This window comes from Halorhabdus rudnickae (genome assembly GCF_900880625.1).
Taxonomy (GTDB): Archaea; Halobacteriota; Halobacteria; order Halobacteriales; family Haloarculaceae; genus Halorhabdus; species Halorhabdus rudnickae.
The window spans coordinates 675,751-733,421 of the sequence record NZ_CAAHFB010000001.1 but is presented as its reverse complement, the minus strand read 5'-3'; the positions used below and the strand labels follow the sequence as shown (position 1 = coordinate 733,421).

The 57,671-nt window shown below is 60.3% G+C and carries 45 protein-coding genes and 7 pseudogenes (2 of these 52 only partly in view); 31 read left to right on the top strand and 21 right to left on the bottom strand.

The genetic code is table 11. The features are described from left to right. Together BN2694_RS03610 and BN2694_RS03605 are read left to right on the top strand one after the other, a co-directional pair. Positions 1-625, top strand: the 3' portion of a protein-coding gene (locus BN2694_RS03610) for a PAS domain-containing protein (RefSeq protein WP_135662692.1). It extends 89 nt beyond the left edge of the window; the window shows 625 of its 714 coding nt (coding positions 90-714); its start codon lies beyond the left edge, outside the window; it ends in the stop codon at positions 623-625. 23 nt (positions 626-648) lie between these two features. Continuing rightward, the gene (locus tag BN2694_RS03605; RefSeq protein WP_135662690.1) at positions 649-1,284 is read left to right on the top strand and encodes an IS6 family transposase; all 636 of its coding nucleotides are present in this window, start codon (positions 649-651) and stop codon (positions 1,282-1,284) included. 61 nt (positions 1,285-1,345) lie between these two features. On the opposite strand, the pseudogene BN2694_RS03600 reads toward BN2694_RS03605, so the two are convergent. After that, a pseudogene (locus BN2694_RS03600) lies at positions 1,346-1,600 on the bottom strand (IS5/IS1182 family transposase); the annotation flags it as partial. Positions 1,601-1,654: 54 nt separating this feature from the next. Between BN2694_RS03600 and BN2694_RS03595 the strand changes: the two are divergent. The 3 genes and pseudogenes from BN2694_RS03595 to BN2694_RS03585 all read left to right on the top strand — a co-directional run. Next, a pseudogene (locus BN2694_RS03595) lies at positions 1,655-1,792 on the top strand (zinc ribbon domain-containing protein); the annotation flags it as partial. Between the two features lie 127 nt (positions 1,793-1,919). Continuing rightward, entirely contained in the window at positions 1,920-2,759 is an 840-nt protein-coding gene (locus BN2694_RS03590) for an IS5 family transposase (RefSeq protein ID WP_135662688.1), read from the top strand. A gap of 35 nt (positions 2,760-2,794) precedes the next feature. Then, a pseudogene (locus BN2694_RS03585) lies at positions 2,795-2,954 on the top strand (RNA-guided endonuclease TnpB family protein); the annotation flags it as partial. Positions 2,955-3,226: 272 nt separating this feature from the next. On the opposite strand, the gene BN2694_RS03580 reads toward BN2694_RS03585, so the two are convergent. Continuing rightward, complete coding sequence (locus BN2694_RS03580; RefSeq protein WP_210408906.1) at positions 3,227-4,312, bottom strand: outer membrane lipoprotein-sorting protein; 1,086 nt, start codon at positions 4,310-4,312, stop codon at positions 3,227-3,229. Positions 4,313-4,434: 122 nt separating this feature from the next. Here BN2694_RS03580 and BN2694_RS03575 point away from each other — a divergent pair. Further along, positions 4,435-4,582 (top strand): annotated as a pseudogene (locus BN2694_RS03575) (IS1595 family transposase); the annotation flags it as partial. Positions 4,583-4,725: 143 nt separating this feature from the next. Here the strand turns inward: BN2694_RS03575 and BN2694_RS03570 are convergent. Continuing rightward, positions 4,726-6,192: an oligosaccharide flippase family protein gene (locus BN2694_RS03570; RefSeq protein ID WP_135662684.1), complete on the bottom strand. Its 1,467-nt coding sequence runs from the start codon at positions 6,190-6,192 to the stop codon at positions 4,726-4,728. A gap of 277 nt (positions 6,193-6,469) precedes the next feature. On the opposite strand from BN2694_RS03570, the gene BN2694_RS03565 reads away from it, so the two are divergent. The 6 genes and pseudogenes from BN2694_RS03565 to BN2694_RS03540 all read left to right on the top strand — a co-directional run bounded on the left by BN2694_RS03565 (position 6,470) and on the right by BN2694_RS03540 (position 15,157). Continuing rightward, the gene (locus BN2694_RS03565) at positions 6,470-7,672 is read left to right on the top strand and encodes a glycosyltransferase (protein ID WP_135662682.1); all 1,203 of its coding nucleotides are present in this window, start codon (positions 6,470-6,472) and stop codon (positions 7,670-7,672) included. A 108-nt stretch (positions 7,673-7,780) separates the two neighbouring features. Further along, positions 7,781-10,864: an oligosaccharyl transferase, archaeosortase A system-associated gene (locus BN2694_RS03560; protein ID WP_135662680.1), complete on the top strand. Its 3,084-nt coding sequence runs from the start codon at positions 7,781-7,783 to the stop codon at positions 10,862-10,864. Between the two features lie 65 nt (positions 10,865-10,929). Then, a complete protein-coding gene (locus BN2694_RS03555; RefSeq protein WP_135665424.1) occupies positions 10,930-11,823 on the top strand; it encodes a DUF368 domain-containing protein in 894 nt (297 codons plus the stop codon). 150 nt (positions 11,824-11,973) lie between these two features. Further along, positions 11,974-13,044, top strand: a complete 1,071-nt coding sequence (locus BN2694_RS03550) for a glycosyltransferase family 4 protein (RefSeq protein ID WP_135662678.1) — start codon at positions 11,974-11,976, stop codon at positions 13,042-13,044. A gap of 89 nt (positions 13,045-13,133) precedes the next feature. Next, positions 13,134-14,019, top strand: a pseudogene (locus BN2694_RS18110) (sulfatase-like hydrolase/transferase); the annotation flags it as partial. A 115-nt stretch (positions 14,020-14,134) separates the two neighbouring features. Then, positions 14,135-15,157: a hypothetical protein gene (locus tag BN2694_RS03540; protein ID WP_135662676.1), complete on the top strand. Its 1,023-nt coding sequence runs from the start codon at positions 14,135-14,137 to the stop codon at positions 15,155-15,157. 313 nt (positions 15,158-15,470) lie between these two features. Here BN2694_RS03540 and BN2694_RS03535 read toward each other — a convergent pair whose 3' ends face one another. Beyond that, positions 15,471-15,650: an HEWD family protein gene (locus BN2694_RS03535; protein WP_135662674.1), complete on the bottom strand. Its 180-nt coding sequence runs from the start codon at positions 15,648-15,650 to the stop codon at positions 15,471-15,473. A gap of 74 nt (positions 15,651-15,724) precedes the next feature. Here BN2694_RS03535 and BN2694_RS03530 point away from each other — a divergent pair, with 74 nt between their 5' ends. The 6 genes from BN2694_RS03530 (at position 15,725) to purM (ending at position 21,562) form a co-directional block, all read left to right on the top strand. Then, positions 15,725-16,282 carry a YbhB/YbcL family Raf kinase inhibitor-like protein gene (locus BN2694_RS03530; protein WP_135662672.1) on the top strand — a complete coding sequence of 186 codons (558 nt, stop codon included), beginning with the start codon at positions 15,725-15,727 and terminating at the stop codon, positions 16,280-16,282. A gap of 198 nt (positions 16,283-16,480) precedes the next feature. After that, positions 16,481-17,059 (top strand): class I SAM-dependent methyltransferase, encoded by a 579-nt coding sequence (locus tag BN2694_RS03525; RefSeq protein WP_135662671.1) that lies wholly within the window; start codon positions 16,481-16,483, stop codon positions 17,057-17,059. Positions 17,060-17,085: 26 nt separating this feature from the next. Beyond that, positions 17,086-18,591: a TraB/GumN family protein gene (locus tag BN2694_RS03520; RefSeq protein WP_135662669.1), complete on the top strand. Its 1,506-nt coding sequence runs from the start codon at positions 17,086-17,088 to the stop codon at positions 18,589-18,591. 2 nt (positions 18,592-18,593) lie between these two features. Further along, positions 18,594-19,217: a metalloprotease gene (locus BN2694_RS03515; RefSeq protein WP_135665422.1), complete on the top strand. Its 624-nt coding sequence runs from the start codon at positions 18,594-18,596 to the stop codon at positions 19,215-19,217. Positions 19,218-19,293: 76 nt separating this feature from the next. After that, complete coding sequence (locus BN2694_RS03510) at positions 19,294-20,487, top strand: GNAT family N-acetyltransferase (protein ID WP_135662668.1); 1,194 nt, start codon at positions 19,294-19,296, stop codon at positions 20,485-20,487. Positions 20,488-20,533: 46 nt separating this feature from the next. After that, a complete protein-coding gene (gene purM, locus BN2694_RS03505) occupies positions 20,534-21,562 on the top strand; it encodes a phosphoribosylformylglycinamidine cyclo-ligase (RefSeq protein WP_135662667.1) in 1,029 nt (342 codons plus the stop codon). Positions 21,563-21,600: 38 nt separating this feature from the next. Here purM and BN2694_RS03500 read toward each other — a convergent pair whose 3' ends face one another. Then, positions 21,601-22,143 (bottom strand): CBS domain-containing protein, encoded by a 543-nt coding sequence (locus BN2694_RS03500; RefSeq protein ID WP_135662665.1) that lies wholly within the window; start codon positions 22,141-22,143, stop codon positions 21,601-21,603. A 272-nt stretch (positions 22,144-22,415) separates the two neighbouring features. Then, positions 22,416-22,790: a DUF555 domain-containing protein gene (locus BN2694_RS03495; RefSeq protein WP_135662663.1), complete on the bottom strand. Its 375-nt coding sequence runs from the start codon at positions 22,788-22,790 to the stop codon at positions 22,416-22,418. Between the two features lie 276 nt (positions 22,791-23,066). Between BN2694_RS03495 and BN2694_RS16955 the strand changes: the two genes are divergently transcribed. Both BN2694_RS16955 and psmB read left to right on the top strand, forming a co-directional pair. Continuing rightward, on the top strand, positions 23,067-23,240 hold the full coding sequence (locus BN2694_RS16955) for a hypothetical protein (protein WP_167879952.1): 174 nt from the start codon (positions 23,067-23,069) through the stop codon (positions 23,238-23,240). Between the two features lie 75 nt (positions 23,241-23,315). After that, positions 23,316-24,047, top strand: a complete 732-nt coding sequence (gene psmB, locus BN2694_RS03490; RefSeq protein WP_135662661.1) for an archaeal proteasome endopeptidase complex subunit beta — start codon at positions 23,316-23,318, stop codon at positions 24,045-24,047. A 62-nt stretch (positions 24,048-24,109) separates the two neighbouring features. Here the strand turns inward: psmB and BN2694_RS03485 are convergent, their stop codons facing one another. The 4 genes from BN2694_RS03485 to gyrB all read right to left on the bottom strand — a co-directional run bounded on the left by BN2694_RS03485 (position 24,110) and on the right by gyrB (position 30,915). Continuing rightward, on the bottom strand, positions 24,110-25,273 hold the full coding sequence (locus BN2694_RS03485) for an NAD(P)/FAD-dependent oxidoreductase (RefSeq protein WP_135662659.1): 1,164 nt from the start codon (positions 25,271-25,273) through the stop codon (positions 24,110-24,112). 105 nt (positions 25,274-25,378) lie between these two features. Continuing rightward, a complete protein-coding gene (locus tag BN2694_RS03480; RefSeq protein ID WP_135662657.1) occupies positions 25,379-25,912 on the bottom strand; it encodes an Rrf2 family transcriptional regulator in 534 nt (177 codons plus the stop codon). Positions 25,913-26,536: 624 nt separating this feature from the next. Then, entirely contained in the window at positions 26,537-29,005 is a 2,469-nt protein-coding gene (gene gyrA, locus BN2694_RS03475) for a DNA gyrase subunit A (RefSeq protein ID WP_135662655.1), read from the bottom strand. Continuing rightward, positions 29,002-30,915 carry a DNA topoisomerase (ATP-hydrolyzing) subunit B gene (gene gyrB, locus BN2694_RS03470; protein ID WP_135662653.1) on the bottom strand — a complete coding sequence of 638 codons (1,914 nt, stop codon included), beginning with the start codon at positions 30,913-30,915 and terminating at the stop codon, positions 29,002-29,004. The genes gyrA and gyrB overlap by 4 nt, the downstream gene beginning before the upstream one ends. 240 nt (positions 30,916-31,155) lie before the next feature. On the opposite strand from gyrB, the gene BN2694_RS03465 reads away from it, so the two are divergent. From BN2694_RS03465 to BN2694_RS03455, 3 genes are all read left to right on the top strand, one after another. Further along, positions 31,156-32,229: a TrmB family transcriptional regulator gene (locus BN2694_RS03465; protein ID WP_135662651.1), complete on the top strand. Its 1,074-nt coding sequence runs from the start codon at positions 31,156-31,158 to the stop codon at positions 32,227-32,229. A gap of 90 nt (positions 32,230-32,319) precedes the next feature. After that, the gene (locus BN2694_RS03460; RefSeq protein ID WP_135662649.1) at positions 32,320-34,755 is read left to right on the top strand and encodes a DNA topoisomerase VI subunit B; all 2,436 of its coding nucleotides are present in this window, start codon (positions 32,320-32,322) and stop codon (positions 34,753-34,755) included. After that, a complete protein-coding gene (locus BN2694_RS03455; RefSeq protein ID WP_135662647.1) occupies positions 34,752-35,864 on the top strand; it encodes a DNA topoisomerase IV subunit A in 1,113 nt (370 codons plus the stop codon). The genes BN2694_RS03460 and BN2694_RS03455 overlap by 4 nt, the downstream gene beginning before the upstream one ends. Positions 35,865-36,037: 173 nt before the next feature. Here BN2694_RS03455 and BN2694_RS03450 read toward each other — a convergent pair whose 3' ends face one another. Both BN2694_RS03450 and BN2694_RS03445 read right to left on the bottom strand, forming a co-directional pair. After that, positions 36,038-36,901 (bottom strand): hypothetical protein, encoded by an 864-nt coding sequence (locus BN2694_RS03450; protein WP_135662645.1) that lies wholly within the window; start codon positions 36,899-36,901, stop codon positions 36,038-36,040. A gap of 9 nt (positions 36,902-36,910) precedes the next feature. Then, positions 36,911-37,477: a winged helix-turn-helix domain-containing protein gene (locus BN2694_RS03445; RefSeq protein WP_135662642.1), complete on the bottom strand. Its 567-nt coding sequence runs from the start codon at positions 37,475-37,477 to the stop codon at positions 36,911-36,913. A 113-nt stretch (positions 37,478-37,590) separates the two neighbouring features. On the opposite strand from BN2694_RS03445, the gene BN2694_RS03440 reads away from it, so the two are divergent. After that, on the top strand, positions 37,591-38,325 hold the full coding sequence (locus BN2694_RS03440; RefSeq protein WP_135662640.1) for a DUF7509 family protein: 735 nt from the start codon (positions 37,591-37,593) through the stop codon (positions 38,323-38,325). A 202-nt stretch (positions 38,326-38,527) separates the two neighbouring features. On the opposite strand, the pseudogene BN2694_RS03435 reads toward BN2694_RS03440, so the two are convergent. Then, positions 38,528-38,794 (bottom strand): annotated as a pseudogene (locus BN2694_RS03435) (TGS domain-containing protein); the annotation flags it as partial. On the opposite strand from BN2694_RS03435, the pseudogene BN2694_RS03430 reads away from it, so the two are divergent. Next, positions 38,792-38,926, top strand: a pseudogene (locus tag BN2694_RS03430) (DNA topoisomerase IV subunit A); the annotation flags it as partial. The pseudogenes BN2694_RS03435 and BN2694_RS03430 overlap by 3 nt on opposite strands. Positions 38,927-39,088: 162 nt before the next feature. Here the strand turns inward: BN2694_RS03430 and BN2694_RS03425 are convergent. Then, the gene (locus BN2694_RS03425) at positions 39,089-40,657 is read right to left on the bottom strand and encodes a TrkH family potassium uptake protein (protein ID WP_135662638.1); all 1,569 of its coding nucleotides are present in this window, start codon (positions 40,655-40,657) and stop codon (positions 39,089-39,091) included. A gap of 73 nt (positions 40,658-40,730) precedes the next feature. Next, positions 40,731-42,065 (bottom strand): Trk system potassium transporter TrkA, encoded by a 1,335-nt coding sequence (trkA, locus tag BN2694_RS03420; RefSeq protein WP_135662636.1) that lies wholly within the window; start codon positions 42,063-42,065, stop codon positions 40,731-40,733. 196 nt (positions 42,066-42,261) lie between these two features. Between trkA and BN2694_RS03415 the strand changes: the two genes are divergently transcribed. Beyond that, a complete protein-coding gene (locus tag BN2694_RS03415) occupies positions 42,262-42,738 on the top strand; it encodes a hypothetical protein (RefSeq protein WP_135662634.1) in 477 nt (158 codons plus the stop codon). Positions 42,739-42,928: 190 nt separating this feature from the next. Here the strand turns inward: BN2694_RS03415 and BN2694_RS03410 are convergent, their stop codons facing one another. The 4 genes from BN2694_RS03410 to BN2694_RS03395 all read right to left on the bottom strand — a co-directional run bounded on the left by BN2694_RS03410 (position 42,929) and on the right by BN2694_RS03395 (position 49,651). Next, complete coding sequence (locus BN2694_RS03410) at positions 42,929-43,789, bottom strand: hypothetical protein (protein ID WP_135662632.1); 861 nt, start codon at positions 43,787-43,789, stop codon at positions 42,929-42,931. A 533-nt stretch (positions 43,790-44,322) separates the two neighbouring features. Then, positions 44,323-45,510, bottom strand: a complete 1,188-nt coding sequence (locus tag BN2694_RS03405) for a redox-regulated ATPase YchF (protein ID WP_135662630.1) — start codon at positions 45,508-45,510, stop codon at positions 44,323-44,325. 150 nt (positions 45,511-45,660) lie between these two features. Next, entirely contained in the window at positions 45,661-48,084 is a 2,424-nt protein-coding gene (locus BN2694_RS03400; RefSeq protein ID WP_135662628.1) for a DUF7282 domain-containing protein, read from the bottom strand. A 1-nt stretch (position 48,085) separates the two neighbouring features. Continuing rightward, complete coding sequence (locus BN2694_RS03395; protein ID WP_244605415.1) at positions 48,086-49,651, bottom strand: type II/IV secretion system ATPase subunit; 1,566 nt, start codon at positions 49,649-49,651, stop codon at positions 48,086-48,088. A gap of 293 nt (positions 49,652-49,944) precedes the next feature. Here BN2694_RS03395 and BN2694_RS03390 point away from each other — a divergent pair, with 293 nt between their 5' ends. The 3 genes from BN2694_RS03390 (at position 49,945) to sucD (ending at position 52,613) form a co-directional block, all read left to right on the top strand. Continuing rightward, complete coding sequence (locus BN2694_RS03390) at positions 49,945-50,367, top strand: DUF5793 family protein (protein ID WP_135662624.1); 423 nt, start codon at positions 49,945-49,947, stop codon at positions 50,365-50,367. Positions 50,368-50,518: 151 nt separating this feature from the next. Continuing rightward, positions 50,519-51,664, top strand: coding sequence for an ADP-forming succinate--CoA ligase subunit beta (gene sucC, locus BN2694_RS03385; RefSeq protein ID WP_135662622.1), 1,146 nt, complete (start codon positions 50,519-50,521; stop codon positions 51,662-51,664). A 79-nt stretch (positions 51,665-51,743) separates the two neighbouring features. After that, complete coding sequence (gene sucD, locus BN2694_RS03380; protein ID WP_135662620.1) at positions 51,744-52,613, top strand: succinate--CoA ligase subunit alpha; 870 nt, start codon at positions 51,744-51,746, stop codon at positions 52,611-52,613. Positions 52,614-52,879: 266 nt separating this feature from the next. Here sucD and glyA read toward each other — a convergent pair whose 3' ends face one another. Beyond that, positions 52,880-54,127 carry a serine hydroxymethyltransferase gene (glyA, locus tag BN2694_RS03375; protein WP_135662618.1) on the bottom strand — a complete coding sequence of 416 codons (1,248 nt, stop codon included), beginning with the start codon at positions 54,125-54,127 and terminating at the stop codon, positions 52,880-52,882. Between the two features lie 190 nt (positions 54,128-54,317). Between glyA and tbsP the strand changes: the two genes are divergently transcribed. Both tbsP and BN2694_RS03365 read left to right on the top strand, forming a co-directional pair. Then, a complete protein-coding gene (gene tbsP / locus BN2694_RS03370; RefSeq protein ID WP_135662616.1) occupies positions 54,318-55,133 on the top strand; it encodes a transcriptional regulator TbsP in 816 nt (271 codons plus the stop codon). 99 nt (positions 55,134-55,232) lie between these two features. Continuing rightward, positions 55,233-56,945 carry a YcaO-like family protein gene (locus tag BN2694_RS03365; RefSeq protein WP_135662614.1) on the top strand — a complete coding sequence of 571 codons (1,713 nt, stop codon included), beginning with the start codon at positions 55,233-55,235 and terminating at the stop codon, positions 56,943-56,945. A gap of 35 nt (positions 56,946-56,980) precedes the next feature. Here BN2694_RS03365 and BN2694_RS03360 read toward each other — a convergent pair whose 3' ends face one another. After that, positions 56,981-57,671, bottom strand: the 3' portion of a protein-coding gene (locus BN2694_RS03360) for a DUF63 family protein (RefSeq protein ID WP_135662612.1). Its footprint extends 452 nt past the window's final position; the window shows 691 of its 1,143 coding nt (coding positions 453-1,143); the start codon falls outside the window, past its right edge; it ends in the stop codon at positions 56,981-56,983.

Here is a 57,671-nt window from a genome sequence, read left to right as displayed (position 1 = left end):
ATACGAGTTCGAATTCCGTCGGGTAAACCCCTCACTCGAAGCTATCAGTGGGCTTTCGTTCGAGGACTGCCGCGGCGCATCTCCTCGTGAAGTTCTAGGCGACGAACAGGGTGCCGAGGTGACAGCAAACCTGCGCAAGTGTGTCGACCTGCGAGAGATGATCTCCTACGAGGAGGTGCTAGAAATGCCTGCGGGGACGATCCATTGGCAAACGAAGCTCTCCCCCGTGATCAGAGACAAAGAAGTCGTTCAGATTGTTGGTATCGCACGCGACATCACGGAGCAGAAGGCACGAGAAGAGGCGCTCCGCAGGGCGAGAAAACGACTCGATTTGGCTCTTGAAGCGACCGAGACGGGCGTCTGGGAATGGAACATGGAGACTGACGAGGTGGTGTGGAACGACGCCCTAGAGCGGCTGGTCGGTATCGAGCCGCGGACCTTCGAGGGAACCTACGAGGCGCACGCCGAGTATCTTCATCCGAACGCGGTTTCCAGGGCCGAACGCGCGTTAGCAGACGCTCTGGAAGCGGACGAGACCTTCGAAGCCGAGTTCCGAATGATCCGGGACGACGGCGACACGATATGGGTGCTCAGCGGTAGTGTTCAGATAAGGATTGAAGGATGAGGCGTGGCGTTTTCAAAGTGTCTATGCCCGAAAACGCACGCCTCAGCGGTAGTATCGACCAGATCGACTTAGAGTTTGTGGAGCGAGAAGCGACACCGCGATTTTTGATGAAGCTCAGTATTCAGTTGCATCTTGCTGGACTATCGCTTTCGAATACTGTTTCAATTCTTGAGGTATTCGGTGTCCAACGCGCTCGTTCAACCGTCCACAACTGGGTTCACAAGGCCGATCTACAGCCCGAAACTGGACGGAGCCCGGATCACGTTGCGGTTGACGAAACCGTGATCCGACTCGACAACGAGCGATACTGGCTGTACGCTGCCGTCGATCCCGATACAAACGAATTGCTCCATACAACGCTTGAACCAACTACAAATTCAGCTCTTGCTCACGCGTTCTTTCGCGAACTCCGCGAGAAACACGATCTTGACGACGCGATGTTTCTCATCGATGGGTCGCACTCCTTGAAAGACGCTTGCAACCGACACGGCCTCGATTTCAGATACGAACGCGCTGGAAATCGGAACAGCGTCGAACGTGTCTTTCGTGAGGTAAAACGTAGAACATCTTCGTTTTCAAACTGTTTCAGTCACGCCGCTGCGGAAACAGCTGACGACTGGCTCAGATCTTTCGCATTTGCATGGAACCAGCTTATCTGAACACTACCGCCGACAGGCGCAGCAGTACTCGCCAGAGCGCTGTCTTGATTCTGTCAAATCACTTCACTAGCGTGGAGTGATCGGGGAGATCGGCCGCGTCGAGGCCGATCTCCCCGAGTATTTGTGGCATCTCGCTCAGCAAATCAAGCGCTTCCCGGTAGGACTTTTCCGGGTAAACCCGCAGACAATGCAGCGACACCACCGCACACTCGGCGAAGCCGCCACCCCCCTTCGGGGCCGGCGACTTCGCCCCGCCCACCAACAGCATTTTAGCTAACTGAACGACGTTGCTCGTGAAGCGGGAAATTTTCGACATAGACCATCGGCGGTTTCCCGCTTCATATTCCTAGTTCTAGCGGTGGAGACCGATGCTGTCCAACGATTCACCAGAGCCGCCGAGATAGAAGGCATCTCGGTTGAAGAAGTATCTGAGCGGGATACGTCGAAGTCGTGTTCGTGCTGTGGTCGGAAGCGTGACCCAAACCGTGTTGAGCGTGGGCTGTACGTCTACAATTCGTGGCCTTGTTTAGACGCTCGAAACCACGAGGTTGAACGGCTCCTGAATCAGTCTCGTTTTCCTAGTAGCTCTCCCTAAATGTCTAACTTACTAGGGAGTGAAGCGGGTTAGCTTTGCTGTGCACACGAAGTTAGCCCGCTTCACGAACAAAGTCGTAACACTCGCTCAAAAAGCCGTCGTTGGAACACCGAAACTAGCCGTTCAGAAGGGTTTCAGCGGCTACGCCGACTGGGTAATCGTCTCGATTCATGCACTCAAAACGTATCTCAACCACCCCTACCGCCGACTGCTCGACGTCCTGTACGAGATGCCGCGTATTTGTGGAATTCTCGACCTAGAACCGCGTACGCTGCCTGATTTCACTACCGTCTGTGCGCGCATGCAGGAACTGAAAATGCCGCTCTGGCGCGACCTACTTCGGCTGTCGGCACAATTGCACGAAACCGGCAAAATCCAGGCCATCGACGCCACCGGCATGGATCGCGTCGCGGCGAGCCAGCACTACGCTAAACGAACGAATTACACGTTCAGAGCGGTGAAAACTACCGCGTTGATTGACTGCAAAACTAGTGCGATTCTAGATATACATTGCTCGATGAAACAACCGCACGATACACAGATTGCGTGGCAGCTACTCATGCGTAACCTAGATAAACTGAGTATTTTGACCGCAGACAAAGGCTACGACTGGGAGATACTTCGTCGAAGACTCCGTTCAGAGGGCGTTAAACCGGTAATCAAGCACCGTGAATTCGGCTGGCACGGCGTCGCAAACAATGTTTTGCTCGATGATAAAACCTACCACCAACGCTCGAATATCGAATCGACGTTTTTCGCGCTCCGGCGAAAATACGGCGAGATCGTGCGCGCTCGAACCTGGTTTGGTCAGTTCCGCGAGCTCGTGTTGAAATGTGCCGTCAGAAACGTCGAACTAGCGCTCGACCGCTCAAACGTATGAATTTAGGCGTCTAAACAAGACCCAATTCGTGTAATACGGTAGCAAACTCGGATGTGAACGGTGCTGAGAACATTCGACAGAAAGTATCTCCGAGTCTTCGCCTATGATGACGGTGATAGGAGTAACGGCTGGTTGGTACAGCCATCGATGTTCCTATTTGACAAAGAAACGGGTGCATTCGCACCTCAAGAATAGGTTACGTCGTAAATCACAATATCCCAACGGCGGTCGGGAATCCTCGCGCTTCAGCGCGGGGTGGATGTCAAGTGTCTCTCCACCCATGGTTGATACATGAGTTCGAAAGGGAAACTCATCGCTGGTATCGTACTGGTAACGACCGCCACTGTTGCCGCACTCAAAGTGCGACGCGGAACTGACCCATCCGAGTAACCGGCGTTCGGGAGTTTTGGTTTCGATCCAGCCACCGAACCTCGTCACGTACTCCTCATCCGGAAAGACCCGTCTGATCAACCGCAGTCGATCGATTCGCCAACGGCGCGTACAGTCTCCGACGAAACGTCGCCGAAGACTGTGTAGCGATACCCTTCGCATGACCAGACGAGCGACGTCCTGCTGTCGAACGACTGAAGGACGGCCTCGTGGTCGTTGATTTCGATTCGATCACCCTCGGGGAGCCCAGTACTCTCGCCCCATGGGTCGGACTTCGTCACGCGCAGCGTTTCCGACCCGTTCGTATACTGGAGTGACGTGCGGACTGTCCCGTTGTTATCGAAATACCGCGCGGAATCGAACGTCAGGGGTTCGGGCACGTTTGGATCGGGGATCGCCATTTCGCTCGCGGTGACCAGTTCGGCCCTGGTCCCGAAAGACCGACGGACGACCGTCCGTTCGACGACCGTCGCGTTCGCTGGCGGTTCGAACGTAAACGTGTCTGCCGAGAGCGCGGGGTTGAACGTGACGTTTCGGTAGGCAGTCGTGACGGTCTGTCGCTCTTCATCGACGACGATCGTCGAGTTCCATTTGAGCGGATAGTACCACTCCTGGTCGATCCACATCGTGATGCTGGCCGTGTTGGCGTCCTCCGGTGGGACGGCAGTCACGACGTACGTCTCGCGACCGTCCACCGCCTCGGTCCCCTCGTAGGTCAGCGAGGCGTTCTCGAAACTCTCGACCCGCCCGGTGAACGGCTGTGGGCCACCTCCACCGGCAGAGGGCAAGATGAGCGGATCGAGTGCCGCGTTCTGTTCGGAATCGTCAGATACTCCGTTCAATCTCCCGAAGATTGAGGTCACCGAACTCTCAATGGTGGTGTTTGACTGTTGGCTCCCGTCGACTAGTCGAGTCACTCGAACGGTGTTCGCGGCTCGATCGTACCGCCACGTCAAAGAGTCGTTTGCAACGACCAGTGACTCTGTCTCGCCGGTCTGTGTCGTCGATCGTCTTCGTTGGGTTCCGATCTCGAACACTGTTTGCCGTTCCGATATCCGTGTCCCGTTCAGGGAGGACACAACTGTCGCGTTCATTGCTTCAAGATCCGCGAGCGTCCCTTCGATCCCCTCCGCCGTCGGAAGGTCTGACTGCTGGTTCTCCAATGCTGCACATCCTGTGAGGGGCACTAGGGCTGCAATCGACAGAAGGAGGAGTAATCGAAATCGGGTGATGGAGGGTATATGCATGTGAAACAGTAAGTACAAGTCCGGAAAAATCTGGTGGTGGTCTCCAGCGACGCGTGGCTCTCGCCCCATCGAGGCATCTCCAAGGACAAGTTGACGCAGTATCTCAGAGCGTTCCAGCTCCGCCGAGAGTTATATCGAAAACCGGGACGAGACGCGCTCAAACACGCCATCAAAGCAACGCTGTGAAATCAACAATGTGCTACGCAAGAGCGTTGAAGTATATTGCCGACTTCCTAGCCGATCACGGGATGGATGTAAACTCGCTAGAAACGATGCCTGGCACTACGGAGTATATCAAGGCGACCCCATCAACAAAATAGGCCCATATATCATAGGGATGTCGAGATAGTTTCTCGTAAGAGTTGGCGGATCATCCCCCGCAAATACCCATCAAAGAGGCCAAGAAGGCTGACATAGGATACAGCCCCAACTGCGACAACAGTGAGCAGCGTAAGCCAATTCACGATAGGAAGAACTATTGAAAGACCTACGACTATAGCCAATATAATAAGGCCGCTCATAAACTGCCAGACAACTTGATTTGGAACAATGACCTGACCGAACTCCAAACGCATGAACCGTTGAGCCACAGCTAGATGAAATGCGTGAGAGACGACGACTGATCCAACAACTCCCAATACACCGAACCATACCAGAAGGGGCAACATAGCTATGCGAACAACCAATGAGAGAGCGGTCGCTTTGGTTGCATACGCGGGCCGACCAATCCCGTCAAAGAACGAATACGTTACCGTACTAAAGGTATTTATAATGTGGTAGATACTAAGGCCCATCAGTATCGGACCGGCGGTCGAAAATGTCGGGCCAAAGACAGTCTCCATGAGTGCGTCCGGAATGGCGAAACTACCGAACATCATCGGAATCGAAAGGACTGCGGCGTAATTAAGCGACATTTGGAGGCTATCAAGCTGCGTTGCTTCAGAGGACTCCTCAGTTGCGCTCACACGGACCATGAGTGCTGGAGCGATACTACCGCCGACGTAACTGCCGAGCATTAGAAGACGCATTGCAGAAGTGTAGTACCCCGCAGCGGCATTCCCGAGGATAACACCGAGTACCAAGACGGGAAGCCTGTCATAAACTGTTCCGAGCCCTGATGTGAGAACACTCCATCGTGCGAACTCGACAATAGATCGAAGGGTATCCGCAGCCGGGCGTGAAATTGTGATGTCTGTGAAGAAGAAAAGAACGATACTTACTCCAATGGTTGTCATTGCCGTCCCAACCAGTAAGCCAGCGACTTGAAAGCCAGCTAGTAGAAGCGCCACCTGCGCTCCAGTCTCAATCACACCATGGGCGTTGTCAGTCAAAGTTGCGAATCCAGTCTTTCCATGACTCCGATATGTATCGAGCAAAAGCATGTAGAATATGCGGCTGAGGAAAACGGTGAACGCACTGGTGATGACGGCGAACGAGTACTGGAGTAGCTCAGGGACAGTGAGAAAAGCGACAGTGAGAAAGAACCCGACGATCGACGCATAGGCCAGACCCATAGTAAGCCCCCCGCCCAGGAAGGCTGCCGAATCGAGGTTACGCTCACTGCCCCGTTTCATCACTGACTGGCCGATTCCCGCGATAGGGAAGAGTGCAACTTTTACGATTGCGAGGACGACATAGAATTTTCCGAGACCACCTGCTCCGAGAACGTTCGCGAACAGAATGAGGCCGAGAAAGCTAATAGCAGTGTCCACTAGATTTCCTGCAAGAGAGAGAGAAGCCTGGTTCCGTATGTTTATGAATTGATCAGAATCTGTCTCTTGCTCGGGACCCGCCATTAGAGCGGAATAAGAAGAGTCCGGTCTTGAATGCTGGGAAAATCAGAAATTCTCCAGCACAATAATTACCACACGACCATCTAGAATAGTTGTGGGCTCTGTGGTTACTCCGAATGACACTCATCCTATATCAAAATACATGGTAATTCGAGTGGCAAGCGAGTCCGACAGTAACCAGCATAACTATGTTTCCAGAGAAAGATCAAGAGTGTCACTTCGTGTATCGTTCGACACGGAACCGACATAATATAGGCATTGGATCGAACGTCTTCCAATAATGCACCTCACCCAGGTTGCTCCATACGTTTCGTATCCACCGCGGTTGGGAGGCGACCATCGCACACACGGACTGGTAAAGGAATTCCCGCAGTTCGGCGATACGGTTGAACGGTTCTGTCAAGGGGGGTCACCGGCGATGTACAAGTCGCTGGATTTCCGACGCCAAGTCACGATCTCTAAGAGATATACAGAATTTCGCCACCTACATCCGTTTCACGAAATACTAAAAGCCCCGATGTTAGTAGGATACCCCAATCTATTTCAGGGTCATGTTCTGAAAATTGCCAGTGACGGCCTTGACGACATGCTTGAGCGAGCTGACGTCGTCCTCGCTCGCGAACCCTGGCAGACACCGTACGTGCTTGAGCAAATTGATCAAGACACGCCGGTAATCTTGTCCAGCCACAACGTTGAGGCGGAACGATTTGGAGACATTCGACAGCCACTATTCGAGAACTGGGTCGAGTCACGCGTTGAGCAAATGGAAAAGCGCTCAGTAGAGGGGAGCGATGCAATAGTCTGCACGAGCGAACGAGATGCCGAAATCTATCGCGACCGGTACGATCCTGGCGGCCCGATTTTCATCGCACCTAACGGGACGTATAAAGAAAGCTTACGAGACCATCGTCCGGATTCGAAGCAAGCCAAACGGGTTCGATCCGATTACGATATACCACAGAAGGCGACAGTCTGTCTCTTTATGGGGAGTAACTACAAGCCAAATATCGAAGCAGCCAAGTCCATTATAGAGTTGTCGCGAGGATTCGGGGGCGAACAAGTGCAGTTTATTATAATGGGAAGTGTCGGGAAGGCACTTACATCGGCGGATACACCCGAGAACCTCACCATAACTGGATACGTAGAAGACGGGTTTGAAGCCCACTTTGACGCAAGTGACATCGCGTTGAATCCAATGCAGTCGGGTGGTGGCACTAACATCAAACTTATTGATTACTTTGCGCGGAGTTTGCCAGTCATTTCGACGCCATTTGGCATACGAGGACTCAATATTGACAGAGAAGCAGTGGCAGTGGCAGAACTATCTAAATTTCCAACTGCGATCGAAGAGCTACGGACTGCTAGAGACCGGCGCAAGAGTATCGGCCGAAAAGGACGGGAGGTTGCAGCCGAGAACTACACGTGGGAGGAATCATCAAGATTTCTGAGAAAGTCGATTATAGAGGCCGTCGGACCTTTTTGAAGCATACTTGAGGATCTGTGAATACTCCAGGAAGCAACGCATTTCATAAGGCTTATGCGCGCGTTGCCAGTTTCTCCGTCCAATGAGTTCACGGAGGTTCCTTGTCGCATGAGTGCTCTTGAAGCATGGCCGGACGACGATTCGGTACCTGGTCGCGCTCTCGGCTGGCTGACAGCGTGGTATCACGTTTTCGTCGTCGCCGGACTGTTCGGGTTCATGTTCTGGTTGCGGGCGCGGACGTGGGGGAATTTCGTCGTCAATGGAGACATCCTCTTCAGCGGCAACGACGCGTGGTATGAACTCCGCGAAGTCGCATACACGGTCGCGAACTGGCCGAATACGATGCCGTTTGAGGCCTGGACACGATTCCCGGCGGGTACGACAGTCACCCAGTTCGGGACCCTCTACGATCAGGTTATCGCCACGACAGCGCTGATCGTCGGGCTCGGGAATCCGAGTGATCATCTCGTGCGTCTCGTCCACCTGCTTTTCCCCGCACTGATCGGTGCTGCAGTCGTCATCCCAACGTACTATCTCGGCAAGCAGGTCGGCGACCGTACCGGCGGGGTGATCGCCGCCGTCTTGGTCGCGCTTTCGGGTGGTGAGTTCCTGCGACGGAGCCTCGTTGGCTTTTCCGACCACCAGGTCGCGGAGGTGTTCTTCCAAGTCGTGGCCGTTCTCGTGATCCTCCTCGCGTTCCGCGTCGCACAGAAGGAGAAACCGATCTACGAACTGTTCGTCGATCGTGACTGGGCTGCGTTGCGTCGTCCGCTGGGTTGGGGCATCATCGCAGGGATCGCGCTCGCGCTCTACATGTCCGTTTGGCCGCCAGGTGTCCTCTTGGTCGGTATCCTCGGCGTCTACGTGACGATCCAGCTCCCGATCACGTATCTCCGTGGGGAGAGTCCCGAACACCTCGCAATCGTCGCTGCAGTGATCTTTCTCGTCTCGGCTGTCCTTTCACTGGCTTCGCTGGACAGCGTTGGCTTCGGCATGATCAAGCGCTCCCTCTCCCAACCAGGTTTGGCCCTTGCGGGAGCCGTTTGGGTCGGCGTCCTCTCGTGGTTGGCGAGGACGTGGGACGAACGCGAACTCGCAACCTGGCAGTATCCGGTCGTCGTTTTCGGCAGCCTCGTCGTCGCGGTTCTGCTCGTCGCTCTCTTGCTCCCAGACTTCTTCAAGTACTTTCTTAGGCAAGTCTTGCGCTTCGTCGGGTTCGCGTTCAACCCCCATACGGAATCAGCCGTCACAATCGGAGAGGTCCAGCCGCTCCCGATTGGGCAGGCCGACACGTTGATCTCCTGGCTCGGGATCACACCACTGATCGCAGGTATCGGCGTCGTTCTCTCACTCGCCCACCAGTACGTCGCAGACGAACTCGACCCGGCGTACCTGTTCGTCGCCTTGTGGTTCGTCTTCTTCGTCGCTGCGACGTTCACCCAGCAGCGCTTCGCCTATTATCTGACCGTCCCGGCGGCAGTCATGACGGCCATCGTCGTCACACGGCTGTACCGCTATCTGCGCTCGTTCAGCAAAACAGACGATGTCGAAACGTACCAGTTGCTTGTCGTCGGCAGCGTGATCGTAGCCCTTGTTGTCCCCATGGTCTTTCTCGCCCCGACTGCGATCGACCGCTCCAGCCAGAACGCCCCAGGCGGGGTCCAGGGGTGGCAGAGCAGCCTCGACTATATGGAGACTGAAACGCCGGCAGTCGGCAACTACGGCGGGGCCGGCAACGCCGATCAAATGGACTTCTATGGCACCTACGAGCGCACGGACGACTTCGAGTATCCCGATGGTGCCTACGGCGTCATGTCTTGGTGGGACTACGGCCATTGGATCACCCAGGAAGGTGAACGAGTCCCAGTGGCCAATCCGTTCCAGCAGAACGCACCGGAAGCCGCGTCGTTCCTCGTCGCACAGAACGAATCTGCTGCCAACGACGCTCTCGACGTGGTGAGCGAGGACGAAACCGATGCTGAAACCCGATACGTGATGGTCGACTGGAAGATGGCTTCTGCAAACGGGGCCTTCGGTGGAAAGTTCTTCGCACCGCCGAACTTCGTCGACGGCGTCGACGAGTCGACGTACTATCGGAAAGTCCGTGGCCTCGCTCAGACCCAGCGAGGGACCTCGATCATTGGCCGGTACTTCACCGTTCAAAAACAGGCCTACTACGAGTCGATGGCCGTCCGCCTGTACCGATATCACGGAAGCGCGGCGTCGACGACCAACGCGATGGGCGCGACGCTGCCGAATGGCCAGATTCCGGTCGTCGACTGGGCGGATACGCAAGTGACTCTGACCGATGGGTCCCAACCAACCTGGCACATACCAGCGAGAAACCAGAATGGTTCCGCACAGGCATTGCGACTGTTCGATAATCGGACTGCCGCCGAGCAGTTCGTCGAGCAAGACGGTACGGCTCAGATTGGCGGACTCGGAAAGATCCCCAGCGAGCCGGTGCCCGCCCTGGAGCACTACCGTCTCGTCCAGGCCGACAACCTGAGCCAGAACCCGTTCACCGCGAGCCAGCCCGGCCTGGCCCAGTTCGCCCGCAACCAGCGACTCCAGTCGGGCGTGAACACCCAGCAACTCGCCAGCTTCGCGGAGCCGTACTCCTCGTGGACAAAGGTCTTCGAACGCGTCCCTGGAGCGACCGTCGAGGGCAACGGGCCGGCGAATGTGAACGTCACGGCGTCCGTCAATATGGAGATGCCCAACGCCAACCAGACGTTTACCTACCGGCAACAGGCCGAGACCGGCCCTGATGGCGAGTTCTCGATGACGCTGCCCTACTCGACTGCAGGCTACGAGAACTGGGGGCCGGAGAACGGCTACACGAACGTCAGCGTCCGCGCGACGGGCCCGTATCAGTTCACCGCCGGCGGCGGCATCAACGAGAGCGGCTACCTGATCCAGCACACTGCACAGGCGAACGTCACTGAGTCACAGGTGATCGGTACGGACGAGTCCCCCGTGACAGTCCAGCTGGAACGCCAGCAAATCGGCCAGATCGGCAGCAACGATGAAAACGACGGCAGCGATACGGGGGACAGTGACAGTTCCACTGACGCGGGTGGGAACACTACGAACGGGGCGGAGTCACTTTCCGTCGATCCGTCGGCGACAGTGGACGATCGTCGATCAGTCAAGACCTCACCGAGCGGGGCCGACGCGATTGAACCGTGACAGACCGACAGCGGGATCGACCGGGCGTTCGGGCGTGGCTCGTCGTCTACCTGAAAGGCGTCGCGATGGGGGCCGCCGACTCGGTTCCGGGCGTCTCGGGCGGGACGATCGCACTGATCACCGGCATCTACGAGCGGTTGATCGGTGCGATCGCCACACTGGACCCACGGGCGGCGAGGCATCTGCTTCGCGTTCACCGGACTAGCGGACGGCGAGCGCTGAAGAGCCGTCTCTGTGCGATGGACGTTCCGTTCCTCGTCGTGTTGGGCTCCGGAGTCCTGACGGCATTGATCCTCGTCTCGCGGGTGATGCACGTGGCCCTCGCCGAGGCGCGGGCGCTGACGTTCGCGTTCTTCTTCGGGCTGATCGGGGCATCGGCCGTCGTGCTGTACGAGCACGTCTCGGTCCGGACCGGCGGGCGGATCGCCGCCGCGATCGCCGGGTTCGCGATCGCGTTCTACGTCTCGGGCGTCTCGGCCGGTACGGAGGCGTCCCATGCGCTTCCGATCATCTTCGTCGCGGGAGCGATTGCGATCACTGCGATGATTCTCCCGGGCGTCTCCGGAGCGTTCTTCCTCGTCTTGTTCGGCCAATATGACCACTTGACGTCGGTCCTCAAGCGATTCGTCGATCGTCTCGTCGGCCTTGTGACCGGCGATCCGGCTATCGCCGAAGTGATCGAACTCGGAACGACCGTGCTGACGTTCGGGATCGGAGCGATTCTCGGCTTGCTCGCGTTCGCACGCGTCGTCCAGTGGGCGCTGGCCCACTACCGGGCAGCGACGTTGACCTTCCTCGTGAGTTTGATGGTCGGTGCCCTGCGCCTGCCAGTGATCGAAGTACTCGATCACACAAGCGTCTGGACGACGACGACGACCGTCGCAACCCTCCTCGCTGGGGGGATTGGTGCGCTCGCCGTACTCCTGTTGGATCGGTACACACAGACACTAGCCTACTGATGGCCCGGCCAATGCACGGTGGCACCGGCGCTTTGCCGTCTTCTCAGAAACGACTGGGGCTGATCGAACAGTCCCTTCCCGCGTGTTTCCGTCGGACCGATGGCGAGCCGAGTCGGTAGCGTTTTCCCGCCACTCCGCCTGCGGGAGGACATGCGCGTGCTGAACTATCTCGACTTCGAGCGGTATCTCGGCCCCAGCGGCATTCGGACCGCGGCCAGCCAACAGCGGACTGCCCTGGCTGGCCAGGGGGTTACGGTCGAAACCTCGCCCTGGAACGGTCGGAACCCGGTGACTGCCGCCGTCTCTAATCTCGGAGACGGGTCACTGTGGGCGGACTTCGACGTCGCTCACTGCAATACCGTCGGCCCGGGGTCGGTCGCCGTCGCGAAGTACGCAAAGCGGCAGGACATCCCGCTGATCTTACACGCCCACGTCACCCGCGAGGACTTCCAAGAGAGTTTCCGCGGGTCGAACCTCGCCTCGAAGCCGCTGGGGACGTACCTCCGATGGTTCTACTCCCAGGCTGACCTCGTGCTCTGCCCCAGTGAATACACCGAGCGCGTTCTGGAGTCCTATCCAGTCACCGCGCCGATTCGACCGATAACCAACGGCGTCGATCTGTCGGGTCTCGAGGGCTACGAGAAGTTTCGCGCCTCTGCCCGCGAGAAACACGACCTCGATGGCGTCGTGGTTTTCGCGGTTGGCCAGGTCTTCGAGCGGAAGGGACTCTCGACGTTCTGTCGGGTCGCTCAGCAGACTCCCTACGAGTTCGCGTGGTTCGGTCCCTACAGCACGACCCCGCTGGCTTCCTCGACGGTCAAGCACTGGACCGAAAATCCGCCGGAGAACGTCACCTTCACCGGCTGGGTCGAGGACATCAGGGAAGCGTTCGGCGCAGGCGACATCTACCTCTTCCCGACGAAGACCGAGAATCAGGGCATCGCCGTCCTGGAAGCAATGGCCGCCGAGAAGGCGGTCGTCATCCGGGACATTCCGGTTTTCGATGAGTTCTTCACCGACGGCGAGGACTGCCTGAAGGCTGAGACCGACGCCGAGTTCCGCGCGGCTGTCGAGCGATTGGCCGAGAACCCCGACCTCCGGGAGCGCCTCGGCGAGAACGCACGCGAGACTGCCGAGACGCACAGTCTCGACCGCGTCGGTACGCAACTGGTCGATATCTACGAAACCCTGCTTGAGGGCGACGATCCGACGACGGTCTGACTTCTGACGGGCGGGTTCTCGTCGAAAGAGTCCGGCCCCACAGTACACGTATCGCGGATATCAAGTTTCGTTCCCCGTTCCGGCGATCAATGAGCGGCGATCGGTCCCCAAGTAACGTGCTGTTCGTGGTGCTGGATACGGTTCGGAAAGACCGCCCTTCTCTCTACGGGCACGACACGCTGACGACCCCGAATCTGGTCGATTTTGTCGAGGACGCACGCGTCTATGAGCAGGCCGTCGCGCCGGCACCTTCGACCGTTCCGTCTCACAGGTCGATGTTCACGGGTCGTGCCCCAGCCAACACGGCACAACCCAGGAGAACCCGTATCTCGAAAGGGAGACGACGCGCGCGGAGGTGCTGTCTGGTTCCGGCTACGAGACGGCCTGTTACTCCTCTAACGCTTGGATAATACCATTCGCCCATCTATCGGATGGTTTCGACGGCCAGGTCCACTGCTTCGAGTTGTTGCCGGGAGAGTTCCTCTTGGGGCCGCTTGCCCGGGCCTGGAAAGCGTTGAACGACTACGCCGTCCTCCGGAAATCCGTCGCCGGCCTGACCAACGTGGGCAACTCCTTGCATAAGTCCTTCGAGAGCGAGGGTGATGACTCGAAGACACCGAATGCGATCGAGAAGACGAAGGATTTTATCGACGACGCTGACGACGAGTTCTTCCCGTTCGTCAACCTGATGGACGCCCACCTGCCGTATCACTCACCCGAAGAGTACCGCGAGCCATTCGCGCCTGGCGTCGATCCTAACGAGGTCTGTCAGGACACGAAACTGTACAACACGGGGGCCTACGAAATCGACGAGAGGAGCTGGAAGCGATTCAGTCGCTGTACGACGCCGAGATCGCCTACATGGAACACCACGTCGGGCACCTGTTCGAGTGGTCACAAGAGGCGGGCCAATGGGAGAAGACGGCTGTCGTCGTGTGTGCCGATCACGGTGAACGTTTCGGCGGACGGCACGGTGCCGTGTCTCGAGATAGTCACTACTAACTACACCCCCTGGGACAGAGGTAACTACCGATGAAGACAGTCATGGTCCTGGTACAGCCCTCCGTGCGCGTCCGCGGGGTGAGACGCGATGGTCGCTGAGGCGGGGTTTTTCGCCGTCGAACTGTTGGTCGTGGCTTTCGCTGGCGGTGCGATCGGCGCTGCGGTCGGCGGGACCGCTGCCCTGAGTCTCGCCGGCCTCACGATCGTCGTGGGCGAAGTAGGTAACTACCTGGTCGCTGCCACACCCGGTGACCCGGCCGCAACCGGCCTGACGGCCCTGATCGGCTACGGTCCGGCACTCGGTCCGCACGTCGCCTTCGCGGGTGGTGTCGCGGCGGCGGCCTACGTCGGCCGTCGGGAACGTCCCGACTCGGCGTTCCCGTATCACAATGCTAAGGACATTTACCGGGCGATCGGCGTCCGGCCGGACGCGATGCTGGCCGGCGGTGCCTTCGGCGTACTGGGATACTGGATCGCGACGCTCGTCTGGACTGTCGGATTGCCCGTCGACCCGGTCATGACGAGCGTCGTCGTGACGGGACTGCTGGCCCGTGTCGCTTTCGGCTACCCGCTTGTGGGTCGGCTCTCCGCCGGCCTGCTCGACATGTCGTCCTACGAGCGCGGTGCGATCAGGACCGCCCTGTCGGGTGACGAAGAGAGCGAGGGCACCCCTCGTCCAGCGGTCGAACCCTGGGCGACCCAGCAGTACGGCTGGCAGCAGCAGGCGATACTGGGCCTGGTGGTCGGGGTGTTTTCGGCGTACGTGGCGGTCCTCACCGAGAGCTACTACCTGGCGTTCGGGATCGCCGCGGCGTCGCTGGCGTTTCTGGTCGTCGGGGAGCGACGGTTCCCGATCGTCTACCACCTCGCTCTCCCCGCGAGTATCGCCGCCCTGTCGCTTCCGGGTGCAAATACACAACTCGCGCTGCTCGCTGGCGCCGTCTTCGGCGTCGTGAGCGGACTCGCCGGCGAACTCGCCGGACGGGTGCTGTACGCTCACGCCGATACGCACGTCGACCCGCCGGCGGTCGCGATCGTCCTCACGACGTTGCTGATCGGCCTGTTGACCACAGTCGGGGTCTTCGAGCAGGGACTGATCCCCGCCCTGTGATCGAGAAATAAGTTCCCGTCTCGGCCCGAGATTGGTCCGGCCACGCTCTCACCGTTTCGACAGCTATCGATGAGATAAGCAGTATTCTTCGTCGCCGATCCAGCGGTCGCCGGACCCGCGTGGATACCACGACACGTGGCGATCACGGCAGGTTTTCGTCTATCGTCCGCCCACAGACACACACCGTTCACTGTCCGACGGGTCGAGTCGCCGTCGGCAGAGCTTGCACTTCGGTGCCATAACGCATAGAAATAACTTCTGGGGATATAATTGTATTTACTAGATGGGTCCTCACGCCGGAGCGACAGCCATTTCAGACATCAGCGACGGGATTGTAGGTTCCGTTGATGTCCCACTCGTGGAGACAATGCGGGCGGCCCCGCGTCACGTCGCCATCGTCGGGTACACGCCAGACGCCCAGTTCGTCGTTCCAGACTTCCGTCCGCCCACAACGCTCACACTCTCGATCGCTCGGTGGCTCGATGTCGATCATAGTAGCACCATGTTCACCGATCTATATCAAGCCCGCGGGACAGACCTTTTCCGGCGGCCCTCGAACCCGCAAGTATGGAGACTCGCCGAACGTGGCTCCGGCGGATCGGCCTGGCGAGTACACTCGGGGTCGTCGGCTGCCAGGAGGGAACGACGACGGTGCCGAGAAACGACCTTGCGTTCGGTTCCCCGGCGTTCGAAGACGGCGGTTCGATTCCGGAACGATACACAACCGACGGACCGAATCGTTCGCCACCGCTAATGATCGAGTCCGTCCCGGATGGGACCGAAACTGTGGTGTTGATCGTCGAGGACCCGGACGCGGACGACTTCGTTCACTGGTTGCTCTGGGACGTCCCGGGGGCACGACGGGAGATCCCGGCGGGGCTCCCTGTTTCCGGGACGCTACCGGAGATTGGTGGGGCACGACAGGGGACGAACGACTTCGGGACTGTCGGCTATCGTGGACCCGCTCCGCCGGCAGACGACGGTCCACACACGTATCGCTTCACGATGACCGCACTCGAATCGACGCTGTCGGTCGAACCGGGTGCCAGACGATCTTCCGTGCGGCCTGCGATGGATGGAATGCGCCTGGGGGAGACCACGTTAGCAGCGACGTACGATCGCTGATTGGCGGTCACCGACGCCTCAGACGGGTAGCGGCCCCACGTTCGACCGAACGTCTCTCTCGGAGCCTCGATCACAGTGGGGAACAGTCGCCCTCCTCAGACCAGCCGGACGTGCAGTCGGTCGGCACGAAGGCGCGTTATCGACGACGACAGTCACCATCGTCCGGCCGTTTTTCCCCACAGAGTTCCGATGGCGGACATGGGCCACCACACGTTCGACGCTGACGGTGCCGAACGGCTGGAAGACGAGTCCCGGTACGCCTATCTCTCGGTGGACGAACTGCTCGGCGCGTTAGATCCAGGGGCCGATGATCCGGTTGCCGACCTGGGTAGTGGCACGGGCTTTTACACCCGTTCGATCGCCCCGCACGTCGGCCGGATCCTCGCGGTCGATCTCCAGCCGACGATGCATGCGGCGTTCGGAGAATACGGCGTTCCTGCGAACGTCCACCGGGTGACGGCCACGATCGGTGCGGTGCCCGTCCGGACGGACGCACTCGCCGGGGCCTACTCGACGATGACCTACCACGAGTTCGCCAGTGACGCGGCCCTGGCGGAACTGGGTCGGCTACTCGAAAATGATGGGCGGATCGTGATCGCAGACTGGTCGGCGTCCGGGGCTGGCGATCGTGGGCCGCCACTGTCCGAGCGCTACGACGCCGAAACCGTCGGCAGACACTTTGAAGATCACGGATTCGACGTCGATCGTGTCGCGGATCGTCGGGAGACGCTCGTGGTCGCTGCCCGAAACGCCGCGGAGCCAACCCGACAATCGTAAGGAACTCGGGACTGGTAGAACGGACGATGAGCGATCCAGTCGGTGAATCGCCTGGCGCCTCGGGGGCGGGTTCGATCAACTTGGTCGGGACCGCCCACGTCTCCGAGGAGAGCGCCGAGCGCGTCAGGGAGACGATTGAGGCGGAACAACCGGATATGGTGGCCGTCGAACTCGACGAGGGCCGGTATCGACAGCTCAAGGGAGAGTCCCCTGACGATATCGAACCCAGCGACCTGCTAGAGGGAAATACCGTCTTCCAGTTTCTGGCCTACTGGATGCTCTCGTACGTCCAGGCGCGGCTGGGTGACCGCTTCGACGTGACACCCGGCGCAGACATGATGGCGGGCGTCGAAACGGCCGAACAGAACGGAATCGACGTCGCACTGGTCGACCGGAACATCCAGACGACGATCCAGCGGTTCTGGCGACGCCTCACTGGCATAGAGAAATTAAAGCTCTTCGGCGGGATGCTCGTCGGTGTCGCCGGGCCCTGGACGGCTGCCTGGACGATCGGTCTGACTGTCGGCCTGTTCGTGGCCGTCATCGCTACCGTCCTGGGCGGCGTCTCCCTGGTCGGCGGGATCGGTGCCCTCGGGCCGCTGGCGAGTGTCATCGACGTCTTTGGGATGGCGCTGGGCATCGGCGCGGTCATCGCCATCCCGCTCGCGTTCGCGCTTGCCCGGACTGCCGGGGACGACGTCGAGGACGTCGAGGAGTTCGACATCGAGGAGTTGACTGACACCGACGCCGTCACAGCAATGATGGAGGAGTTTCGGCGGTTCTCGCCGGGTGGAGCCGAGGCACTGATCGATGAACGGGACGCCTACATCGCCCACAAACTGCTCTCCCTCCGTGAGGCGGGGGCGTCGGTCGTGGCCGTCGTCGGCGCGGGTCACCGCGAGGGGATCGAACAATACCTCAAGGACCCGGAGACGCTGCCGCCGATGGCTGAACTGACCGGGACCATCTCCGGGCGACGCTTTTCAGTATACAAGCTCTTTGGATACCTCTTCACGCTCGGGTTCGCCACCTTTTTCGTGCTGTTGTTGCTCGGCGGCGCCGAGCAGGGTTGGTTGCTTCGGATGTTTGCCCTGTGGTTCATCGTCAACGGCATCATCGCTGCCGGGCTGGCCCGACTGGCCGGCGCTCACTGGACCAGCGCGGGGGTCGGCGGCGCGGTCGCGTGGTTGACCAGCGTCAACCCCCTACTCGCGCCGGGCTGGTTCGCCGGCTACGTCGAACTGCGTTATCTTGATGTCAACATCGGTGATATCAGCAAACTCAACGAACTACTCGACGATCAGGAACTCCCGATCCCGGAACTGCTCAGACAGATGCGGGAGGTACCGCTGTTCCGATTGATCCTCGTCGTCGCCCTGACGAACGTTGGGAGCTTCATCGCCAGCGTGCTCTTTGCGACGACGGTTCTCCCGGTCATGTTCGCGGAAGTCGGCGGCATCGATCAGGTCACAGCACACATGCTTGAGGGGGCCCGCAACGGCGCGCAACTGCTCTGGGGACTCTTGTCGTGACTATGCGGATCCGCTTTGGTCGACGTGAGATACTCGATCTGTTTGCCGCCTGGATCGCGTTGAGCGTCGCGTTCACGCTCTTCTTGAATCCGTACCTGCTGGAAGGGGCCACTGTCGCGCCAATCGAGGATGTTTTTTGGGCGTTCGCTCGCGAGCTTCTGATGAGCCTGGGGACGGTCGGCGTTGCGTTCGTCCTCCACGAACTCGCCCACAAGGTCGTTGCTGTCCGATTCGGCCAGGTGGCCGCGTTCCGGGCCGACTACGGCATGCTCTTTCTGGCCGTCGTTTCGGCGCTGGCCGGGTTCATCTTCGCCGCTCCCGGTGCGGTCGTCCACCGGGGTCGGATCACGCCTCGGGAGTCCGGATTGATCGCGCTGGCCGGCCCAGTGACGAATCTGGCACTCGCGGCCGCATTCCTCCCGGTAGCGCTGTTGGCGGCCTCGACGGCAAGCGCCGTCGCCACATTCGGCGTCACGATCAATCTTCTACTGGCCGGGTTCAACATGCTCCCCGTCGGGCCACTCGACGGGAAGACCGTTCTCCGCTGGGATCGTCGTGTCTACGCTGGCGTCGCCATCCCCTCGATCGTCCTCGCGGTCGCCGCCCTGTTCGGCCCCGGGCTGTGAACGGGACCACGGGAACCAAGTCCGTTTCCCGGAGCGTGAACGGTAGGCTCTTTTTGGCGCCGCGAGATCACGCACCATGGTCGACTATCGCCGCGTCTCGCCGTCGGAAGCCGACGAGTACGAGCGCATCAGGCAGTACGCCTTCCATCCCGAGGACGGCCCCCGGACCGACGACACCGTCGAGCAGTCCAGTCCCGGCGAACGCTACGGGCTGTTCGAGGAGGGACAACTCCGGAGCATCTGTCGGCAGTACACGTTCGACGCCCGACTGCGGGGCAAGTGGATCACCCTCGGCGGGCTCGGAACGGTCGCGACGCCGCCGGAACACCGTCACACCGGTTATGCCCGTCGACTGCTTCGCGATACCGTCCAGTCGTACGCGGCAGAGTCGATCCCGCTCGTCGCCCTTTGGCCGTTCGAAACGGCGTTCTATCGGCAGTTCGGCTGGACGACTGCCAACCGCGTCAGCACTTACGAGTGCGAGCCACACACGTTGGTCGGGGTCGGCGACGGCGAGGGGCGATTCCAGCCCGTCGAACCCACAGACTGGCGTTCACTCCGGGCAGTGCACCTCACAGCCGGTGAGGGAGAGACGCTGTCGCTCCGTCGGAGCGAGGCCTGGTGGCGCCGTCGGATCTTCAGCGAGTGGGGCGACCGACGGCGTCACGTCTATCGGTACGACCGAGACGGCGAGCCCGCAGGTTACGTCACCCACTCATTCGATGACGAACGCCTCGAAGTCGCGTACATGGCCGGCGTCGATCACGACGCCTACCGCGAACTCCTCGGGTTTCTTGGCGAGCACGGGGCACAGACCGACCGGGTTATCTTCGAGCGGCCAGAGGCGTCCGAGCTGTTCGCCCTCGTGGCGGATCCCGACGCCGTCAAGTGTACGGTCGAGCCAGGGGCGATGATCCGGATTACCGACGTGGAAACGGCTCTGGAGGCAGTACCGTATCCGGACGACCTCGAGGAGACAGTAACGTTCGACGTTCACGATCCGCTCGCGACGGGAATCGACGGGACGTTCCGCCTCCGGGTTGCAGGCGGTACGGGCGATGTTGAGCCGGTGCGGGACGAGGATCCAGAGGCGGCGGTTGATCGCAACGCCCGGCTGGATGTGGGCACCCTCTCGGGACTTGTCGTCGGGAGTTTCGACGCTACGGCGGCGACCCGTCAGGGCGGTCTGGCGGTCGACAGTCCGGATGTCAGCAGGCGATTCGACCGGCTGTTCCCGACTGAACGGGTGTTCTTGCGGGAGTTCTTCTGACCGGTAGAGCGGTGGGCTTTTGCCCGCACCGCGCGGTCACACGGGTATGACCGACAGGGATCCGAACGCCGAGGGCGGTTCAGCCGGCGCTGAATCGCAAACAGATGAGGACGGATTGACCTACGCAGAGACGGGCGTCGACATCGACGAGAGCGATGCCGCCACGGCGGCGTTGGTGGGTGCGACCGAGGGATTCGAAGGTGACTTCGCCGGCCTGGTCGACATCGGTGACCGGTACCTGGCGCTGGCGACCGACGGCGTGGGGACGAAGTTGCTCGTCGCTGAGGCACTCAATGATTACTCGACGGTCGGCATCGATTGCATCGCGATGAACGTCAACGACCTGGTCGCTGCCGGCATCGAACCGGTCGCATTCGTCGACTACCTCGCCGTCGAGGAACCTGACCCGGAGACAAGCGAGCAGGTCGGTGAGGGACTGGCGATCGGTGCCGAACTCGCCGACGTCGCGCTGGTGGGCGGCGAAACGGCGGTCATGCCGGACGTGATCGACGGGCTGGACATCGCCGGGACCGCAGCCGGTCTGGCACCGAAAGACGGGCTGTTTCCAGGCGAGGCAGAAGTAGGCGACGCGATCGTCGGCTGGCCCTCCAGTGGTATCCATTCCAACGGTCTGACCCTCGCCCGCGAGGCCGTCACCCGCGAACACGACTACGTCGATCCCTTCCCGCCGAATCCTTCGAAGACGATCGGCGAGGAGTTGCTAGAGCCGACCCGGATCTATACCGACGTACTCGGTGCCCTCCGGGAACACGGCGCCCACGCCGCAGCCCACGTGACTGGCGGTGGCTGGACGAACCTCACGCGGATGGGGCCGTTCCGGTACGTGATCGAGGAACCGTTCGATCCACAGCCAATCTTCAGGTTCGTTCAGGAACAGGGGGCCATCGACGACGTGGAGATGCACCGGACGTTCAACATGGGAACGGGGTTCGTCACTGCGCTCGATCCGGACGACGCCATGCAGATCGTCGAATCGTCGGCTGACGGACGGATCATCGGGCGCGTCGCCGACGGGGCGGAAGGCGTCTCGATCCGGGGACTCGATCTGTCTTGACGACGGATCTGCGGGCGGCGCGCCACTAGCCAGGCAGATCAGCTGACGTGGGTGGCGATGTCGGCGTCGGTGATGATGCCGATCGTCTCGCCGCTCTCGACGACCAGGACGGCGGCGTGGTGGTCCAGATAGGTATCGACCTCGTCGACGGTTGCGTCACGTTCGACGGTCGTGATCGACTCGTGCATCACTTCGGCGACGGGCAGTTCACCGACGTTGTCCGCCTCCCGCTGGCGGATGTCGACGTTACCGATCAGCCCTTCGGGCCGACCGTCCCGGACGACGGGCACCTGAGAGTATCCCTCGCTGTCCATCAATTCCTTGGCCTGCCGGACGCTGTCGTCTGGGGCAACGCTGACCACGGGGCTGTGCATCAGGTCCCCTGCCCTGAGGATGCCACCTTCGGCTTCCTCGAGTGCATCCACGATACGCCTCAGCGTCGAGAGGCGCGGGTCTACGTCGCCACCTTCGATCCGGGCGATCAGCGGCTGGGAGACGTCTGCACGCTCGGCGAGTTCGCTCTGGGTGAGTTCGAGGTCGTTTCGGCGTTCGCGGAGATCCTGGGGCGTGGGGAGTTCCATACCGCTGGATAACTATGGGTTATACAAAAAGCCACCGGGTGTCCTCATGTTTCTGGCGAGCGGCACGGCGCTTTACCCTGGTGTCGCCACTCACGTCGAATCGACCAGTGCCCATACTACCGGCTGTAACAAACTCAAGGAATTGGCCACCACGGTGGTGGCGAATATCTTTACGAACGTACAGCCGACAGTTTCACCTGATTCGAGGCGGAGGCCCCACCCTCAACGAGCGAGCGGGGCCATTGCCCCCGAGCGAAGTAGGGTGGAGTAGTTTACTCCACGTTTTCAGTGGGTGGCTCCTCGTCCTCCGCGAACTCGACTGTCTCGATCACCTTCAGAGGAACGTCCCGGAGGGCACCGCCGATCTCACTTTTGGCGATCCGTTGGGCGTGTTCGACGCTCTCGGCGTTGAACACCTTCATTTCTAGTACGAGCCCGACGAGGGCGGTGTCGGCCGAGATGAACGCCGAGTCGAACGGTTCGCCACAGGCCGGACAGGTCGTGGCGCCGACCTCAACCTCCACGTAGTCCATATCCTTGTCGTTGAGCCGCTTGCCGGCTTCGCTAACCGCGACGCCGATGGCGTCGTCGATGTTTTCGACGTCACGAACCAACCAGGCCGCTTCCATCGCCACGAGGTAGTTCATGTTCAAACCCAGCCCGCGCGCCTATTCGTGCTTTTTGATTTCCCGACGGGGCGAGCGCATGTCATCCCGATAATGGCCATAACTTATGGCTACGTGCCGCTGTTCCAACGCCCCTCTTATGTGTTTGTGCCGGGCTATCCTCGATTAGTTGGGTGAAGTGCAAATGAACTTTAATCGCAAGACAGCGGACGTTCTATCCTTCATTATTTGTAAAGCCCCCAGTTATATTTCAGTAATGCTTATATACTTTTCTCGGGCCATCTCTCATCGAAGACAATGGACGCACTGCACCGTGCCAGCCTGTTCGTGCTGTACCAGTTGAGCCTGCTCGTCGGCATCCTGCTGTTGCCGATCGCACTCGGCCTTCGCCGGGCCGGGCTCTCGTTGCCGATCCACCGAGCCGTCGCACGTCTCGGTGAAGCGTACGACCGGACAGCCGCTGAAGCGTGATCGGACGTCGCAAGCGCGGTCGATACACGCCGTCGATACGTGGATTTATCTTCGCCGGGCCAGTAGCGGGCGCTAATGTTCGACCATCACTTTGATAGTGATCTCTCGCCCGGACAGTCGGGCGTCGGCTCCCTAGATGACGGTGGCTCGCCGGTGTACGAACCAGAACTCGGTTCGCTTCCGGACTCGGGGACTGACCGGGAGGTCACGGAGACCGGGACGACGACAATTGGAATCACGACGGCAGAGGGCGTCGTGATTGCGACGGATATGCGCGCCAGCCTCGGCGGCCGGTTCGTCTCGAATAAGCGCGTCCAGAAGGTCGAACAGATCCACCCGACTGCGGCCCTGACGCTCGTGGGTAGCGTCGGTGGTGCCCAATCGTTCATTCGGACACTCCGGGCCGAGGTCAACCTCTACGAGGCGCGCCGCGGCCGGAACATGAGTATGCAGGCCCTCTCGACGTTGGCCGGCAACTTCGCCAGGGGCGGTCCCTTCTTGGCGATCAACCCGATCCTCGGCGGCGTCGACGACGACGGCCACCACGTTTACTCGATCGATCCTGCCGGCGGCGTCATGGAAGACGACTACACTGTCACTGGTTCGGGACTCACCGTCGCCTACGGCACTCTGGAGGATCGTTACGAACCGGACATGAGCAACGACGAGGCCATCGATGTAGCCGCCGCGGCGGTCCGAGCGGCCGCGGAGCGGGACACCGGTTCCGGGAACGGGCTGTACGTCGCCCAGATCACCGAGGGCGGCGTCGAGATCGAGGACTACCCCGACTTCGACGGACTCGAGTGACGACCGGGGGACGACACCTGACTACCCAGAGCAAGGGCCAGAAGACAGTTTCTGACGAGCGATCACATCCGCCCCCAGGCAGAGATAGCCCGGGAGAGCGAGGAGACGTCTGCGATCCAGCGGGTGGCGATGACCTTCTTCAGTAGTTCTGCGGGCATGCCGTTGAACGTCTTTATCGGCGAGTACAGTACGTCCGTGGCGACGGCGTCGTCACCGACCGAGACGACGGTTCCCTTGTCCTCGAAACGCCACTCTTTGAGGGGCTGGCCGCGGATGGCCCGGGCGATGTTCTCGGCGGCAACGTCCGCGGCTTGCCAGGCAGCCTGTGCCGTCGGGGGTGCGGGTTCGTCCCCGGGTTGTTCGACGAGAGCCGCGTCACCGATCGCGAAGACGCGCTCGCCGTCGGTCTGGAAGGTTGTCGTCGCCTTCAACCGGTTGCTTTCCCGATCCTTGGAGATCGAGACGTCGTTCATCTCCTGTTGGCCAGTGATCCCGCCGGTCCAGATCAGCACGTCGTAGGGGATCTCCTCTCCGTCCTCGAGGTAGATCGTCTCCGCGTCGACATCGTCGATGAACTGTCCCGTGCGGACGATCACGCCTCGTTCGTCGAGACGCTCTCTGATCGCCTTCTGGAAGGGGCGCTCGTTGCCCGGCACGACTGCATCCATCCCTTCGACGAGGAGAATCTCGATCGGCGCGTCGTGTTCGTCGCGGTAGGCTGCGATCTCGCCGGCGACCTGGACGCCCGTCTGGCCAGCACCACCGACGAGGACCCGTGCCGGCTCATCGTCCGACGCGTCCCGGGCGGCGGTACCGATCTCGTCGTGGATCGCCAGTGCGTCATCGAGACACTTCAGTGTCAGTGCGTGTTCTTCGAGGCCGTCGATGCCGAAGAATGCCGTTTGACTGCCGACGGCGACGAGCAGGTAGTCGTAGTCGATCGACTCACCGTCGGCAAGGTGTACTGTCCTCGCGTCGGTATCGACCGTCTCGACGAGCCCTTCGCGGAAAGTCGTCGTCGGCGACTTGATCTCTTCGATCGGGATCGTGATGTCATCTCGGACGCTCGGATCACGGATACAGCGATGAACCTCGTGCAGGACGAGATGATACGGTTGCTCGGAGATCCAGGTGAGATCGACGTCAGCGCCAAGTTCCGATTCGAGGCGCTTGATCGCCCCTGCGCCCGCGTATCCGGACCCGAGGACGACCACCGTCTCAGTCATACCCCTCCCTCAGTGAGGGGTGGATACAAAGCCTTTGAAATCCCAACCCGATTCTTCGCGAGACGGTACCGTGACTTCGACTGATCGTTCCCCGTCGACAGCCGATCAGTGCTCGGGCGCCTCAGCCGGCGCTACCATGTCGTCGATCGTCAGAATGAGTTTGTTGCTGGTGTCGTCCTTACCGTCGAGGGTGCCGACGATCTGGAGCTTCGAGAGGGGGGTCGGACCGACCGTCACGCTGTCGCCCTCTTTGTAATCGGCGAGCGAGCCTTGCAACGACACTTCTGCCCGACAGTTCTCGGGGTGATGGACGCTGGCGAGATTGATCTCGGCGACGTTGGCCTCCTCGATGCGTTCGCCGTTGTGAAACAGCGGGACCTCCGCAGCGTGGTCCATGTCCTGGATCTGGAGAGCGTCGTAGGCCGTCGCAGTCGGTTTGTATCCGCCTTTCGGCCCCGGGACCCCCTCGACGAGCTGGAGTGCTTTCAGCGACTGCATCTGGTTGCGGATCGTTCCAGGATTGCGGTTTACCTTCTCGGCGATCTCCTCACCCTTGACGGCGTTCTCTGTGTCACGATAGAGGTTGACGAGTTCCTGCAGGATGTTTTTTTGACTGGGCGTCAGTTCGATTGATGACATGAGCCATTTTTCGTGATACCCAGTATTAAAAGCGACGGTGATGTGACCCCACGATACTCACTCTCTCACGGGGTCCAAGTGGCCGAACCTGGCTTGAATCCGGCCAGAACGGCCATAGCTGATTGTGATAAACGATATCGGAATTGACCCCTGAGTCAGACGATATATTGGTCCGGTTCGAGTGTTTGTGCCTACCTGCCGGCCCACGGGACCTCGGCTGCCGTTCGGTTCGTCATGAGCTGACAGGCAACAAGGAGTCTCTTGGTAATTCTCCTCACAGCGAGTCACGAGCGTCCGACTCCGGACGAGACACTACTAGTGACTTCTGTTTTTTTTTGCTCACTGGGGTCGGGCTGTCGTCGGCGTGGTAGTCACGCGAGACTCAGTTCTATCGGTTCCTCGCTGGTAGCCTCGCTTTTGCCGTTCCAGTGTGGCGTGTGATCGACCGGCGGCTTCGCCACCGGCTCCCCTGCGGGAAGAACTCGATCGACGGGGTATCTTGGGATTCGGGTCGGCGTGTCGGCTGGGCGGTCACATCGCTTGGGTTCGGCGTCACGGTGTGCACAACGTCGGTTCTCTACTCCGGGCAGACCAGAGCCCGTCAGTCGAACCCTGTGTGTACTCTCAGTCGTCGATCATGGTAGTCGGGAGCACGTCGACTGTCGAGACGCTGTCGTCAATTTCGACGTCCATAATCGTGACGCCTTTCGTGTTGCGGCCGACCGTCGAAACGTCATCTACTGGACAGCGCATGATCTGTCCACTTTCGCTCATCACGACGAGGTGGTCGCCCTCGGCGACCGCCTTGATCGAGGCGACGAGTCCGTTTCTGTCGTCGGTCTTGATGTCGATCAGGCCCTTCCCGTAGCGGGACTGAGAACGGTACTCCGAGAGGGGTGTCCGTTTACCGTACCCGTTCTCGGTGACGGTCAAGAGCGACCGATCGTCGGTCTCGTCGGTGGCGACCAGACCCGCGACGGCGTCTCCCTCTTGCAGGTCGATGCCGCGAACTCCTCGGGCTGACCGACCCATCTGTCTGACCTCACTCTCGTCGAAGCGGATCGTCATCCCGCCCTCCGTGGCGATCACGAGGTCCTGGCTCCCGTCAGTGACGGTGACGTCGACCAGTTCGTCACCATCTTCGAGTTTCGCAGCGATGATCCCCGTCGAGAGGATGTTCTCAAATTCCGACGAGCAGGTCCGCTTGACGTACCCATCGTGAGTGACCATCGTGATACACTCGTCGTCGCCGAACTCGTCGGTACCCACGACCGCGGTGATCTCCTCGCCATCGTCGAATTTCAGGAGATTGACGGCTGATTTCCCGCGGGCTGTTCTGGACATCTCGGGGATCTCGTAGGTCTTCAGCCGATAGACCTGGCCGTGGTTCGTGAAGGCGAGTAGGTAGTCATGCGTGTTCGCGCGAAAGACCTTCGAGACGCGATCGCCCTCCTTGGGATCCGCGCCGATGATCCCCTTGCCGCCGCGCCGTTGGGGATCGAAGCGGTCGACGGGCATCCGCTTGATGTAGTCGTCTTCGGTGATGACGACCAGACAGTCCTCCTCTGGGATGAGGTCCTCGCGGGTGACCGTCCCGTCGTCTTCGATGATACTCGTGCGACGGTCGTCGTCGTACTCCTCTTTGACGGCCCGGAGCTCGTTCTTGATGACACCGAGCAGTTCGTTCTCGTCGCCGAGGATCGTCTCCAACCGTTCGATCTCGGCCTGGACGTCTTCGTACTCGTCTTCGATCTCGGTGGCCTCCATCGACGTGAGGCTGCCCAGTTGCATCCGGACGATATGCTGGGCCTGTTCCGTAGAGAACTCGAAGTTCTCTTCAAGCGCCGCTTTGGCCGCGTCGCGATCCTCGGAGTTGCGGATCAACTCGACGACGTCCTCGACGTTCTCGAGGGCTTTCAGTCGGCCTTCGAGAATGTGTGCGCGATCCTCGGCTTCGGCGAGGTCGTACTCCGAACGCCGGCGGACGACCTCCTTGCGGTGGGCGACATACTCTTCGAGGGTTTCTTTGAGCGAGAGAACGCGTGGTTCGCCGTCGACCAGCGCGAGGTTAATGACTCCGAAGGTCGATTCGAGGTGATGGTCGAGCAACTGGTTTTCGACGACGTCGACGTTGGCACCGCGTTTGCACTCGATGACGACACGGACGCCGTCCCGATCTGACTCGTCGCGCAGGTCCGAGACGCCCTCGATGACGCCCTCGTTGACGTCGTCGGCGATCCGCTCGACCATGCGGGCCTTGTTCTCCTGGAAGGGGATCTCCGTAATCACGATCCGAGGACGGCCAGATGCCATCTCGTCGATCTCGTACTCGGCGCGGACGGTCAGCCGCCCTCTTCCCGTCGCGTAGGCGGAGTGGATCGCGTTCTTGCCGACGATGTTGGCCCCCGTCGGGAAGTCCGGCCCCTTGACGTACTCCATGAGGTCTGTGACCTCGGCGTCTGGATTGTCGATCAGGTGGATCGTCGCGTCGATGACCTCGCCGAGATTGTGCGGCGGGATGTTCGTACTCATCCCGACCGCAATGCCCGAAGAGCCATTCACGAGGAGATTCGGGAATGCGGCGGGCAGGACCTCGGGTTCCTGCAGGCGGTCGTCGTAGTTGGCCTGGAAGTCGACGGTGTCTTTCTCTAAGTCCTCGAGTAACTCCTCAGCCACAGGTGCCATCCGGGCCTCGGTGTATCGCATCGCGGCCGCCGGATCGCCGTCCATAGACCCGAAGTTACCCTGGCCGTCGACCAAGGGATACCGCATCGAGAAGTCCTGGGCCATCCGTACCAGGGTGTCGTAGATCGCGCTATCGCCGTGTGGATGGTAGTCCCCCATCGTCTCCCCGACGATCGAGGAGGACTTGCGGTGGGACGAACCCGAGGAAACTCCCATCTCGTGCATCGCATAGAGGATCCGGCGATGCACTGGTTTGAGGCCGTCCCGGACGTCGGGCAGCGCGCGCCCGGCGATGACGCTCATCGCGTAGTCGATGTAACTCTGCTCCATCTCGTCTTCGATCCGGACGTTCTCGACGCGCGCGGCGTCGGCAGTAGCGTCCGGACCGTCCGGCAGATCTGAACTCATATGTCGACCCATTCGGCTTCCGGCGAGTGCTCCTTGATGAACTGCTTGCGCGGTTCGACGGCATCACCCATCAGCACCGAGAACATCTTGTCTGCGGCGGCAGCGTCCTCGATGGTAATCTGCTTGAGAAATCGGTTCTCGGGGTTCATCGTCGTCTCCCAGAGTTGCTGGGGATTCATCTCGCCCAGTCCCTTGAACCGCTGGACCTGGGTGGGATTGCCGTCGCACTTCTCGGCGACGATCTCGTCGCGCTCGGCGTCGGTCATCGCGTCGTAGGTCTCCCCGCGATACCGGATCCGGTACAGCGGCGGCCGGGCCGCATAGACGTAGCCGGCTTCCAGCAGTTCCCGCATGTGCCGATAGAAGAACGTGAGCAACAGCGTCCTGATGTGGGCGCCGTCGACGTCGGCGTCTGTCATCATGACGATCTTCTTGTAGCGGGTCTCCTCGATGTCGAACTCCTCACCGATCCCGGTGCCGATCGCGGTGATCATCGCCCTGATCTCGTCGTTCTCGAGGATGCGATCGAGGCGGTGTTTCTCGACGTTGAGGATCTTACCCTTAATCGGCAGGACTGCCTGATTTTCGGGATTGCGGGCCTGTTTGGCACTCCCGCCCGCGCTGTCACCTTCCGCGATGAACAGCTCGGCCTCGTCGGGATCCCGCGTTTGACAGTCCGAGAGCTTCCCGGGCAGTGCCGTCGACTCCAGGGCGCTCTTTCGGCGGGTGAGTTCTTCGGCTTTTTTGGCGGCTTTGCGAGCCTTGGCGGCCTCGACGGCCTTCCTGACGATCGCCTGGGCAACGTCCGGATTCTCCTCGAAGTACGTCCCGAGGTTCTCGTGCATCGTGCTCTCGACGACGCCCCGTACTTCGCTGTTGCCCAGTTTCGTCTTAGTCTGGCCCTCGAATTGCGGGTCTGGGTGTTTCACGGATATAACGGCCGTCAGTCCCTCGCGGATGTCATCACCTTTGAGCGTCTCGTCGAGGTCGCCCAGCAGATCGTTGTCCGTGGCGTAGTCGTTGACGACGCGCGTCAGCGCTGTCTTGAATCCCGTGAGGTGCGTTCCCCCCTCTCGGGTGTTGATGTTGTTGGCGAAGGCGTGGATTGAACCCTGGAGTTCGGCGGTCGCCTGCAGGGCGACCTCGAGTTTGATGCCGTCGGCCTCATCGGTGAAGTAGACCACCCCCTCGTGGAGGGCGTCTTTGGTCTCGTTGAGGTACTCGACGAACTCCTTGATCCCACCCTCGTACTGGAAGGTCTCTTCGTTCCCGTCACGTTCGTCAGCTAAGGTGATCTCGACGCCAGAGTTGAGAAAGGCCAGTTCACGCAGCCGGTTTTCGAGCGTCGAGAACTGGAAATCAGTGGTCTCGAAGATCTCTTTGTCGGGCCAAAAGCGGATAGTCGTCCCCGTCCCCTCCTCCGGGGAGAGATCGCGTACTCGTTCGAGCGTTCCGTCCGGTTCGCCGTGATCGAATGCCTGGCGCCAGACGGCGCCGTCCCGCCGGACTTCGACTTCCAGGGACCCCGAGAGTGCGTTGACGACGGAAACGCCGACCCCGTGCAGTCCACCGGAAACCTGGTAGGACTTGTTGTCGAACTTCCCGCCGGCGTGTAAGACGGTCATGATGACCTCGACCGCGGGGGCGTCGTACTCCTCGTGGGTATCGACTGGGATCCCCCGGCCGTCGTCGGTCACCGAGACCGATCCGTCGTCGTTGATCGCCACCTCGATGGCCTCGCAGTGGCCCGCGAGCGCCTCGTCGATGGCGTTGTCGACGACCTCGTAGACGAGGTGATGCAGTCCTCTGGAATCAGTAGAACCAATGTACATCGCTGGCCGCTTTCTGACGGCCTGTAAGCCTTCCAGCACCTGGATTTGGCCGGCGCCGTACTCGTTATCGTCGCTCATAAAACACTGTCTCTGGGTTATCCCCGGGGTAACTTAAAGGTCACGCGCGCGCGTGACCGCACATTGTGAAGAAATAATTCAAACAATTTATCAGTCAGGGGCGACTAGCGATACGTATGTTACCTCGCGAGCACGGGAATATTGGCAGTGCCCGTAGTATGGGTCTGTCTGTAATCAACCTCCTGGTTCAGGGTGGGTCGGGTCGCTGTCGTCGACAGGCGATTGTCGGGGGAGTGCCCGATGAGTGACTTCGACGATTCGACGCTGGCTCCCCAGTTGAAGCGGTTCGGCCTCTCGGATACGGAGATCCGGACATACCTCGCTGTCCTGGAGAGCGGCGAGGCGAAGGCAAGTACGATCGCCGATGCCACGGGCGTCTCCAAACGCTACGTATACAGCGTCTGTGAAGAACTGGAAGACCAGGGGTTCGTCGAAGTCAACGATCACGTGGTTCCGACGAAGATCAGGGCAAAGCCGCCAGAGGAAGTCATCGAACTCCTCTCCCAGCGCCTCGAGGAGATCGAGCCGGCGCTCCAGCGGCGTTACTCGGCGGCCGAGAGTCGACCGCAGCGCTTCGATGTCATCAAGTCCCGGGTCACTGTTCTCAAGCGGATCAACGAGTTCATCGATGAAGCCGACCACCGAGTTGCGCTGTCGATCCCCTATTCACACCTCGAACGCGTGGCCGAGGCCTTGCAAGACGCCGTCGATCGGGGCGTTCTCGTGTTGTTGCTGGTGACTGACGGCGAACCCGACGCCGAAGAATTCGCCGGGTACGACCGCCCGATAGCCAGCGTCGTCCAGTCCTGGAACGAGTCTATCCCGGTGATACTGAGCGTCGATCGCGATCTGGGGATCATCTCCTCCTCGGAGATGATGTCGACCGCCAACAGCGACGAGCAGGCGATCTCACTGGTTCAAGAGCGGATCGTTCCGACGCTGTACGGCTCGTTCATGGCGAACTTCTGGCTGTCGGCCGACCAGCTTCAGGTGGTCGATCCGGCACCGCTGCCCCGGACTTACAGTAGCTTCGAACAGGCCGTCTTCGAAGCGACGTTACGGCTGCGCAACGGCGACGAGGTCACCGCCCGCGTCGACGCCTTGCCTAACGACGGTGACGAATCGACCGAGACGATCACGGGGCGTGTCGTCGACACTCGGCAGGGCATCGTCGACCCGATCAACAACGAGTTCCCCATCGAACACTCGTTCGTTCTCGACACTGACGACGGAGACGTGACTGTCGGTGGGGTGGGTGCGTTCTTAGAGGAGTATCAGGCACGGAGCGTCACGCTCGAGTTGACTGACGGATAGCGGGTCGGGTTTTCTATCAGTGCCGTAGCGAAACGCCGTCTGGGCGCCACCGGGAAGCCTTTAACCGCGGGACGGTTGCTCACTCTAAGGATGGCAGGAAGGCAGTCGACGCTCGGTGAGGAGGGGATCGCCGAGGAGCTGGCCGAGAGCCAGCGCCAGATCTCCATCGCCGAGTTCTTCGAGAAGAACAAGCACATGCTCGGGTTCGACTCGGGTGCCCGAGGGCTGGTCACGGCCGTCAAAGAGGGGGTCGACAACAGTCTCGACGCCTGCGAGGAAGCCGACATCTTCCCCGACATCTACGTCGAGATCGAGGATCTCGGCGACTATTATCGGCTCGTCATCGAGGACAACGGCCCCGGCATCACGAAAGAGCAACTCCCGAAAGTGTTCGGGAAGCTGCTGTACGGCAGCCGGTTCCACAAGCGCCAGCAGTCTCGCGGCCAACAGGGGATCGGGATTAGTGCGGCCGTTCTGTACTCGCAATTGACCAGCGGGAAGCCCGCAAAGATAACCTCCCGGACGAAGGGCAGCGAGGAGGCCCACTATTTCGAGTTGATCATCGACACCGACGACAACGAGCCGGAGATTAGCGTCGACGAGACGACGACGTGGGACCGCCCCCATGGGACGCGCATCGAGATCGAGATGGAGGCAAACCTCCGGGCTCGCCAGCAACTCCACGATTACATCAAGCACACCGCGGTCGTCAATCCCCACGCCCGCATCGAGTTCAGCGATCCGAAGATGGACGAGGCCGCAAAGTTCGAGCGCGCCGAGGGTGCGGAGTTGCCGGCCGAAACCGAGGAGATCAGACCTCATCCCCACGGCGTCGAACTCGGGACGCTACTGAAGATGCTCGAGGCAACCGATTCGTACTCCATTTCGGGGTTCCTCCAGGGGGAACTCACTCGTGTCGGCTCGACGACCGCCGAGAAGGTCCTGAACAACTTTCGTGATAGACACTTCGGTCGCGGGATGGCCTGGCGACCGCCACAGGCCCACGAAGGTGACGTCGAAGTGGCCGTCCGGGCCGCGGTCGCCAACAAGGGCAAAGACGCCACGAAGTCTTTCGCCCGCGAGGTTGCCGACGCCGTCGCCGAACGCGACCGGATCGCCCATCACGAACTCCGGGAAATCGTCGACGAGGCTGGCGAGCAGGCGGCCGAAGGCTTCGGGACGACTTTCGGAGCGACAGTCCGAGAGAAGGCAACGGCCGCAGCCTGGGCCGAGATCACGGGCAACACCGACGACGGCGATCCCCGCGAGACGCTCGCTTCGGATCTCTACGGGTTGGTCGACGACGCGACCAGCTCCCGGAAAGATGATGCGACGCTCTCAGGGCTGGCTGACCGGATCGCCGCGAAGTTCCTGGACAGCGAAGACGAACGACATTGCTGTACTCGGAGCGAACTCGCGGACTACGTCCAGCGGGCCGCCGAGAATACCGAGGAATACGACGACGCGACGATCGGCGAAACGGCCCGCGAGAACGTCCTCGAGGAAATCTGGAACGCGATGGTGACCGTTCCCGACGATCCGCCGAACGTTTCCACGGTCGCCGACGACCGGGACGCCGCCTCGGAGTTGCTCGAGGCGATGCGGGAAACGGACATCATCTCGCCGCCGACAGACTGTCTCGCGCCGATCACCGAGCGCCTGGTCGAGGAGGGGTTGCGCAAAGAGTTCGACGCCGACTTCTACGCGGCGGCGACTCGAGACGCCTCGGTCCACGGCGGCGATCCGTTCATCGTCGAGGCCGGAATCGCCTACGGCGGCGCTCTGGACGAAGGTGGCCCAGTCGACGTGATGCGCTTTGCCAATCGCGTCCCGCTGGTCTACCAGCGCGGCGCGTGTGCGACGACAGACGTCGTCAAGACGATCAACTGGCGCAACTACGGCCTCGACCAGCCAGGCGGGTCGGGCCTGCCCAACGGCCCGGCAGTAGTAATGGTCCACGTCGCCTCGACGAACGTGCCATTTACCAGCGAATCGAAGGACGCGATCGCGAACGTTCCCGAGATCGAAGACGAAATCGAACTCGCCATTCGGGAAGCTGCCCGCGAACTCAAGTCCTTCCTGAACAAGCGCCGGTCGATGCGCCAGCGCCGGGAGAAACAGGACAAACTCGGCACGATCCTGCCCGAAATGGCGAGTAAACTGTCGTCGGTGACCGGCCGCAAGGCACTGGACATCGACGACTCGCTGGCCCGGATCATGAACAACGTCCTGGTCGAACGCGAGGTCGAAGACGGGACGGTTCGGTTGGTCGTCGAGAACAACGACTCGACGAACGCCGAACCGGAGATCACCGACATCGTGACCCTCGAGCCGGCGGACGTGAAAGCCGAGGGCGACGACGCCCGCGTCGTCGAGATGGACGGCGAGTGGTTCCTCAAGTGGTCGCCGACCGTTTCCAGCGGCGAGGCGGCGGCGCTGACCTACGAGATCGACGGCGAGGCGGACTTCGACGTGTCGGTGGATGGGATCGAGAGCGCAAAACTGACCGTGGACGGTGAACCATGAGTACTGACACAGACGAGACGGGAGCGGCGACAGAAGGGGACGCACGTGAGCGGTTGCTCGCGCTGGCGGCGCAGTTCTACGACCAATTCGACCAGGGCGACGTCCCACACATGGATGTCCCCACGCGGACGAAGAGCAACATCGAGTACGATCCCGAACAGAAAGTCTGGGTCTACGGCGATCGGAAGAGTACCCGCTCGGCCAACAGCGTCCGGGGTGCCCAGAAACTCCTGAAGGTCATCTATTCGATCGATTTCCTCGCCAATCAGCTCGAAGAAGACCGTTCCTCGACGTTGCGTGAACTGTACTACCTCAGCGAGTCCTGGGACCTGGACGAGGCCCAGTTCAACAGCCAAGACGAGTCAAATCAACTCATCGAGGACTTAGAGATCGTCTCAGACGTGCGTCGCGAGGAATTCCACATGCGCCCCGAGGAATCCGGCGCGAAGGTGATGGGGCCGTTGCGCCTCCGCGAGCAGACCAACCGTGGGGACAGAGAGATCCACTGCCAGCACGATGTCGGGCAGGGCGGCTACCAGATCCCCAACGACCCAGACACCATCGAGTTTCTGGACAACGATGCGGAGTTCGTCCTCTGTGTCGAGACCGGCGGGATGCGCGATCGGCTCGTCGAGAACGGATTCGACGACGAGCACGACGCCATCGTCGTCCACCTGGGCGGCCAGCCCGCCCGTGCGACCCGGCGGCTGACCAAGCGACTGCACGACGAACTCGACTTGCCGGTGACGGTGTTCACTGACGGTGACCCCTGGTCGTATCGAATCTACGGCTCCGTTGCGTATGGATCGATCAAGTCGGCCCACCTCTCGAAATACCTCGCGACGCCCGAAGCGCAGTTCATCGGCGTCCAGCCCGAGGACATCGTCGAGTACGACCTGCCGACCGATCCACTCGCGGACTCGGACATCAACGCCCTGGAGTCCGAACTCGAGGACCCGCGCTTCCAGACCGACTACTGGGAGGAACAGATCGAACTCCAGCTCGACATCGAGAAGAAATCCGAACAGCAGGCCCTGGCTTCGTATGGCTTGGACTTCGTGACCGACACGTATCTGCCCGAGCGACTCGACGAGATGGGCATTATATAGCGGCTCTTGGGCGTGTTTGAGAGGGATTCTGTTGGTCTGTCTATACAGAAGAATTGCAAGAGTCGTGAGGAAGAGACCAGGGCGCGTATTGACAAACGGTCAGTCGCCATCGGAAGTGATTAGGAAGGTCAAATGAGGACTAATTGACAAACAAATAGTGGGCCAAAGCACTCTCAGAGAGCCTCAAGTTCATCGATCGTCCGATCAGTACATATCCCTTCGATAGTCAACCGGAGTAGTGAACCCAATCGACCACTTTCGCCATACATCGGATCGTTCAGATTCCCGGCTCTCCTCGGTGATCCAATATCTCTGATAGCACGTTGTTTCGCTGATCCTTCCTCACCTTCGCCATCGCTGTTAATTACGCCAAAGACGCGACCTCCACGATCCTTTACCAACGAGAAGCACGGAATATCGGTAATTCCATCGCCAATATATATCATGTTCTCAAACGGGACCCGTCGCTCCTCAGGATCTACGAGGGTATTGACTTCGTACGGATTATCTTTGGCATCTTCAGGAGTGATTCCTTTATTGATTTCGTAGAGATACCGCGTCTTATCAGTGAACGATATTGGTCGTTGGATGCGTTGAATGATGCCTTCAGAATTAGCATCTAGCTGAGAGGCATACACTGCCTCGCATCGATCCGCGATCTCAGTACCTTGGATTATCGGTTCGAGTCCCTCTGAGAGGATATAGTAGTCAATAGTGACCTCCTCGTATTCGTCTGCAATGGAATCGATGTCGTCAAAGAGTCGAGGAATCCCCGAATAGAGTGTCTTAGATATATCCGCACCAAACGCTTCGAGGTCCTCAATAGTCAGTTCTCCAAACGGCTGGTCATCGCCGACCTTATCGACCAATAAGGATAGATACGCGACAGTTGGGTCGTATCCTTCCCTCACACGCGATTGAAATTCTGAAAACCAGAATTCTTCTGGATCAACCCCGTATTCTTTCAGTAGTTGCGTAGTTGAGTCTGGAGCAAGTGTATCGTCAAAATCGAATATCAAGCCGATATTCGTAGTCATGCGTTTCAATCACTCCTGACTGGCCACTTGTTGGAAATCTTTCCACCGGGACCGGAGGTCTCTACGGCGATTATCCAGTTCCTCCACTCCCTCCTCGGTAGCTGCCACGAGTGCTCGTCTTCTATCCCCGCTGTCAGACCGCTCATCAACCAACTCTGGGTCTCCTAGAGCCCTAAACCGGTTTTCGTGAGCGAGGCCTCCAACGATATGCTCGATATCACTGGCAATTTCTTGCTTCCCAAGGGTCGTGATACGGTAGTACGTTTGTCGCCCATCAGCGTCCTCTGGAGCCGGAATCTCTGCGATCAGGTTCGTGTCAAGGAGGTCGTTGAGATGGTGCTGTAAGTCATTACTGTCGCGGCCGGTTTCTGCGGCGAGACGTTTCCTGGATATCTCTCCGTATTCGTACAGCAAGTATACGATACTATATCGTGTCGGTTCCGCGAGTGCCTTTTTCCGCTCAATATGTGGGGTTAGAGAATCGATTTTCTCACCGAAAAGTCGCTGCTCGACGTATTGAATTACATTTCCCTCATCCAGTTCGGTGAAAAGTTTTTGCTCTAGGGTCCCTGTCATCACAGTCTGATGTACGTTGTCTTCCCTAATTAGGTTAACGGTTATTAACTAAACTAACTTACCTTTACGTCGAAACAACACTTATACGGGTTTTCCGGGTGAACGCAGTGACAATGAATAGCCGGAATTACGGATTCACGTTTGAAAGTGAGTCTGTTTTTTCACGGATACAACAGGATGTCCCCCAACCAGACTCATCGAAACTTGAGGATGATTTCTACGTATTCGTGATGGGACCGTACACCGCATTTGATGCCACGTACGCCTATTCAGACGGAGACCAGCTTCAATCGCCGTTCATCAACGACCCCTTGTTCGAACCTGAGAGTCACATCACTGCTGATGAGCGTGGAAGCTTCAAATTAGCTCTCGAAGATCTCTGCCAGGCCTATCGCGACCGATTCGGAGTACATGCTTTTCTTGCGACAGACGTTACCATCCCAACTGACGCAGAAGCAAGTGACGATGAGGAAGCGATGTCTGTCCTTGATCAATCGGTTGCCTTCGCGGCAGTGAGTGATGCTGTAGTGTTCGTCTTTTCAGATGCTGGTCTTACGACAGGTGTTGGTGCAGAGGTCGGGACCATACTTGGTGAATTTCACCTCCGAAGAGGGAATCAAGAACCCGTTCGCAAGCCCCGGGAGCGATTTCGGATTTTCAAGACTGAAGGGTTCAGTAGCGCCAGTATCGATGAAATTCCGTCTACTTTCAAGATTGACACAATCGAATTCGAAACAAGAGCGGACTTGGTCAACAAAACTCAGCAATTCCTATCCAACATAGAGCGTAACGACCCTGATCGACCCCTTCCAGTTTTCACTCCATACTCCAGTGAAGATAGTAACTAAGTGGCTGCTGCCTAACAGCTAGTTCAGCCGTTCAACGAAGAAAGATGGGTGCATACTGGTGAACCCATGCGCTGTCTCTTACACTGCTTTCTAGAGCTATGTCCATCCCAGCCGTTTCTCCCCTCCCTAGTTGCATCGTCGAAATTGGCCGTAAATGGTTCTATCCCACGCTTCCTATATGCAGAAACCCGTCTCCACTGAGTCAGTTCGCCGTCGTGATCTCGACAACATCACAATGATCGAGTTCCGTCTCCGCGCCGACCTGGCGTTCCGAACGGGCGTCGTGGGCGTGGAGGAACCCCTCGCCGATGTCCGTATGCAGGCAGTACGCGAAGTCCTCGGCCGTTGAGCCGTCGGGGAGGACGAAACAGTCCTGCAGGAAGGTGCCGTCGTCCTTTGGAGCGCCGGACCCGGGGAAGACGGAAATCGCGTCCAGCACGTCGAACAGCGCGGTTTCGATGATTTTCTGCCGACCGTTCCCCTCGCGGATTCAGACATCAACGCGCTGGAGTCCGAACAGCAGGCTTTGGCCTCCTACGGGCTTGACTCCGTGACTGATACGTATCTGCCCGAGCGACTCGACGAGATGGGCATCATATAGCGGCTCTTGAGCGCGTTTTAGACGGATTCTATTGGCCTGTCTGTCCAGGGATTGTCAAGACTCATGTGGAAAAGACAGGGCGCTTGTCGGGCATTATCGGAAGACCATTACACAGTTCGGATGGCGGGAAAGGAGTCGGTCCTCAGACCGAGCGCGACGGTTTCACCACTCCCAGAACGAGCGAGTGAACAACACGAGCACTGGAACCACTTCGAGTCGTCCAAGCCACATCAGCACGATCATGAGGAGTTTCGACGTCTCGGGAAACTCCAGATAGCTCCCGAACGGCCCGAGCATCCCGAAGCCAGGGCCGATGTTCCCGATGGTCGCGATACTCGCACTGAGTGCCTCGATCGTCGTCAAATCAAGCCCCACACGCCCCGAATCGAGCGCGATGACCACCGCGGAGACGGCAAAGATGAACAGATAGAGGAAGGTGAATGCGAAGATCCCCCGCACGACCTTCTCGTCGATGACCTGTCCGCCGAGACGGACTGGCTCCACGACATCGGGATACACTGTCGACGAGAGCTGTCGGCGTGCGGCTTTGAAGATGACCAGCCAGCGGATCACCTTGACACCGCCACCCGTCGACCCTGCCGACCCGCCGATGAACATCACTGCCAGGAGGAGGAACTGGCCCGCTTCGTTCCATTGGGCGAAGTCACTCGTCGCGAAGCCGGTGGAATTGAGCAGGGTCACGGTCTGGAACAGGGCCTGTCGCAGTGAATTCTCGACAACACCCCCAGTAACCCCACCCAGTTCGAGCGCGGGTGCAGCGCCATTGAACAACAGCGCCCAGAGAACGAGCGCGACACCGACGATTGCACCGATGTACCCCTGGAATTCCCGATTCTGGAACACCTCGACGAACTGCCCCTTGAGAACGAAATAAAAGAGCGCGAAGTTCGTCCCTGCGATGACGATAAACGGGATGACGAGCCACTGTACGGCCGGCGAGAAGAATGCGATACTCTTGGCCTGCGGGGAGAACCCACCGGTCGGGAGCGTCGTGAATCCGTGCGCGATCGCGTTGTACAGATTCATCTCTGGGGCAGCGCCGAGCAGATGGAGCGCGTAGAGCAAACAGATCAACAGGGCGGTGAATCCGGCGTACACGAGCCAGAGGATGCGTGCCGTTTCGGCGATCTGTGGGGTGAGTTTCTTCAGTTCCGGGCCCGGCGCCTCTGCGTCGATCAGCTGTGCGCCGTTGACCGCCAGTTCGGGCAAGATTGCGACCATGAGGACGATGATGCCCATCCCACCGAGCCACTGTGTCAGTTGCCGATACATGAGCAGGGCGTGTGAATGTCGCTCGAACGATATATCGCCGAGCACAGTCGCCCCTGTCGTTGTAAATCCTGATGTCGATTCGAACAGAGCGTTGACGATCGAGGCGACCAGTGCGCCCGGCGATTCGAGGGAGAGTCCGACCGTCGATGCCGTCCCGAGGCCTTCCAGCAAATATGGCACGGCCCCACCGACGGACACGCCGACCCAGGCGAGCGTCACGAACAAGAGCGCCTCCTCCGCTCCGAGGTCGTCAACGTCGGCACTCCGTTCCAGTGACACACCGAGTCCAGCAGTAATCACGACCGATGCAAGAAACACATCCACGTCGTTCCCATAGATGACCGCGACGAAGAGCGGAATGAGCATCGTGACGGCGAGATACTTGAGGACAGTCCCGACGAGCGCACAGCTCTGTCGCCAGTTAACATTCAGATGCATCAGGTCACCTCCACATCCTGTCTGAGAGCAGGTTGAGTGGGAGACAGTCGGCCACACCGAGAGGCAGGTCCGCTCATAGGCGCTGCATTACGTCTTCGATGCCATCACTGTCAGCGAGAACGACGACATGATCTCCCGGTTTGACGACCGTATCGCCACGGGGCCTCAGAAAGCTCCCGTGGCGAGTGATCGCACCGATCACGACACCAGGTGGGAAATCGGCGATCGCCTCCGCGATCGGACGCCCTGCGAGGGCACTCTCCGTGTCGATCCGTATTTCGATCACCTCGGCGTGATTGTCCTCCAGCAAGGCAACGTTCTGCGTATCCTGATCCCGGGCAAATTCGATGATTTCTTCGGCAGTCGCTCGCCGCGGGTTTACCGCAACGTCAACACCGGCCGTCTCGAACAGGTCTACGTAGTCACCGTGATCGACGATTGCGACCGAACGATCGACACCCATCCGTTTTGCCCGGAGCGCTGCAAGGAGGTTCGCTTCGCTATCCTGATCGAGTGCCGCAACAACAACGTCGATGTCTGCGGCTCGCTCGGTCTCCAGAAAGTCCCGAGTTGTCGGGTCCGTGTTGCGGACAGTCGTCGCCGAGAGCCGTTCGGACAGTTCGCGTGCGCGGTCAGGGTCCCTCTCCAGCAGGTGCGGGCGAAGCCCCCGTTCCTCAAGCAGTCGCGCAGTGTGATATCCGATATCACTCCCACCGACAATCAGGACGTTTTGCGTGGCTGGTTTCTCCTGACTGAGTTGGGTGCCAAGCGTATGGACTGATTCGGGCTTTCCCATGACGATGATACCGTCGCCTGCTTCGATCTGGGTCGAACCAGTCGGAACGATGGTCGTTCCCGATCGGACGAGAGCGCCGAAGGTCAATCCCTCGAACGTGTCGGCTTCCTCGACCGTGAGCCCGACGAGCGAACCCCCTGGATCGACCTCGAATTCGGCTACGTGGACGGTCCCGCCGGCGAAGACATCGAAGCTGTTCGCTGCTTCCAGGCCCGTCCCGCCGACGGCTGCCCCGATAGTCAACAGATTCGTCCCGACCATGAAGTCAACACCGAACACGTCGTCTGCACGATCCCACGTTTCGATATATTTGAGTTGTCTGACGCGTGCGACGGTCGTGACGTCACTCAGTGCTTTCGCCGTCTCACACGTCAGGATATTGATTTCGTCGCTGTCTGTACTCGCGATGAGCAGATCAGCGTCCGCGATACCGGCTTCCTCCAGTGTTTCGATCGTCGAACTGTCACCGAGAGCCGTGAGGACATCTAGTTCGTAGCCAAGGCTATCGATCCGGTCTGCATCAGTATCGATCACAACGACATCGTGAGCCCCATCGAGTTTGGCTGCAACTCTTCGGCCGACCTGCCCAGCGCCAGCGATTATCACACGCATATCTATGCTACTGCGTACTAGTCACATATTCGAACACCCGATAAGTACGCTTTGGCATCCGCGCTGTCGAATCCAGCGTTGTGGGACGGAACCTGAAAGGTGACCGGCGACAGCCGTCTGCTGTTCAGCCGGCTCTTTTCTCTAGCTGCTAGATAGAGGCAATACCTAAATGCATGCTCAACCCTGACCTAGCTACATGAACAACCAGTCCAACGTCGATGAACTCAAGGCATTTCTAGATGCTATTGAGTCTCATCTGAATTGTACTTTCGATTTGGAGTCTTTTGAGGACCGATTCCGGCTGCAAAAGTATGTTCTCCTCGCTGAAGACTTCGGCTTTGATCATGGGTATCGTTACGGAATGCACCTTCGAGGACCGTATTCACCACCACTCGCTGAGGACTACTACTCCAATCTCAACGAAATATCTGCAAGTTCAAATGCTCTTTCTGGGTTCAATGCAGAGGCCTTTGCTAATCTTGTTGGTGATAAAGATGCTCAGTGGCTTGAATACGCGGCGACTTTCCGTGAGTTCTTCCGTCGAGCCCCATCTTATCAACCGAAGCAAAAGCGGATTCAAACCGCCATCAAGCGAACTGTCACCGAAAAGGACGTAGATTATGAAGCTTTACAAATTATCGTCGATCAACTGGAACGAGGTGATGTCATCTGACGCGTTGATATCCGGCAGAGTACCGGATATATGGCACCGTAAGAATCATCAACACTAAGGCCATAGATTAGGTGTGAATCGATATGGACGCTGACCAAGTATATCGGCGGGTTAACGAGCGTACGAAGAACCGCTCGGAAGTCAGCCGGGATATCCGTCATATCGCACGGTCAATGTCGCGTCTACCGGACTACTGATTGCTTTTCAGTCGCTCGATAAATACACTCCGTCCCAGGTCTTCCTTACCAATGAGAGAGTTTTGCTCTGTTCGTTCGAGGGTCTCGTAAATGAACTCCATGCTGAGTTCCTTATGCTGGCGTCGGAAATACGTAAGGGGCTCTTCCACAGCCAAGTCATAGTTCTTAAAGCGCAGTTTTGAATCGTTCTTTCGGATAACTCCATCGCAGCCCCATTGGTCAAGGTATCGGAATACTAAGATTTTCCGTGAGAGCGTGAGAAGTCGCTTTGACTCTCGGACAAACTCTTCTGCCCACTCATACCATTCCCCGGGCATCCCCGTTTCCGGAATTTCAAACTCAGGCGCGTAAGTACGCAGGTACACCTGCACGAAGCTCAGCGCTGTTCGGTGATTCGCGTTTGGAAGTCCGTGAGTTGTAATAAGATTCGAAAGGAGGCAGCCAGCGACATTCGGGATTCGCTGACGCCAGTTAGTTTGGTTGATTGCCTCAACAATTTCAGCAAGCTCTGGCTGTTTATACCACCGAAGTGGGTTGCCATTATCCCGACATTCTTTTTCAATTTGATGGAAGCCTTCGATAACAGTGTCTATCAGAACCTCGTTGCCCGCTTCAGAGATCTCTTCATATCCGTCAAAGCTTCGAGGGTGGACTTTTGCGGTATAGAGAGCGTGAATCTCCTGATCGAAAGAGCAGCTCTTGATCTCTGCATAGAAATCGTTAATACCGGGCGAGGAGCCTTCTCGCTCGTTCCGTAGCCGTTGTTCAACAACTTCCAAGTCCGGGTTTGCAAATTGGAGCGACAAAACAACCCCATTACCCTCCTCGAGATGATAGGGTAGGAGTCGGGCCACATAAACAAATCCGCATCCGGACGCTTAATGTTTATTCTTATCCCGACGACACAGTCAGAATGTCCGGAACTACAATCATCCGTGGTTGATTCAACTCACATATTCGCCATCCCAAGAACGATTATCGCTGAAGCAGAGTCCAATGTAGATAAATGGCCCCTCTGTTGAAACCTTGGAGTCAAAAATGAACTAAACCTCCCATTATAGTCCAGAGGTGGTCAAGCTGAATAGATTCATAATTGGCAGCAGCTTTTTCTAGAATGTCTTCCGTATCTCATGAACATTCTTCGAGACACGACGGAAACACTCAAACCAATCCCCAAATTGATTTCCAAAATTGTAGAGATTGAGCAATTCGTCATAACCCCTCCAATCGACTGGTGGTATGCTGAACAGAGGTTCTGTAGCTTGGACTGCTTGCTGAAGCAGTGTCCATCCCAGCAGTTTCTACCCATTCCAGCTACACCGCCCTAAATCGGCTGTGTATGGTGCTATACCGCGCGTTCTCTGTGCAGAAATCCGTCTCCACTGAGTCAGTTCGTCGTCGTGATCTCGACAACATCACGATGGTCGAGTTTTGTCTCGGCGCCGACCTGGCGTTCCGAGCGCACGTCGTGGGCGTGGAGGAACCCCTCGCCGATGTCCGTATGCAGGAAGTACGCGAAGTCCTCGGCCGTCGAGCCGTCCGGCAGCACGAAACAGTCCTGCAGGAACGTGCCGTCGTCCTGTGGTTTTCGTGCGCCGGGGAAGACAGCGATAGCACCGAGCACGTCGAACAGCGCCGTTTCGATGACGTTCTGGACACCCGTCCCGCCGTAGGCTCCGATGAACTCACGGATCTCTTCGAGTCCGGCCGCTTTTGCCTCGGAGAGATCGCCCGTCACTTCGAAGTCCTCATCGCCGGGTCGATAGTCCAGCACGCCTTGCTCGTCGCCGTTTTTCAGTGCCTTCTCGGCGTGAGCGGAGACGGGAACGAACGTCAGGTGCTCGTAGTCGGGATCAGTCGTCACAGCCTCCCAGTTGTCTTGGGCGGCCTCGGTGTCCATCTTGTTGGCGGCGATGACGATCGGCTTGGTTCGCATCCTGATCTCACAGGCGAGAGCTTCGCGATCTTCTTCGTCCCACGTCGCGGGATCGAGTTCGAGGCCCTCGCCGAGGATGACCTGTTTGATCTCGTCTTCGCCGATCCCGAAGGCCGAGAGCTGCTCGGCGAGATCGGCCTCGACATCGCTGTCCTCCCCATCGTAGCCCGAACGGTACCGTTCGATACCCTTCTCGAAGATGTCGAGATACCACATGTCGAGTTCGTTCTCCAGGAAGTCGATGTCCTCGCGTGGGTCGTGATCCGTCGTCGGTTCCCCTTCGAGATCCGTCTCACCGGTGAAATCGACAACGTGGACCAGCACGTCAGCTTCGTTCAAGTCCGTGAGGAACTGATTCCCGAGCCCCTTCCCTTCGTGAGCGCCGGGGACCAGTCCGGCAACGTCGACCAGTTTGGTCGGCACGAAGCGGATGCCATCCTCACAGTAGCCGTGGTTCGGGGTACAGGTGTGGTCGAATTCGGGTGCCGCACACTCGACGCGGACGTAGGCTTCACCCACCGACGGATCGATCGTCGTGAACGGATAGGCGCCTTCAGGCACGTCGTTCATCGTCGCCGCATTGAAAAACGTGGACTTCCCGACGGAGGGCTTGCCCACGAGTCCGATCGTATAGCTCATTGGCGAGAAACGGGCAACAGTCGGCTAAAACGTTCCCAATCGAATCGACAGCGGGTGGCAGTCCCACACATTCCGGGATCGGTTCGCGTCACGGGACATCTGTGAGGAATATACGGAGTCCGACAGCCCAGCGGCACGACGAGACGCCGATCAGGACGTCGTTTCGAGGGGCCTGACCGTGGCCTCGACCGAGACGGGTCCACCGGACGTGTATGGGCGATCACGATTCCCGTTCCCGATGGTGAACTGTCTGTCGCCGTTGGAATCCAGATGCGGGACGGCAATCAGTCTCGTCCGACTCGATATCGACCGGTCGAGTTCGATCCGGACCTCGTCGTATTGGCCCGGCGGCAGGTACGCCGAGTGGCCGACGACCGGACCGTCCGCCGACCCCTCGTGGATCACGACGAACCCGCCCTCGGAGGTCGAGACCGAATCGACCGTGACTGTGCGTTCGACGACGACCTGGTCCTGGAAGGTCAGGGAGGCGACGGGCGAGGCGACGAGCACGATCGCGAGGTAGGCGATCGTCAACAGGATCGCGGCGTGTTTGGCGCCGTCCCTGAGCGTTCCTTCGCCCAGTTGGCCGGCGACGAACCCCGAGAGTGCACCCTGGATGAGCGCCGCGTGCAGGAAGATCAGCGTGTATGCGGGTTTGTTGACCTCTCCGAGCCGGGCAAAGGCGGTGACGTCGACGCCCAGTCGGTTCGAGTTGGGTACCGGGACGCTGTCTGGAAGGCTCGGGACGAGCACTTCCTCGACGGCGAAGATGATGACCAGGAACACCAGAAAGGAGACGTAGATGACGACGAGGTAGGTGAACATCTGCTGGCGGCGCTCCCGACGCATCCGGAGATCCGAACGAGCTTGTCTGGCGGCGATCCGCAACACCGGGCCGAGCTGACCGCTGGCCCGCATGGCGTTGGTCAACAGGGTGACCACGCGGGCGATCGACGCGGTGTGGATCCGTCGACCGAACCGCCGGAGGGCGTCCGCCGCGTTGGCTCCCAGGGTGACGTCGGTCCAGATGCGGTCGACCTCGTCGGTCAGCACCCCGAGGTCGGTGTCCCGGACGCGATCAATGCTCTCGACGAAGGACATCCCTGCTTCGTTCAGGCTGGCCAGCCGTTCGAGGAGCTCGGGCGTCGCGGCCTCGATCCGGTCGATGCGACGGGAATGGAGTTCCCGGACGATCGCGTAGGTTCCGATCAGGAAGATAGCCACCTGGACGATCACGTCGTCGGCCAGCCGGAGGTTGAACCCGTACTCGGTGATCGTAGCCGGTCCGCGCAAGGCGATCCACACCAGTGCGATCGGGACCGTGAGATAGAAGATCCGCGTCGGATTCCAGAGGATCGTCTGGATGGGACGGGTCACGATGTGCTTGATCCGCTCGACGCGATCGTACAGCAGGAGCTGGGTACGACCGGCGACCGAGCGGGCGGCCATGCCGCCGTCGGTGCTGGCGGTCGGCGTCTCGGGCGCCGTCGTACTTCGATCTCGCCCGCGCTCGAGTGCCGCAAGGCCACTCTCACGGGCGATCCCGAGTTCGTCGAGCTTCCCGTCCAGATAGACCACGAACAGCGCGTTCGCCAGCGGGACGACCAGGTACGCGAGCAACTGGAGGATCGGGAGTGTGTCGGTGATCGTCAGCCCGAAGACCAGCAAGATTGTAAACAGGAAGAGCATTCCCGCGATAAGCGTCGTGACGTAGGCCTCGGCGATCGTTGCCAAGAGTTCGAGAACCTCTGCCTGTCGCTGTTCGGCCTCTTCCTGAAAGCGCTCGTACTGGCTTTCGAGAAACGCCGGGATCTTTTGGCCGCTCGCGAGAACGCTCGCAAGATTCTCTCCGAACGTTCGAAAGGAGTCGCTAGGCGAGCGATAGGCCATCCGCCGGATCGCCGAGAGCATGTCTCGGCCGAACAGATCCATCTCCCGGACGGCGACACCCATCTCGTCGGCAGCGTCGCCGTAGATGTCCCGATTGCGGCCCAGCGCACGCATCACTTCCGGGAACGCGAGACCGCCACGGGACAGCGCGTAGGTGAACGCGACTGTCCGCGGCAGGGCCTCGTTGATCCCCCGTCGACGCACCTCTGCGTGGCTGGCCGGGAGTTGCCAGCGCGCGACGTAGGTCACTCCCGCGGCTACCAGCCCGACCACCACGCCACCGGCCGTCAGCAACGCGGTGAGCTGTCCGGATCCGAGGACGATTTCGAAGTCCCGGCGACCCAGGACATCCCCCATGACCGAGGGGAGATCGGCGAGGAGGGCAAGCACCGTCGGCAACGCCAGCAACGTCCCGGCCAGAAGGTAGACGCCGACGACTCCGCCGATCAGTGCGGCAAGCGCCGTATAGAGGTACGTCTTTGCGGCGTAGACACGGTAGGTCGTCCCGATGTACGCGGCCTCGAGTCGGCGTTCCCTGGTGGGGGAAGGTTCGACGTATCGGCTGAAGTACCGCCGGGCCGTCCGGCTGAACAGTCGATCGAGGCGCGGGCTAACGCCCGTCAGCGAGACTGCCGCGGCGACGACGAGTGCAACGACCAGCGGCACCAGTCCTGCGGCGTTCATATCAGACGCCGCTCACCTCGACGTCAAGCGTCCCGAGGGCGGCCGCCTTATCGGCGTAGTATCGGTTGACGTGGGCGGTGAACCGTCGGTAGTCCGTGACGCCTTCCTCTCTCAGTGCCGCGAGGAATTGCTGGCGGTCGCGCAGTTCCCCTAGCAGCTCGGCCTGACTCCAGCCCCGCTCGTCGCGGATTTCCTCGAGCAACGAGGACCCGTGCTCGGCGAATGCGTCCCCGGTGGGGTTCCACTCGTAGACGTTGGCGTAGTCGAGTTCGCCCGTCCGCTGGTCGATGCCTTCGATCTCGGCTAAGACCTTCGCGCGACGCACGCGTTCGTCACCCCGACGGGCCAGGACCTGGACGGCGAGCACGTCCAGGCTCTGGACCATCTGCCGGGGGACGTTGATGGGTTCGTTCTCTAAGCGATTGATGACCGTCTGGACCGAGTCGGCGTGCATCGTCGAGAAGGTCGTATGGCCGGTGTTCATCGCCTGAAACAGCGTGATGGCCTCCTCGCCACGTACCTCGCCGACGACGATGTACTCCGGACGGTGTCGCAGCGCCGAGCGCAACAGGTCGTACATCGTGATGTCGTCCTCGTCGAAGCGCTCTCTGGTCACGCTGGAGAGCCAGTTGTCGTGATATAGCGACAGTTCGCGGGTGTCCTCGATCGTGAGGACTTTCGCCCGGGGTGGGATGAACATCGAGACGGCGTTCATCGAGGTGGTCTTGCCGGCGGCCGTCCCGCCGGCAAAGAGGAGCGACTTGTTGTGTTCGATCGCCAGCCAGAGATAGGCGAGCATCTCGAGGCTGAAGGTGCCGTACTCGAGCAGGTCGATCGGCGTGAAGGGGTCTTCGGCGTACTTCCGGATCGTAAACGCCGATCCGTGCGGAGTCACTTCCGTCCCCAGTGCGAGTTCGATTCGAGACCCGTCGGGCAGCGTCGTCGAAACCATCGGGTCGGCAACGCTGATGTGTCGCCCCGAGCGCTGGGCCAACTGGATTACCGCGTCCTCGAGTTCGTCTTCTGAGAAGGTGACGTTCGTCTCGATGTCGGTATAGCGATCGTGGTAGGCAAAGATCGGTAGATCGACGCCGTCACAGGAGACGTCCTCGATCGCGGGGTCGTGCATCAGGGGATCGATTTTCCCGTACCCCTGAAACTCCCGGTAGAGGTAGTAGAACAGCCGGTGGACCGTTTCTGGCCCTACGTCGACGCCGTACTCCTCTAAACGCGCCCGCAGTTCTTCGAGGATGGCTGTCTCGGGATTCTCGTCGACGGCGTCGCGATACAAAAGCGGCCCGCGGACGTCCTCGAAGAGACGTTCGAGCAACTCCCGCTGGAACGCGTCGAGATCCGGTTCGGCGACGTAGTAGTAGTGTTCGTCCCGTTCTCGATCGTGATTGATCGAGGCAAAGGCGTAGGGGGCATTCAGCCAGTAGCGTTCGACTTCTTCCATCCCCGGACGCCCCTCGGTAGCGACCAGCCGTCCGTGTCGGGCCGGATCGTACTCCTCGAGAACGACTTGTGAACCGGCGAATACCCGACTGACCCGCTCGAACCAGTTCATGAGGCCAGTCACGCGACCGGTCCCGCTTGATCGACTCGCTCCCGACGACGCCCCGTCCTCGACGGTCTCGGTGGTGTCTGCCATTCTGGGTCACCCGGGATACGACGCCGACCGTATCCGTTTCGTATTGCGGATTGCGAGTCCAGGTACTTAAATTCGAACCGCCGATCATCAATGGCGAGAACGCGATCGGAACAGCGGTATGACAACCTCGCCGGCGCGTGACGGCTGGCGGCCGTTCCCTCCGTTGCCGTCACCTTCATGCCAATCGAACACATACCATTATCTACCGGATGAAGCGTGAACAGTTCAGCCTAAACGCCGACCCAGCCCCGACCGACAGCAGTCAGCCACCAACCATCGAGATTACCTACGACGGATCGAGTGAGACGCTTCTGCAACGGCTTTCGACGCCGGAAGGGGATCGCCGGAGGGGTGAGGATGTCGATGTCGCGTTCCGTCTGCAGGACGAACAGCGTGGCGTCTTGAGCATTTCCGATCGACTCACTGGCGCGTTCGTCTGCGAGGTCGATGCTGACGCCGACCGCGTCACCGATGTCGTCTCGGCCGCCGAAGACGGCGACGGTCGCTACCGGATCGAGATTACGGGCGCCGAGGAGGCCTGGTCGGTCCAGAAGCGGACGCTGCTGGTCTACGACGGCGACGGGCGTCTCCTGCGGACCTGCAGCCTCATTCCCGGCAGCGTCGAACTGTGAGCACTTTCGTTTTACGCGCTGTCGGCTTTTGATTTACCCTCGGACCCGACGCGGATCCACGACCCAGGACAAGCGGCAGTATCGTCCGGGAGTTTGCCAAGCGGTAGCAAAAGGCGGGATTTAATGCGTCCCCGCACCCCACGGTGGGTACATGCGACTCCACGAGTATCAGGCCAAGCGGCTCTTTGCTGACGCCGGGATTCCGACCCCCGAGGCCGAGTTGGCGAGCGATGTCGAAGCGGCGGTCACGGCGGCCGAATCGATCGGCTACCCCGTCGCGGTCAAGGCGCAGGTTCACGTCGGCGGGCGTGGGAAGGCCGGTGGGATCAAACTCGCGGCCGACGCCGCGGAGGCCCGCGCTGCCGCCGAGGAGATCATCGGCATGGACCTGAAGGGCTACGAGGTCGATCGCGTCCTCGTCGAGGCGGCCGTCGACTTCGTGAACGAGTTGTACGTCGGCGTGACCATGGACCGCGGTGCTGGCAAACCGGTCGCGATGGTCTCGAGGAAGGGCGGAGTCAACATCGAAGAGGTCGCCGAGGAGGACCCCGACGCCATCGCCCGGGAACACGTCGACCCCGCCTTCGGTCTCCATCCCTACCAGGCTCGCAAGGCCGTCTACGACGCCGGCGTCGACCGCGAGGTGGCCGGCGACGTGGCCTCGATTCTCTCGACGCTGTACGATCTCTGGGACGAGAAAGACGGCAGCGACGCCGAGATCAATCCCGTGATGATCACCGACGGTGGCGAGGTCGTTGCCGCCGACGCCGTTTTCAACGTCGACGACGATGCCCTGTTTCGCCAGTCCGAGATCGCCCAACTGGAGGGCGAGACGACCGGCGACGACCTGGAGGCGATGGCGAGTGAGTACGGCTTCGACTACGTCCGACTGTCTGGCAACGTCGGCGTCATCGGCAACGGCGCAGGACTCGTGATGACGACCCTGGACATGGTCGATCACTACGGCGGTGCCCCGGCGAACTTCCTGGACATCGGTGGCGGTGCAAAGGCCGGTCGCGTGCGCAACGCCCTGGAGGTCGTTTTCGCGGACGACAACGTGGACAGCGTCGTATTCAACATCTTCGGGGGGATCACCCGCGGCGACGAGGTCGCCCGCGGCATCAACGAAGCCCTAGAGGAGTTCGACGAGATTCCCAATCCGGTCACGGTCAGGCTCGCGGGGACCAACAGCGCGGAAGGCATGGAAATCCTCAATACTGATCTCGTGACCGTCGAGCAGACGCTGGAGGAAGCGGTTCAGCGTGCCGTCGCCGACGCTCAGGAGGTGGAAGCATGAGTTCTATCAGACGATTCGACACTCGCTTCGCTCGGTCGACTGCGACTGATACCCTCATTCTCACCACGGGGTGGTTCGAATGAGTGTGCTCGTCGACGAGGATACCCGCGTCATCGTCCAGGGAATCACCGGCGGTGAGGGCGAGTTCCACGCCGAGCAGATGATCGAGTACGGCACGAACGTCGTCGCCGGTGCAGTCCCCGGAAAGGGCGGCCAGGAAGTCCACGGCGTGCCAGTGTACGACACAGTCGATCGGGCCGCTCGCGCGGAGGATGCCGACGCCTCAGTCGTGTTCGTCCCGCCCGCCTTCGCCGGTGACGCACTGTTCGAGGCGCTTGACGCCCCGCTGGACGTCGTCGTCGCGATCACTGAAGGGGTCCCGACTCAGGACGTCAGCAAGGTCTACGAACAGCTCCGCCGAACGGATACGCACCTGATCGGACCCAACTGTCCGGGGATCATCACGCCAGGCGAGACGAAACTCGGCATCCTGCCGGGCAACATCTTCGAGTCTGGTGAGGTCGGGCTGATCTCTCGGTCCGGCACCCTCACCTACCAGATCGTCGATAGCCTCACGGCGCGGGGCATCGGCCAGTCGACGGCAGTCGGCATCGGCGGCGACCCCATCATCGGGACCGGGTTTATCGACGCCCTCGAACTCTTCGAGGCCGATCTCGACACGGAGGCCGTCGTCATGTGTGGCGAGATCGGCGGCGAGGACGAGGAGGAGGCCGCCCGCTATATCGCCGAATACATGGATACGCCGGTGGTCGGGTTCATCGCCGGACGGACCGCACCGCCAGGCAAACGCATGGGTCATGCCGGTGCGATCGTCTCAGGGAGCGGCACCGGGACCGCTGCGAGCAAGATAGAGGCCCTCGAGAACGCGGGCGTGCCTGTCGCCGAGACGCCGGACGAGGTCGCCGATCTCGTCGAGGAAGTCCGCTGATCGCCGTCGCCGTCGTCTCGGCCGAACTGCTGTACTTCGAGCCCGAACCGATCATCGAGGTAGCCGAGACGAGCGAACACGACATCGAAGACGATCTGTGAGTGGCGTTGATGGCCTTTCCCGGCCAGCCAGCTACCAATCGATTCTTCCGAGGCGGAGAACTACCGTGGCCCGGTCAGTCGTCTCGACATAGCCAGTCAGCGGATATCTGCCACCAGATATTCGGTCCGGGAGTAACAGACGAGACCGGGGCACTCGACGATTGGTTACTCGTAGACGGGATATTCGTCAGTCAGTTCGTCGACGCGTTCGCTCACTCTCTCGATGACGGCCTCGTCATCGGGCGCGTCGACGACCTCGTAGATCAGGTCGGCGACCTCGCGAGTGGCGTCCTCGTCGAACCCGCGGGTCGTCAGGCCGGGCGTACCAGCCCGGATACCCGAGGGATTGAACGACGAGCGCGTCTCGCCGGGGACCGTGTTTGCGTTGAGGACGATCCCGGCGTCTTCGAGTGCCTCCTCGACGTCTTTGCCCGGCGTGTCGGGATGGGACGGTCGGAGGTCGATCAACACGAGGTGGTTGTCGGTCCCACCCGAAACAAGTTCGAGGCCGTGTTCCTGGAGGCGGTCCGCGAGGGCTGCCGCGTTGGCGACTGTTTGCTCGGCGTACTCCTCGAACTCCGGTTCGAGAGCCTCGCCGAAGCCGACGGCCTTGCCCGCGATGTTGTGCATCAGCGGGCCGCCCTGCATGCCGGGGAAGACCGCGGAGTCGATGTCGTCGGCGTACTCCTCGTCACACATGATGATGCCGCCCCGGCCGGCCCGGATCGTCTTGTGGGTCGATCCCGTCACGAAGTCCGCCACGCCGACCGGCGAGGAGTGGACGCCTGCCGCGACCAGTCCCGTGATGTGGGCGATGTCTGCGAGGTGGTAGGCATCGACGTCCTCGGCGACCGCCTGGATTTCTCCCCACTCGACCTCGCGGGGATACGCCGAGTACCCCGAGACGATAATGTCGGGATCGAATTCTTCTGCTGTCTTGGCCAGTCCCTCGTAGTCGATGTAGCCGGTCTCTTCGTCGACCTCGTACTGTTCGACGTCGTAGACCTGGCCGGCGAAGTTCGCCGGGTGACCATGAGAGAGATGGCCGCCGTGGGTCAGATCAAGCGAGAGGATCTTGTCGCCGGGTTCCAGGACGGCCAGGTAGACGCCCATGTTGGCCTGGCTGCCCGAGTGTGGCTGGACGTTGACGTGGTCGGCACCCCACAACTCCATCGCGCGGTCGATCGCAAGTTCCTCGACCTCGTCGGCGTACTCACACCCGGCGTAGTAGCGCTTGCCCGGATAGCCTTCAGCGTAGATATTCGTCAGTGCCGACCCCTGTGCCTCGAGGACGGCCTCGCTGACGTGGTTCTCGCTGGCGATCAGCGCCAGGGTGTCTTCCTGCCGGTCGCGCTCGCCAGCGAGGGCGTCGGCGACGGCCGGGTCGACCTCGCGGACGGTCTCGTGAGTCATATTTCACTCTCGTTGGTCCCTCTTGAATAATCTATCTTTCCACACTCGAGGGGAGGGTTTTGACACCCGCGCGTTCTAGCAGCACATCGGCGATTAGTCTGGAACCTCGGGTTGGACAGCCGGAGACGTGAAATCAGGATTGCCGAGACAATAAGATTAAACAACACCATTGGTTATATACAAAACACAAATGTCCAGTCAAAATACGATAGGAGGGCCACTCCAATCGATCCTCGAGGAGACCTTGCGATCGGCAACAGAGGCCTACGTCGTGAACCCGGCCGCCGAGACGATCACGGAACTGGTCGATGTCCTCGATGGGTTCGAGGACGCGCCGACGGTCCGGCTGCTGGTCCCCGAAGGCCCCCTCAAGCACGTCATGGACGATTTCTTGATCGCCAGCGTTACGGCGGATCTGATCGACTCGGAGGTACTTGAGATCCGCCTTCTCTCGGAGGTACCGGTCAATTCCCTCCTCGTGACCGACGACGCTGTCGTGTCGCTGGTGACCGTGGCGGAGACGCCCGCGGGGCTTCGGAGCGACGACGAGGCGTTCGTCGAGGAGACACAGACACACTTCGCAGACATCTGGGAGACCGCTAGGGAACAGTCGCTTCGGACCCCACCGCTCTCCCGGGTTCGATCGACGCTGGAGTCGGATCTCGACGCCGAGACGCGGGCAGACTTCGATGCCGTCCTCGACTCGCTGTCGGTCGCTCGCGGCGACGGGCAGGGTCTCGACGAGGTGACCATCAGCTTGCTGGTGGCCGCCCGCAACGAGCAGTTGCTTTACGACATTAGCAAGTGGGGCGAGGATGTCGGGGTGGCGAGCAAGGCAACATTCTCCCGGACGAAGACCCAGCTGGAAGACCAGGGACTGCTCGATACGGAGAAAGTCCCGATCGATGTCGGCCGCCCGCGACTGCGACTGATACTGGGCGACGAACGGTTGCGCTCAGCTGACGCGGACGAACTGGCTGCGGTCGTGATGGATATCCTGTCTTAGCGGGTTCGCCCGATTCGCCGTCGGGGCCTTCCGGGGGTGTCACGGTCGATCGTCGGTCGGAACGCGACCTTTTTGCCCATTGGGCCGCCACGGAGAGCCATGACTGTCGGCATCGCCGGGTCGGGACCGGCCCTCGAAGCGATCGAGGCCGCCCTGTCGGACGTGGACGTCCGGACCGAACGACACGAGGCACTGGACGTCGGCGCGTTCGACCTGGGGATCGTCGTTGATGTCGCCGGATCGGCGGCCTTCGAGCGCGTCAACGACGTGGCCTGCGAGACAGGCGCGCCCTGGATCGCTGTCGAACTCGGTGGGGTTGGTGGCGTACCGGTCGTCGACGCGGCGATCACTGGCTTCGACGGGTCAACCGGTTGTTACGGCTGCCTGGAGACGCGCGTCCGGTCGAACGTGGATCCGACCGAACAGCCGACCGAGGCCCAGCCGCCCACGACGGCCCGGTACGCCGGTGCGATCGCCGGTCGAGCCGCGGCGAGTTTTCTCGACGACGGGACGAACGGGCCAGACGTGTTCGGCCATGTGATCGAGATCCCCCACGAACGCCACCGGCTCCTGGCCGTGCCTCACTGCGGGTGTGGGACTGAACCCCCACGGGAGATCGAGCGGACGACGGCGTCCCGGGACGTCGAGGAATCGCTTGCGCTGGCCGAGCGCGGGATCGACGACCGGGCCGGGATCGTCAGGGAAGTCGGTGAGGTGGATTCCTACCCGCTCCCGTATTACCTGGCGCGCAACGCCGACACCGGGGGATTCAGCGACGCCGGTGCCGCCACACAGGCTGCCGGGGTCGCCCTCGACTGGAACGAGGCCTTCATGCGAGCGCTGGGCGAAGCGTACGAACGCTACGCGGCGGGCGTCTACCGGACGGAATCGTTCCGGGAAGCGCCTCGCGCGGACCTCGACACTGCCGTCCCGCCCGCGTCGTTCGTGACACCCCCGCCGCCCGACCGAGACGCCACAAGGCTGTGGATCGACGGTGAGAACCTGGCGACCGGACAGACCGTCGACCTCCCCGCGTCGCTGGTCGTGTATCCGCCGCCGAACGAGGCTGTCAGGCCGGCCGCGACGACGGGGCTCGGGTTCGGCAACGCGACCGTCGAGGCGCTGCTGTCGGGGCTCTACGAGGTCATCGAACGCGACGCCGCGATGCTCGCTTGGTACTCGACGTTCGAACCGCTCGGTCTCGCGGTCGAAGACGAGGGGTTCGAAACGCTGGTCGCCAGGCTCGAGGCGGCGGGGCTGTCCGTCTCGACGCTGTTGCTCACTCAGGACGTCGACGTGCCGGTCGTGGCCTGTGCCGTCCACCGGGAGGGGGAGTGGCCCCGGTTCGCGATCGGGTCGGGCGCCGACCTCGACCCCGCTGGGGCCGCCCGGTCGGCGCTGACCGAGGCGACACAGAACTGGCTCGAACTTCGCCGGATGGGCCCCGATCGGGCGAGCGAGGCCGGGGGCGCGATCGGCGAGTACGCCGCATTCCCCGAGGAAGTCCAGTCGTTCGTCGACCCGGGAAGTGTCGTCGCCGCTGGAGACGTCGGTCCCGACCCTGCACCGACCGGCGAGGCGGAACTGCAGGTGTTGATCGAGCGTGTCGCCGACGCCGGCATGACGCCGTACGCGGCACGACTGACCACCAGAGACCTCGCGACCCTCGGATTCGAGGCTGTTCGCGTGCTCGTCCCCGATGCCCAGCCACTGTTCCTCGACGAACCCTATTTCGGTGACCGACTCGACACCGTTCCCGACGAACTCGGGTTCGAGGCGCGACCCGGTCGGGCGTTCCATCCGTTCCCCTGAACGGGCGGTACTCGCGGGCGACCCACTCCGAGCGATCAGATGCCCAGCGCGGCACGCATCATGTCCCTGGAGCCTGGGCCGAGACCCACCGCGACCACTGCGATGAGCAGGAGGTAACTATAGCGCGGTTGCTCCTCGATAAACTCCTCGGTGAACAGCCAGACGATCGCCAGCGGGAAGGCGAGTTTCACCAGTAAGAACGGCCACGACGCACCCATCGCTTCGAGGACACCAGCGGGCAGGATCGTCTGTGTCACGTCGATGATGAAGGCGTTCGCGGGGTGTTTCGGTGAGTAGGAAATCGGGAGGCCGATCACATCGGCCCAGTCCGAAATGAGGACGTTCGCTACGCCGTCGACAGCCTGCCCCCAGAGGACGACCAGTCCGACTGTGCCGGTTCCGCTGTTGATCGACGGCGCGACGCGGTCTGCGAGGGCGTAGATGCCGGAGGCAAACAGTGTCGCCAGGCCGAGGGTGAGGATCACGACCTGCGGGTACAAGCCGACGTACTCGACGGTGGCTCCGAGGATCAGGAGGTAGCCGAACGTTACTGTGAGAATCCCGACGCCGAGGTACCCCAGCGTCCGCTCGGCCGACGCGACTACGTTTCGGCCGGCAAGTTCGACGCTGGCGAGTAACGCGGCCAGCGCGATGCCAAAGACAGTGAAGTAGATGACCGGGCTGATGAACAGCGTGTTCAGCGGGTATCCGATTGCGGGTTCGAAT

Bases quoted from the DNA above. Each gene is read 5' to 3' on its own strand.
- BN2694_RS03605 (WP_135662690.1), top strand. From the start codon at position 649: ATGCCCGAAAACGCACGCCTCAGCGGTAGTATCGACCAGATCGACTTA.
- BN2694_RS03570 (WP_135662684.1), bottom strand. From the start codon at position 6,192: ATGGCGGGTCCCGAGCAAGAGACAGATTCTGATCAATTCATAAACATA.
- BN2694_RS03565 (WP_135662682.1), top strand. From the start codon at position 6,470: ATGCACCTCACCCAGGTTGCTCCATACGTTTCGTATCCACCGCGGTTG.
- BN2694_RS03560 (WP_135662680.1), top strand. From the start codon at position 7,781: ATGAGTGCTCTTGAAGCATGGCCGGACGACGATTCGGTACCTGGTCGC.
- BN2694_RS03555 (WP_135665424.1), top strand. From the start codon at position 10,930: ATGGGGGCCGCCGACTCGGTTCCGGGCGTCTCGGGCGGGACGATCGCA.
- BN2694_RS03550 (WP_135662678.1), top strand. From the start codon at position 11,974: ATGCGCGTGCTGAACTATCTCGACTTCGAGCGGTATCTCGGCCCCAGC.
- BN2694_RS03540 (WP_135662676.1), top strand. From the start codon at position 14,135: ATGGTCGCTGAGGCGGGGTTTTTCGCCGTCGAACTGTTGGTCGTGGCT.
- BN2694_RS03535 (WP_135662674.1), bottom strand. From the start codon at position 15,650: ATGATCGACATCGAGCCACCGAGCGATCGAGAGTGTGAGCGTTGTGGG.
- BN2694_RS03530 (WP_135662672.1), top strand. From the start codon at position 15,725: ATGGAGACTCGCCGAACGTGGCTCCGGCGGATCGGCCTGGCGAGTACA.
- BN2694_RS03525 (WP_135662671.1), top strand. From the start codon at position 16,481: ATGGGCCACCACACGTTCGACGCTGACGGTGCCGAACGGCTGGAAGAC.
- BN2694_RS03520 (WP_135662669.1), top strand. From the start codon at position 17,086: ATGAGCGATCCAGTCGGTGAATCGCCTGGCGCCTCGGGGGCGGGTTCG.
- BN2694_RS03515 (WP_135665422.1), top strand. From the start codon at position 18,594: ATGCGGATCCGCTTTGGTCGACGTGAGATACTCGATCTGTTTGCCGCC.
- BN2694_RS03510 (WP_135662668.1), top strand. From the start codon at position 19,294: ATGGTCGACTATCGCCGCGTCTCGCCGTCGGAAGCCGACGAGTACGAG.
- purM (WP_135662667.1), top strand. From the start codon at position 20,534: ATGACCGACAGGGATCCGAACGCCGAGGGCGGTTCAGCCGGCGCTGAA.
- BN2694_RS03500 (WP_135662665.1), bottom strand. From the start codon at position 22,143: ATGGAACTCCCCACGCCCCAGGATCTCCGCGAACGCCGAAACGACCTC.
- BN2694_RS03495 (WP_135662663.1), bottom strand. From the start codon at position 22,790: ATGAACTACCTCGTGGCGATGGAAGCGGCCTGGTTGGTTCGTGACGTC.
- BN2694_RS16955 (WP_167879952.1), top strand. From the start codon at position 23,067: ATGGACGCACTGCACCGTGCCAGCCTGTTCGTGCTGTACCAGTTGAGC.
- psmB (WP_135662661.1), top strand. From the start codon at position 23,316: ATGTTCGACCATCACTTTGATAGTGATCTCTCGCCCGGACAGTCGGGC.
- BN2694_RS03485 (WP_135662659.1), bottom strand. From the start codon at position 25,273: ATGACTGAGACGGTGGTCGTCCTCGGGTCCGGATACGCGGGCGCAGGG.
- BN2694_RS03480 (WP_135662657.1), bottom strand. From the start codon at position 25,912: ATGTCATCAATCGAACTGACGCCCAGTCAAAAAAACATCCTGCAGGAA.
- gyrA (WP_135662655.1), bottom strand. From the start codon at position 29,005: ATGAGTTCAGATCTGCCGGACGGTCCGGACGCTACTGCCGACGCCGCG.
- gyrB (WP_135662653.1), bottom strand. From the start codon at position 30,915: ATGAGCGACGATAACGAGTACGGCGCCGGCCAAATCCAGGTGCTGGAA.
- BN2694_RS03465 (WP_135662651.1), top strand. From the start codon at position 31,156: ATGAGTGACTTCGACGATTCGACGCTGGCTCCCCAGTTGAAGCGGTTC.
- BN2694_RS03460 (WP_135662649.1), top strand. From the start codon at position 32,320: ATGGCAGGAAGGCAGTCGACGCTCGGTGAGGAGGGGATCGCCGAGGAG.
- BN2694_RS03455 (WP_135662647.1), top strand. From the start codon at position 34,752: ATGAGTACTGACACAGACGAGACGGGAGCGGCGACAGAAGGGGACGCA.
- BN2694_RS03450 (WP_135662645.1), bottom strand. From the start codon at position 36,901: ATGACTACGAATATCGGCTTGATATTCGATTTTGACGATACACTTGCT.
- BN2694_RS03445 (WP_135662642.1), bottom strand. From the start codon at position 37,477: ATGACAGGGACCCTAGAGCAAAAACTTTTCACCGAACTGGATGAGGGA.
- BN2694_RS03440 (WP_135662640.1), top strand. From the start codon at position 37,591: ATGAATAGCCGGAATTACGGATTCACGTTTGAAAGTGAGTCTGTTTTT.
- BN2694_RS03425 (WP_135662638.1), bottom strand. From the start codon at position 40,657: ATGCATCTGAATGTTAACTGGCGACAGAGCTGTGCGCTCGTCGGGACT.
- trkA (WP_135662636.1), bottom strand. From the start codon at position 42,065: ATGCGTGTGATAATCGCTGGCGCTGGGCAGGTCGGCCGAAGAGTTGCA.
- BN2694_RS03415 (WP_135662634.1), top strand. From the start codon at position 42,262: ATGAACAACCAGTCCAACGTCGATGAACTCAAGGCATTTCTAGATGCT.
- BN2694_RS03405 (WP_135662630.1), bottom strand. From the start codon at position 45,510: ATGAGCTATACGATCGGACTCGTGGGCAAGCCCTCCGTCGGGAAGTCC.
- BN2694_RS03400 (WP_135662628.1), bottom strand. From the start codon at position 48,084: ATGAACGCCGCAGGACTGGTGCCGCTGGTCGTTGCACTCGTCGTCGCC.
- BN2694_RS03395 (WP_244605415.1), bottom strand. From the start codon at position 49,651: ATGAACTGGTTCGAGCGGGTCAGTCGGGTATTCGCCGGTTCACAAGTC.
- BN2694_RS03390 (WP_135662624.1), top strand. From the start codon at position 49,945: ATGAAGCGTGAACAGTTCAGCCTAAACGCCGACCCAGCCCCGACCGAC.
- sucC (WP_135662622.1), top strand. From the start codon at position 50,519: ATGCGACTCCACGAGTATCAGGCCAAGCGGCTCTTTGCTGACGCCGGG.
- sucD (WP_135662620.1), top strand. From the start codon at position 51,744: ATGAGTGTGCTCGTCGACGAGGATACCCGCGTCATCGTCCAGGGAATC.
- glyA (WP_135662618.1), bottom strand. From the start codon at position 54,127: ATGACTCACGAGACCGTCCGCGAGGTCGACCCGGCCGTCGCCGACGCC.
- tbsP (WP_135662616.1), top strand. From the start codon at position 54,318: ATGTCCAGTCAAAATACGATAGGAGGGCCACTCCAATCGATCCTCGAG.
- BN2694_RS03365 (WP_135662614.1), top strand. From the start codon at position 55,233: ATGACTGTCGGCATCGCCGGGTCGGGACCGGCCCTCGAAGCGATCGAG.